The 57,671-nt window shown below is 39.3% G+C and carries 55 protein-coding genes and 1 pseudogene (1 of these 56 running past the window's edge); 21 read left to right on the top strand and 35 right to left on the bottom strand.

All coding sequences use genetic code 11. The annotated features are described in order from the left end of the window. Positions 1-113, top strand: partial view of a DNA alkylation repair protein gene (locus QYG89_RS13980; RefSeq protein ID WP_404318338.1) — the end only. Its footprint begins 130 nt before the window's first position; the window shows 113 of its 243 coding nt (coding positions 131-243); its start codon lies beyond the left edge, outside the window; its stop codon occupies positions 111-113. A 167-nt stretch (positions 114-280) separates the two neighbouring features. Next, positions 281-622: a phage holin family protein gene (locus tag QYG89_RS13975; RefSeq protein ID WP_404318336.1), complete on the top strand. Its 342-nt coding sequence runs from the start codon at positions 281-283 to the stop codon at positions 620-622. A gap of 148 nt (positions 623-770) precedes the next feature. Here the strand turns inward: QYG89_RS13975 and tatC are convergent, their stop codons facing one another. The 3 genes from tatC to QYG89_RS13960 all read right to left on the bottom strand — a co-directional run bounded on the left by tatC (position 771) and on the right by QYG89_RS13960 (position 2,363). After that, positions 771-1,538, bottom strand: coding sequence for a twin-arginine translocase subunit TatC (gene tatC / locus QYG89_RS13970; RefSeq protein WP_404318335.1), 768 nt, complete (start codon positions 1,536-1,538; stop codon positions 771-773). Between the two features lie 16 nt (positions 1,539-1,554). Next, complete coding sequence (gene tatA, locus QYG89_RS13965) at positions 1,555-1,758, bottom strand: twin-arginine translocase TatA/TatE family subunit (RefSeq protein WP_404318334.1); 204 nt, start codon at positions 1,756-1,758, stop codon at positions 1,555-1,557. A gap of 182 nt (positions 1,759-1,940) precedes the next feature. Then, positions 1,941-2,363, bottom strand: a complete 423-nt coding sequence (locus QYG89_RS13960; RefSeq protein ID WP_404318333.1) for a DUF2935 domain-containing protein — start codon at positions 2,361-2,363, stop codon at positions 1,941-1,943. 195 nt (positions 2,364-2,558) lie between these two features. On the opposite strand from QYG89_RS13960, the gene QYG89_RS13955 reads away from it, so the two are divergent. From QYG89_RS13955 to QYG89_RS13945, 3 genes are all read left to right on the top strand, one after another. Continuing rightward, positions 2,559-3,380 carry an MBL fold metallo-hydrolase gene (locus QYG89_RS13955; protein ID WP_404318332.1) on the top strand — a complete coding sequence of 274 codons (822 nt, stop codon included), beginning with the start codon at positions 2,559-2,561 and terminating at the stop codon, positions 3,378-3,380. 75 nt (positions 3,381-3,455) lie between these two features. Further along, on the top strand, positions 3,456-3,623 hold the full coding sequence (locus QYG89_RS13950) for a YozQ family protein (RefSeq protein WP_404318330.1): 168 nt from the start codon (positions 3,456-3,458) through the stop codon (positions 3,621-3,623). 28 nt (positions 3,624-3,651) lie between these two features. Further along, positions 3,652-4,074 carry a pyridoxamine 5'-phosphate oxidase family protein gene (locus tag QYG89_RS13945; protein WP_404318328.1) on the top strand — a complete coding sequence of 141 codons (423 nt, stop codon included), beginning with the start codon at positions 3,652-3,654 and terminating at the stop codon, positions 4,072-4,074. A gap of 118 nt (positions 4,075-4,192) precedes the next feature. On the opposite strand, the gene uvsE is transcribed toward QYG89_RS13945, so the two are convergent. Further along, complete coding sequence (gene uvsE / locus QYG89_RS13940) at positions 4,193-5,146, bottom strand: UV DNA damage repair endonuclease UvsE (protein WP_404318326.1); 954 nt, start codon at positions 5,144-5,146, stop codon at positions 4,193-4,195. A gap of 357 nt (positions 5,147-5,503) precedes the next feature. Here uvsE and QYG89_RS13935 point away from each other — a divergent pair, with 357 nt between their 5' ends. Together QYG89_RS13935 and QYG89_RS13930 are read left to right on the top strand one after the other, a co-directional pair. Further along, positions 5,504-5,587 (top strand): putative holin-like toxin, encoded by an 84-nt coding sequence (locus tag QYG89_RS13935; protein WP_404318358.1) that lies wholly within the window; start codon positions 5,504-5,506, stop codon positions 5,585-5,587. A 310-nt stretch (positions 5,588-5,897) separates the two neighbouring features. Beyond that, positions 5,898-6,356 (top strand): hypothetical protein, encoded by a 459-nt coding sequence (locus QYG89_RS13930; protein ID WP_404318324.1) that lies wholly within the window; start codon positions 5,898-5,900, stop codon positions 6,354-6,356. Positions 6,357-6,607: 251 nt separating this feature from the next. On the opposite strand, the gene QYG89_RS13925 is transcribed toward QYG89_RS13930, so the two are convergent. The 5 genes from QYG89_RS13925 to QYG89_RS13905 form a co-directional block, all read right to left on the bottom strand. Further along, positions 6,608-6,817, bottom strand: a complete 210-nt coding sequence (locus QYG89_RS13925; protein ID WP_120032050.1) for a hypothetical protein — start codon at positions 6,815-6,817, stop codon at positions 6,608-6,610. A 309-nt stretch (positions 6,818-7,126) separates the two neighbouring features. Then, a complete protein-coding gene (locus QYG89_RS13920; RefSeq protein ID WP_404318356.1) occupies positions 7,127-7,438 on the bottom strand; it encodes an ArsR/SmtB family transcription factor in 312 nt (103 codons plus the stop codon). 139 nt (positions 7,439-7,577) lie between these two features. Next, entirely contained in the window at positions 7,578-9,935 is a 2,358-nt protein-coding gene (locus QYG89_RS13915; protein WP_404318322.1) for a heavy metal translocating P-type ATPase, read from the bottom strand. Positions 9,936-10,239: 304 nt separating this feature from the next. Continuing rightward, entirely contained in the window at positions 10,240-11,895 is a 1,656-nt protein-coding gene (locus tag QYG89_RS13910) for a GAF domain-containing protein (protein WP_404318320.1), read from the bottom strand. A gap of 278 nt (positions 11,896-12,173) precedes the next feature. Further along, entirely contained in the window at positions 12,174-12,743 is a 570-nt protein-coding gene (locus tag QYG89_RS13905) for a methyl-accepting chemotaxis protein (RefSeq protein ID WP_404318355.1), read from the bottom strand. A 1,466-nt stretch (positions 12,744-14,209) separates the two neighbouring features. On the opposite strand from QYG89_RS13905, the gene trhA reads away from it, so the two are divergent. The 3 genes from trhA to QYG89_RS13890 all read left to right on the top strand — a co-directional run bounded on the left by trhA (position 14,210) and on the right by QYG89_RS13890 (position 16,260). Next, positions 14,210-14,854, top strand: a complete 645-nt coding sequence (trhA, locus tag QYG89_RS13900) for a PAQR family membrane homeostasis protein TrhA (protein ID WP_404318318.1) — start codon at positions 14,210-14,212, stop codon at positions 14,852-14,854. A gap of 375 nt (positions 14,855-15,229) precedes the next feature. After that, positions 15,230-15,937, top strand: a complete 708-nt coding sequence (locus QYG89_RS13895; protein ID WP_404318316.1) for an AzlC family ABC transporter permease — start codon at positions 15,230-15,232, stop codon at positions 15,935-15,937. Next, the gene (locus tag QYG89_RS13890; RefSeq protein ID WP_404318314.1) at positions 15,934-16,260 is read left to right on the top strand and encodes an AzlD domain-containing protein; all 327 of its coding nucleotides are present in this window, start codon (positions 15,934-15,936) and stop codon (positions 16,258-16,260) included. The genes QYG89_RS13895 and QYG89_RS13890 overlap by 4 nt, the downstream gene beginning before the upstream one ends. Positions 16,261-16,360: 100 nt before the next feature. Here QYG89_RS13890 and QYG89_RS13885 read toward each other — a convergent pair whose 3' ends face one another. Continuing rightward, positions 16,361-17,407: a threonine aldolase family protein gene (locus tag QYG89_RS13885; RefSeq protein ID WP_404318353.1), complete on the bottom strand. Its 1,047-nt coding sequence runs from the start codon at positions 17,405-17,407 to the stop codon at positions 16,361-16,363. 620 nt (positions 17,408-18,027) lie between these two features. Between QYG89_RS13885 and QYG89_RS13880 the strand changes: the two genes are divergently transcribed. Continuing rightward, entirely contained in the window at positions 18,028-19,287 is a 1,260-nt protein-coding gene (locus QYG89_RS13880) for an RNA-guided endonuclease InsQ/TnpB family protein (protein ID WP_404318312.1), read from the top strand. 209 nt (positions 19,288-19,496) lie between these two features. On the opposite strand, the gene QYG89_RS13875 is transcribed toward QYG89_RS13880, so the two are convergent. The 4 genes from QYG89_RS13875 to QYG89_RS13860 all read right to left on the bottom strand — a co-directional run bounded on the left by QYG89_RS13875 (position 19,497) and on the right by QYG89_RS13860 (position 24,674). After that, entirely contained in the window at positions 19,497-20,549 is a 1,053-nt protein-coding gene (locus QYG89_RS13875) for a flavin-containing monooxygenase (RefSeq protein WP_404318310.1), read from the bottom strand. A gap of 115 nt (positions 20,550-20,664) precedes the next feature. After that, a complete protein-coding gene (locus QYG89_RS13870; protein WP_404318308.1) occupies positions 20,665-21,420 on the bottom strand; it encodes a GTP cyclohydrolase II in 756 nt (251 codons plus the stop codon). Between the two features lie 216 nt (positions 21,421-21,636). Continuing rightward, complete coding sequence (locus QYG89_RS13865; protein ID WP_404318306.1) at positions 21,637-22,854, bottom strand: MFS transporter; 1,218 nt, start codon at positions 22,852-22,854, stop codon at positions 21,637-21,639. Between the two features lie 77 nt (positions 22,855-22,931). After that, a complete protein-coding gene (locus QYG89_RS13860) occupies positions 22,932-24,674 on the bottom strand; it encodes a phospho-sugar mutase (RefSeq protein WP_404318304.1) in 1,743 nt (580 codons plus the stop codon). 163 nt (positions 24,675-24,837) lie between these two features. On the opposite strand from QYG89_RS13860, the gene QYG89_RS13855 reads away from it, so the two are divergent. Next, a complete protein-coding gene (locus QYG89_RS13855; protein WP_404318302.1) occupies positions 24,838-25,170 on the top strand; it encodes a helix-turn-helix domain-containing protein in 333 nt (110 codons plus the stop codon). Positions 25,171-25,284: 114 nt separating this feature from the next. Here the strand turns inward: QYG89_RS13855 and QYG89_RS13850 are convergent, their stop codons facing one another. The 10 genes from QYG89_RS13850 to QYG89_RS13805 all read right to left on the bottom strand — a co-directional run bounded on the left by QYG89_RS13850 (position 25,285) and on the right by QYG89_RS13805 (position 36,380). Beyond that, positions 25,285-26,250 carry a hypothetical protein gene (locus QYG89_RS13850; protein WP_404318301.1) on the bottom strand — a complete coding sequence of 322 codons (966 nt, stop codon included), beginning with the start codon at positions 26,248-26,250 and terminating at the stop codon, positions 25,285-25,287. A 35-nt stretch (positions 26,251-26,285) separates the two neighbouring features. After that, complete coding sequence (locus tag QYG89_RS13845; protein ID WP_404318300.1) at positions 26,286-27,662, bottom strand: sugar phosphate nucleotidyltransferase; 1,377 nt, start codon at positions 27,660-27,662, stop codon at positions 26,286-26,288. Between the two features lie 2 nt (positions 27,663-27,664). Further along, entirely contained in the window at positions 27,665-28,885 is a 1,221-nt protein-coding gene (locus tag QYG89_RS13840) for a glycosyltransferase family 4 protein (protein ID WP_404318298.1), read from the bottom strand. A 15-nt stretch (positions 28,886-28,900) separates the two neighbouring features. Beyond that, positions 28,901-30,289, bottom strand: a complete 1,389-nt coding sequence (locus QYG89_RS13835) for a sugar transferase (protein ID WP_404318297.1) — start codon at positions 30,287-30,289, stop codon at positions 28,901-28,903. A gap of 60 nt (positions 30,290-30,349) precedes the next feature. Further along, positions 30,350-31,399, bottom strand: a complete 1,050-nt coding sequence (locus QYG89_RS13830) for a glycosyltransferase family 4 protein (RefSeq protein WP_404318295.1) — start codon at positions 31,397-31,399, stop codon at positions 30,350-30,352. Beyond that, positions 31,374-32,390: an O-antigen ligase family protein gene (locus QYG89_RS13825; RefSeq protein WP_404318293.1), complete on the bottom strand. Its 1,017-nt coding sequence runs from the start codon at positions 32,388-32,390 to the stop codon at positions 31,374-31,376. The genes QYG89_RS13830 and QYG89_RS13825 overlap by 26 nt, the downstream gene beginning before the upstream one ends. A gap of 223 nt (positions 32,391-32,613) precedes the next feature. After that, a complete protein-coding gene (locus QYG89_RS13820; protein ID WP_404318292.1) occupies positions 32,614-34,071 on the bottom strand; it encodes an oligosaccharide flippase family protein in 1,458 nt (485 codons plus the stop codon). A gap of 20 nt (positions 34,072-34,091) precedes the next feature. Beyond that, the gene (locus QYG89_RS13815) at positions 34,092-34,712 is read right to left on the bottom strand and encodes a CpsD/CapB family tyrosine-protein kinase (protein ID WP_404318290.1); all 621 of its coding nucleotides are present in this window, start codon (positions 34,710-34,712) and stop codon (positions 34,092-34,094) included. Then, positions 34,663-35,427 carry a YveK family protein gene (locus QYG89_RS13810; RefSeq protein ID WP_404318288.1) on the bottom strand — a complete coding sequence of 255 codons (765 nt, stop codon included), beginning with the start codon at positions 35,425-35,427 and terminating at the stop codon, positions 34,663-34,665. Before QYG89_RS13810 ends, QYG89_RS13815 begins: the two co-directional genes overlap by 50 nt. Positions 35,428-35,447: 20 nt before the next feature. Beyond that, positions 35,448-36,380 carry an NAD-dependent epimerase/dehydratase family protein gene (locus tag QYG89_RS13805; RefSeq protein ID WP_404318287.1) on the bottom strand — a complete coding sequence of 311 codons (933 nt, stop codon included), beginning with the start codon at positions 36,378-36,380 and terminating at the stop codon, positions 35,448-35,450. A 513-nt stretch (positions 36,381-36,893) separates the two neighbouring features. Between QYG89_RS13805 and QYG89_RS13800 the strand changes: the two genes are divergently transcribed. Next, on the top strand, positions 36,894-37,604 hold the full coding sequence (locus QYG89_RS13800; protein WP_404318285.1) for a response regulator transcription factor: 711 nt from the start codon (positions 36,894-36,896) through the stop codon (positions 37,602-37,604). Here QYG89_RS13800 and sinI read toward each other — a convergent pair. Then, positions 37,601-37,741 carry a DNA-binding anti-repressor SinI gene (gene sinI / locus QYG89_RS13795; RefSeq protein WP_404318283.1) on the bottom strand — a complete coding sequence of 47 codons (141 nt, stop codon included), beginning with the start codon at positions 37,739-37,741 and terminating at the stop codon, positions 37,601-37,603. The genes QYG89_RS13800 and sinI overlap by 4 nt on opposite strands. A 108-nt stretch (positions 37,742-37,849) precedes the next feature. Between sinI and QYG89_RS13790 the strand changes: the two genes are divergently transcribed. Next, on the top strand, positions 37,850-43,060 hold the full coding sequence (locus QYG89_RS13790; protein ID WP_404318281.1) for an AAA family ATPase: 5,211 nt from the start codon (positions 37,850-37,852) through the stop codon (positions 43,058-43,060). A gap of 128 nt (positions 43,061-43,188) precedes the next feature. On the opposite strand, the gene QYG89_RS13785 is transcribed toward QYG89_RS13790, so the two are convergent. After that, positions 43,189-44,322, bottom strand: a complete 1,134-nt coding sequence (locus QYG89_RS13785) for a zinc-dependent alcohol dehydrogenase (protein ID WP_404318279.1) — start codon at positions 44,320-44,322, stop codon at positions 43,189-43,191. Positions 44,323-44,615: 293 nt separating this feature from the next. Between QYG89_RS13785 and QYG89_RS13780 the strand changes: the two genes are divergently transcribed. Continuing rightward, positions 44,616-45,368 (top strand): protein kinase domain-containing protein, encoded by a 753-nt coding sequence (locus QYG89_RS13780; protein ID WP_404318278.1) that lies wholly within the window; start codon positions 44,616-44,618, stop codon positions 45,366-45,368. 16 nt (positions 45,369-45,384) lie between these two features. Here QYG89_RS13780 and QYG89_RS13775 read toward each other — a convergent pair whose 3' ends face one another. The 7 genes from QYG89_RS13775 to QYG89_RS13745 all read right to left on the bottom strand — a co-directional run bounded on the left by QYG89_RS13775 (position 45,385) and on the right by QYG89_RS13745 (position 49,510). Further along, positions 45,385-45,546, bottom strand: a complete 162-nt coding sequence (locus tag QYG89_RS13775) for a hypothetical protein (protein WP_404318276.1) — start codon at positions 45,544-45,546, stop codon at positions 45,385-45,387. A 675-nt stretch (positions 45,547-46,221) separates the two neighbouring features. Next, on the bottom strand, positions 46,222-46,596 hold the full coding sequence (locus QYG89_RS13770) for a PH domain-containing protein (protein WP_404318274.1): 375 nt from the start codon (positions 46,594-46,596) through the stop codon (positions 46,222-46,224). 22 nt (positions 46,597-46,618) lie between these two features. Next, on the bottom strand, positions 46,619-46,978 hold the full coding sequence (locus tag QYG89_RS13765) for a helix-turn-helix transcriptional regulator (protein ID WP_404318272.1): 360 nt from the start codon (positions 46,976-46,978) through the stop codon (positions 46,619-46,621). 158 nt (positions 46,979-47,136) lie between these two features. After that, the gene (locus QYG89_RS13760; RefSeq protein ID WP_404318270.1) at positions 47,137-47,997 is read right to left on the bottom strand and encodes a DUF421 domain-containing protein; all 861 of its coding nucleotides are present in this window, start codon (positions 47,995-47,997) and stop codon (positions 47,137-47,139) included. 15 nt (positions 47,998-48,012) lie between these two features. Then, positions 48,013-48,219: a DUF1657 domain-containing protein gene (locus QYG89_RS13755; RefSeq protein ID WP_404318268.1), complete on the bottom strand. Its 207-nt coding sequence runs from the start codon at positions 48,217-48,219 to the stop codon at positions 48,013-48,015. Between the two features lie 12 nt (positions 48,220-48,231). Continuing rightward, positions 48,232-49,236 carry a stage V sporulation protein AD gene (gene spoVAD / locus QYG89_RS13750; protein WP_404318267.1) on the bottom strand — a complete coding sequence of 335 codons (1,005 nt, stop codon included), beginning with the start codon at positions 49,234-49,236 and terminating at the stop codon, positions 48,232-48,234. Positions 49,237-49,303: 67 nt separating this feature from the next. Continuing rightward, positions 49,304-49,510, bottom strand: coding sequence for a DUF1657 domain-containing protein (locus tag QYG89_RS13745; RefSeq protein WP_404318265.1), 207 nt, complete (start codon positions 49,508-49,510; stop codon positions 49,304-49,306). A gap of 155 nt (positions 49,511-49,665) precedes the next feature. On the opposite strand from QYG89_RS13745, the gene QYG89_RS13740 reads away from it, so the two are divergent. Continuing rightward, positions 49,666-50,835 carry an LL-diaminopimelate aminotransferase gene (locus QYG89_RS13740; protein ID WP_404318264.1) on the top strand — a complete coding sequence of 390 codons (1,170 nt, stop codon included), beginning with the start codon at positions 49,666-49,668 and terminating at the stop codon, positions 50,833-50,835. Between the two features lie 39 nt (positions 50,836-50,874). On the opposite strand, the gene QYG89_RS13735 is transcribed toward QYG89_RS13740, so the two are convergent. Then, positions 50,875-51,150 (bottom strand): YkvA family protein, encoded by a 276-nt coding sequence (locus QYG89_RS13735; RefSeq protein WP_404318262.1) that lies wholly within the window; start codon positions 51,148-51,150, stop codon positions 50,875-50,877. A 286-nt stretch (positions 51,151-51,436) separates the two neighbouring features. Between QYG89_RS13735 and QYG89_RS13730 the strand changes: the two are divergent. Continuing rightward, positions 51,437-51,706 (top strand): annotated as a pseudogene (locus QYG89_RS13730) (zinc ribbon domain-containing protein); the annotation flags it as partial. Between the two features lie 181 nt (positions 51,707-51,887). After that, positions 51,888-53,243 carry a TrkH family potassium uptake protein gene (locus QYG89_RS13725; RefSeq protein ID WP_404318260.1) on the top strand — a complete coding sequence of 452 codons (1,356 nt, stop codon included), beginning with the start codon at positions 51,888-51,890 and terminating at the stop codon, positions 53,241-53,243. A 64-nt stretch (positions 53,244-53,307) separates the two neighbouring features. Here the strand turns inward: QYG89_RS13725 and bioB are convergent, their stop codons facing one another. Then, complete coding sequence (bioB, locus tag QYG89_RS13720) at positions 53,308-54,303, bottom strand: biotin synthase BioB (protein WP_404318258.1); 996 nt, start codon at positions 54,301-54,303, stop codon at positions 53,308-53,310. 267 nt (positions 54,304-54,570) lie between these two features. Between bioB and yidC the strand changes: the two genes are divergently transcribed. From yidC to QYG89_RS13705, 3 genes are all read left to right on the top strand, one after another. Next, positions 54,571-55,329 carry a membrane protein insertase YidC gene (yidC, locus tag QYG89_RS13715; RefSeq protein WP_404318257.1) on the top strand — a complete coding sequence of 253 codons (759 nt, stop codon included), beginning with the start codon at positions 54,571-54,573 and terminating at the stop codon, positions 55,327-55,329. Between the two features lie 335 nt (positions 55,330-55,664). Next, a complete protein-coding gene (locus tag QYG89_RS13710) occupies positions 55,665-56,333 on the top strand; it encodes a 5-bromo-4-chloroindolyl phosphate hydrolysis family protein (protein WP_404318255.1) in 669 nt (222 codons plus the stop codon). Beyond that, the gene (locus tag QYG89_RS13705; protein WP_404318253.1) at positions 56,320-57,501 is read left to right on the top strand and encodes a toxic anion resistance protein; all 1,182 of its coding nucleotides are present in this window, start codon (positions 56,320-56,322) and stop codon (positions 57,499-57,501) included. The genes QYG89_RS13710 and QYG89_RS13705 overlap by 14 nt, the downstream gene beginning before the upstream one ends. The last annotated feature ends 170 nt before the right edge of the window (positions 57,502-57,671 follow it).

The raw sequence follows: 57,671 nt of genomic DNA, 5'->3' as shown, positions 1-57,671 counted from the left end.
ACAATCCAGGCCCTCTTCATACCGTTTATAATGGTCCGGCACGAAGAATCCAATGCGCTGTCTGCGGATTGGTCGAAGATGAAATGACATTTATGAAATTTGGCGAGAAATGACGATCCCCATTGAAACGGGATCGTTTTTACATATTCGGAAAAGTCTTCTTTTTCATTCTTAATTAATCACATTTTATGTGGTAAATAAACACACAAAGAGTCGAGGCTTGGAATATATTATTTCAGGTTTATTTGTACTGCCTAAGAACTTCAGGGAGAGAAGACAGATGGATTTTCATATGTATATTAGGTCCGATGCGTTCATTTTAGTTCCTGTGTTGTATTTTATCGGTTTGCTCTTAAGACAAACACCTCATATACCTTTTTGGAGCCATGCTTGGATAAAATTATCTTTTGCTGTTATCGCCTGTCTGCTGCATTATGGCTTTGCAATAGAATCTGTCGTTCAAGGGATACTCGTAACGGGCGCAACCGTGGTATCTAGGGATTTAATTCATCATACGATTTATGGATTAAACGAGCAAAAGAGCGGCAGAAAGTGGGACCCTCATAAGGGTGCATTTATATCGACGGAAGAGGAAAAGGAAAAAAAGGATAGCTCCGACTAAATAAAGAGGCTGACTCAAAAAAATCTAACCTTATTTTCAATATATTATATATGGGAGATATTGGTTCCTCCTCTATACAGTATATTAGCGCGGCAGGGTTAGATGATTTATTTTTGAGTCAACCTTTTCTTCTATCAAACAATTTTCATTATGTGACATTTGCTTGAGCATTTTGCCTGCGTTTCATCCACTTTACTGTGAATGCAGACAACATGATCCCTGTTTCATACAGCAAAATAAGCGGAATGAGAACGATCAGCTGTGAAAGAAAATCAGGCGGTGTAATTAAAGCAGACACCACAGCAAGCACAAGTATCGCATACTTTCTTGCTTTTTTTAGTTTAGCAGGTGTCACAAGCTGGATCGCTGTTAAAAACATTAATAAAAGCGGCACTTCAAATAAAATCCCTATCGGTACAGTCGTCATCACTAAAAAGTGAAAATACTCCTTCGCTGTCACCATCATTTCAAAGTTTTTTTCCCCAAGCCCCATTAAAAAGTAATAGACCGTCGGAAAAACAACATAAAAACCAAACGAGATTCCTGCCAAGAAGCTTCCGAAAATAGCCGGTAAAAACAGAAGGGCCGCTTTGCTTTCCTGCCTTGTCAAAGCGGGCCGTGAAAACAGCCATAGCTGCCAGGAGATAAATGGAGCGGACAAGCCGAGTGCGAGCACTAAACCAATACCAGCATAGAGTTTCACCACTTCAAGAGGCCCAAGCATGACCAGCTTATGCTCATGAGACAGGAATGGGATAATTTTATGCATAAATAAAAGCATACAAACGAATAACAAAAGAACACAAGCAACGGAATAGATCAACGTTTTTCTTAATTCAGTTAAATGCTCAACGACTGTTTGTTCCTCTTCTGGCACAGTAAGAGGCATTTCCTCCGTGGTTTCTGGGTTCCCCACCCTGTTCACCCCCTATTTATGCTTTTGGAAGCTGCTCCTCTTTTTTCAGCTTCTCCTTGCTTTCTTCTTCCTCCATTAACTTATTAGCTCCACGCTTAAATTCAGACAACGTCTGTCCAAAAGCAGCACCGATCTCTGGCAGTTTTTTTGGTCCAAAAATAATCAATGTGATGACTAAAATGATAATTAAGCCAGGTATACCAATATTAGCAATGCCCATATTTTTCTCTCCTTTTTGTCTTTTATTCCTTCTTTCAACATTCTTACCACATTATTCAATGAATAAACGAATCTTCTATGTAAAATAGAGAAATCCATAATTATATGACTTCCTTATACAAAATAAAAAAGGACCAAAATTTTTTTGATCCTCTTTTTTCTATTCACTGTTCACAATTAGATTCAAGCAGATAATAAAGCACGAGCAATACCGATAAAATACTCTGATTCCCGAATAATATGATTCAATACTGCTACAGCGACTTTATTGTCCTTCACCGCTTTACTTTGATCTCTAATCTGCCGGCACAGTTCAATAAAGTCCATGCTTTGCTTTAAACAAAACTCGGTTAACTTTAATACTTCCTGATGGAGTGAAGCAGGAATATAGCTTCCTGAACGTGACAACGCTTCAATAAACTGAACAATTTTTTGATGCGTATCTGCCAGCGCACTTTCCCATTTCTTTAATGCATCGACATACTTTGTCTCTAAATCAGGCAAAAGCTCTCTAATCACGACAGTATGTTCTTCCTCTTGGTGCTTCCAAAACTCCGCTTCATCTAAAATACGGAGCGGCATTTGCGGACCGTAATAAAATTGCATCCCTTTCCCTCCCTATCAGTTATATGACAACATATGAAAAAAGGACAAGTATTATGAATTTTTTCATTTGGATGAAACGTGAACAGAAAAGCCATAACGATTTTGGTCCTTTCTGCTTTTTATTATAATTATTCCGTTTTTTATTCCAATTGGCGGATATAGTAAAAGAGAAAAAGCAATAAGGAGGAATGAACATTGGAAGATAAGTGGATCCCCGCTTCGTCCGTCAACAGCGGCAGATTGGCGGCTATTCAGCCTGATATTCATATGTATACGGTACAAATTGTCAACCTCTTCTTTGTCGGCACTAAAGATGACTGGGTGCTCGTAGATGCAGGGATGCCCCGCTCTGCTGAAAAAATTATTCGGGAGGCAGAAAAATTATTTGGTCAGCATGCGAAGCCCAAAGCAATCATTTTAACCCACGGTCATTTTGATCATGTGGGTGCGTTAGAGGAGCTGGTTCAGCATTGGGATGTACCTATTTATGCTCATGAACTAGAACTTCCTTATTTAACAGGAAAAAGAGATTACCCCGAGCCGGATGCGTCCGTTGAAGGCGGCCTAGTAGCAAAAATGTCGCCGCTTTTTCCGACAGAAGCGATCAATGTGACAGAGTGGATCAACGCTTTACCGGCAGATGGGACAATTCCTCCTATGCCGGACTGGCGCTGGTATCATACACCGGGCCACTCACCCGGACATATTTCTTTATTCCGGCCATCTGATCGTGTGCTCATTGCCGGGGATGCTTTTGTAACAGTCAAGCAAGATGCCTTATACAAAGTTCTGACACAAGAGAAAGAGTTTCACGGTCCTCCCCGTTATTTAACGACTGACTGGAAAGCAGCGAAATCTTCTGTCGCTCAGTTAGCTGCTCTTGAGCCTGATATTGCGGCAACAGGGCATGGAGTAGAAGTAACAGGCAGGGAATTAAACGAAGGACTTCATGATTTAGTCTCCCAATTTGAAGAAGTCGCTGTTCCTGATTACGGACGCTATGTCGATGATCAATGAAAAAAGCCGGCTATGAATCATTTGAGCCAACCATTCACAAACTAAACAGACAACATTTTAGAAAGGATCGCATAGATGAAGAAAAAAGAAGAAAACACACCAGCAGGAAAAACGTTTCACTTTAATGATTATGAAAGCTCGAAGGAAACGGATCAAGGATTAGCCATCGTTCACGAACAAGCAACCGACACTTACACCGAAGGAAGCATAGACGAAAAGATAGAGCGACAACATAAAAAGTAAAAAAATGTATAGAAAAGGAGTAGAATCAATGAGCAGCCAAGAACTAAAAGAGCAAGCAATGAAAATCATCTCTGATCACAAAACGGGCGTCCTTTCATCAGTTGAAAATAATAAGCCGCATTCCCGATATATGACGTTTTACAATGAAGGATTAACATTGTATACACCAACAAAAAAGGATACTGAAAAAATAGAGGAAATAGAAAAAAATTCGTTCGTTTCTGTCTTGTTAGGCTACGAAAATGAAGGCCAAGGCGATGCCTATGTTCAAATTTCCGGAACGTCTTCCATTAACGATTCACAAAATCTGAAAAAACAATTCTGGGATGAATCCTTTAATCAATGGTTCAACGGCCCAGAAGATCCGAACTACGTATTTCTCGAAATTCAGCCGGACACTATTCGTATTTTAAACACTGAAGGTGAACCGCCGCAAGAGCTTACATTATAAAAGAGCAGGTAACCTAAATTAGTCTATTCTGTATACTCCTTTGAGGCTGTCCTAAAATACCCCTTATCGGACAGCCTCATCATGATAGAATGTTATAAACATTTACCCCCGTCTACACTCACCATTCCACCGCTGAACCTGATATACGTTTAACTCCCCGGATTGAAGCGATCTCTTCTATAAGATTATGCATGGCAAGGTTTTTCTGTTTGGCTTCGATCATAATGTCAAAATCTTGATTAAGCCCCTTTGCCATTTTTAAGAAAGGAAGGACAAACTCTAAAGAGACAAAATCAGCGTGGGAACGATAGGCTTGTTCTGTCTTTGGCGAGGATATGTGAACTTTTGGCACCGCGTTAGAAGCATTCCACGTATTAAATATGCGCTGTAAATAAAGAGAAAGTTCCACTTCCCCTTTATTTGCCATATGATGATGATAATCAAGGATCATCGGAATACGTTCTTTTTCACAAGTAGTGACGGTCTCCTCCACATTAAAGGTCTTATCGTCATTTTCAAGTGTCATATGATGTTTAATTTCTTGAGGTAATCTTTTTATATTTTGGTGAAAGCGCCTTAATGCCATGTTTTTATCCCCGTACGCTCCCCCAATATGAATATTAATGATTCCCCTGTCCAATACATCCATCGCTTCGAGCATCTTAAAATGGTATTCCATATCCTTCACCGCATTGATAGTGACTTCTTCTCGGGGACTTGTGAAAAGAGTAAATTGGTTTGGATGAAAGCTCGGCCGAAGATTAAATTTCTTTACTAATTGTCCAAGCTCTGCCCATTCGTTTTTGAAAGGGGTGATAAAATCCCACATCACTTCCGGATGAGTGGCTAATGGAACAAGTGAGCTTGAAAACCGATATAATTCTATTTCATGCGCAATATTATAATACAAAATTCTTTTAGTATGATGCAGGTTTTGTGCAGCAACAGATTTAAGCTTTTCCATTCGTTCATTTCTAGGAAGAGCGGAATACCGTGCAAAAGTTAAAGTTTTTGAAGGACTTGCATCCCATAATCCTAATGCATTAGCTACATATCCAAAACGAATCTTCATCTGTTTTCTCCTTGGCTTTAATACAATCGCTAATAAAAGCTTGCTTATTTCCATTATAATAAATTAACGCAGTGGATAAATAAAGTAAAGAGAAGCCCCCAGACTGTTAGTTTTTTCGACAGTCTGGGGGCTGGGGCCTTTTGATATTCAAGTGCTATCTGTTATAAATCAAATAGATGGACAGCCGATTGGAGCTGCTGTTGGCAGGTGAAATCCGACAAAAATGATCCCCGTCATCTAAGAAAGCGACGACCACATGATATGAGAATTAATGGTATAATAAGAATACAATAGTATAGGTTTTCTCAAGGGTGGTTGGCACGCTCCTCCATGTTTATAGGAGGGAGGTGATGCCGTATGACAGTATATGAGTCATTAATGATTACACTTGCTTTTGCAAGTCTTGTCATTTCAATTCTGTCATTTAAAAACAAAAACTAAAACCGCCCTTGAGATTCCCGGCTCTAGACGGTTTTAGCAACTAACTATGATGTCGATCCCCTTTTGGGAACCTGCTATTGTATGGCCATTTCGATGTTAGAGCATCGAAATGGTCTTTTTTAATATATGTTATTCTAATTGTCATTATACCCTAAAGCGCCCTATTTGAAAACAGATAACAGCCATTGACTGCCAAATTGGATTGTTTTACAGGCACTCTTACCTGCTAGGTTATCGCTCTCATTTCGGAAATAAGAAAGTATATATATCCCCATCTATATTTATATAAGTTTATTAGGAGGCTTATCCATTGAAAGTAGATACTTTGAATGTGAATTATATAATTGACGGAAAAATCATAGTCATACTAACAAAAATGTTTTACGAGCAATTAGATGAAGACGAATTTCAAAATATTCACTTTGAAGTCAAAGTGAATATTCACCAAATCCAATCTAAGTTATCCAACTCTATTGAATATGCAGTAAAGCATTTACAGAAAGAACTTCCAGACAACATCGGTATCGCATGTTGTCAATCTTGCCAACACGGTAATTTCAATCCATTCGGTGATTTAGAAAATGAGATATTCTGCTTAAAAGATAAGGCTCTTCTCAATCGGGATGATGTGATTAAAACCTTCTCCAAACAGGATAAATCTTTTAGTACAAGAAGTAGAAAACTTCTTGATTTTTGTAAAGATTATAAACCTATATCTGAGGATGAAAAATACACTTACAACGATTGGGATTTAGAGGAATTCTCTTAATTCAAATGATAAAAATTAGGAAACCATTTGGATATCCCTAATTTTATAGCTGCTAGTAAGGGCACAGTATTTGATACCTTTCAGAAAACTATCGGTTCTTGTCAATATAACTTAAAAATCGTAAAGTGTAATACAATGCAACGATATCGCTGTGACAGACACAAAGATAAGCCCCTCATTCCCTCTCTAAAATAAACGAAGCGGCAACTTCTATTTAATAGAAGTTGCCGCTTCGTTTAATCGCTATACGTTTAGCGTGATGCTTTTGGCGGTTGGCACACGTCACATTTACGTTGGTGATTATTTTTAAATTTCGTAAATGTTTTTTCAAAATTGCTGCCACATGCACATTTAAATAATAACTTTTGAGAAAAGCCGTGATATTCGGTCGTTAGCAATTTACTTTCCGAATTGTTCTCAACAAATTCTTTAATTTTACCGATCGTCCATCGTTTATTCATTCTCTTACACCTCCATGTTTTATTGCTAGGCGGAGGCTTTTCTTGGCATCCGTTCAATTATGAGCAAAAGTCGTAATTATCCCTAATTTCTTTATTATAACATGAACTGGCGCACAATTAAACAGACCGTTATTTTGCTGTTCATTACAAAGCTTCTTAAAGATGCTGAATCTTTCTCTTAACACAACTCCAAAATGTATTCTAATTAATAGATTTTTCCGCTTCGTTTGTTCACTATACGAGTATATAATATTTCGCAAATTTATCAATAAACGCTTGAGAAGACGCTCGTTCTGCTTGAGCCTCTTCTTATTGATGCTGTGCATGTTTGATTGTTTGTTCAAGAATATCCATTACATGTTGATCATCACAACTGTAATATATTGTGGTGCCTTCACGGCGAAATTTCACTAATCTTAAGTTCTTAAGAAATCTCAATTGATGAGATACCGTAGATTGTAACATTTCTAGTCGTTCAGCTATTTCATTTACAGAGTGTTCTCTTTTGGCTAACAGATGAAGGATTTTGATCCTCGTTGAATCCGAAAGGGCCTTAAAAGTCTGAGACACCATGAATAGTGTTTCCTCATCTAGTGTATCGTTTAGTTTATTTTTTTCCATTAAATCATTATCATCTAATTTCGACATATACCTCACGCCTCTGCTTTCTATTTAATGATATCACAGCATGAATATTATTTTCCCTAAACATTCCATATAAATGAATGTATATTTTAAACCCTCACTGTGCCTATCGCATTTATGACAAACGGTCCACTTTTAATGCCCGCATCGCATTAAGTACTGCAAGCAATGTTACACCGACATCAGATATAATAGCTTCCCACATTGTTGCAAGTCCGAATGCCCCTAATAATAAGACAATTCCTTTAGTACCGAGAGAGAAAATAATATTTTGCCAAACAATTTTGCGTGTGTGTTTGGCGATTTTAATGGCAGTGACAATTTTTGACGGTTCATCCGTCATGATGACAACATCTGCAGCTTCAATTGCTGCATCTGATCCTAACCCGCCCATCGCAATACCAATATCCGCTCTTGCTAACACAGGTGTATCATTGATTCCATCACCAACAAAAATAAGCTTTTCACCTTTCTGTTTTTGGCTATCTAGTAATTCTACCTGTTCGACTTTTTCATGTGGCAGCAATTCAGCATGAACTGTATCTATCCCAAGCTTTTGTCCAACAGCTTCGCCGACCTTTTTTGTATCACCTGTCAACATGATTGTCTTTTTAACACCTAATGCTTTTAAACTTTCTATTGCTTTTTTAGAGTCTTCTTTCACTTCGTCAGAAATGACAATGTAACCGACATATTGCCCGTCTACTGCAAGATGTACGATTGTTCCCATTCCATCTTCTTCTGTATATGAAATCTCTTCTTTGCTCATTAACTTTTTATTTCCAGCTAAAATCGTTTTACCATTCACCTCAATTTTAATTCCATGTCCTGCAATTTCATCATAATTTCCAATGTCATCCTTATTTACTTCCTTACTATAGGCGGCTATAATGGATTGGGCAATCGGGTGGTTTGAATAACTTTCAGCTAGTGCGGCATATTCTAATAGACGTTCTTCCGTCATATCACCTTTTGGTACAATGCCTGTCACCTTAAATACGCCTTTTGTCAATGTTCCAGTTTTATCAAATACTACATACTTCACACTATTTAATGCTTCTAAATAATTGCTGCCTTTTATGAGAATACCGCTTTTGGACGCTCCGCCGATTCCGCCGAAGAAGCCAAGCGGGATGGAGACAACAAGGGCGCATGGACAAGAGATCACTAAGAAAACAAGCGCACGGTAAACCCAGTCAGAGAAAGCTGCTCCCTCGATAATAAGCGGAGGAACAACCGCAAGCAAGGCCGCAATGATCACAACAGCCGGTGTATAGTACCGTGCAAATCGTGTGATGAATTTTTCTGTGGCTGCTTTACGGCTGCTTGCATTTTGTACTAAATCGAGAATTTTGGCTACCGTGGACTCTCCATATGTTTTGGTTACCTGAATCGTTAGGACCCCGTTCGTGTTCATAAATCCACTTAACACTTCATTTCCCGATTCTACTTCTCTTGGAACAGACTCGCCTGTTAAAGCAGATGTATCAACCATGGAACGGCCTTCAAGGATCAATCCATCAAGCGGAATCTTCTCCCCTGGCTTCACTATAATAATATCGCCGGCATTTATAGCTTCCGGTGCTACGCGCTTCGTTTCATTTCCAACTTTTAAGACAGCAAATTCGGGCCGGATATCCATTAAGTCACTAATCGATTTTCGGGAACGATTAACAGCAATACTTTGAAACAATTCTCCAACCTGGTAGAATAACATAACTGCTATTCCTTCTGGATATTGAGCGATCGCAAATGCACCAATGGTTGCAATCGACATAAGGAAATTTTCATCAAATACTTGCCCTCGTATGATATTTTTTCCGGCTTTTAAAAGAATATCGCCGCCTGCTAACAAGTAACTGATAATAAACAAAGGAAGCTCAACAGCTGTACCAAAGCCACCGATTAATCCAGCCGCCCCTAAAATGACTGCCGCGGCCAGCCGGAAAATCACTTTTTTAATACGTGAGTTTTCTCCACCTTCATATGTTTCTGAATTTTGTTCAATGACAACCTCTATATCCGGTTCAATCTTTGGGATGCTGACTGAAACATCACTTACAATTTTACTCATAGTATTTAAGTCCACTGCCTCGATAATAAGCTTCTTTGAAACAAAATCAACAGTTGCCGCTGTAACACCTTTTATACCTTTTACGTACTCTTCCACTTTTACGGCGCAGTTTGCACAATCCAGCCCTTTTAAAAACAAAACCTGACTTTCCGCGGATCCCTTTACCTTATCTTTAATACGAATGTCGGGCTCTAGCTTACTTATAAGCTGCTTTGCTTCTGAAACAACCGTGTCATTCTTTTCGTCCGCTGTTTTCATCGTTAAAGTTTTCGTCACAAAATTGACTGAGCATTCGTCTACACCATTAATTGTTTTGACGTTTTTTTCAATTTTAGCTGCGCATCCGGCACAATCAAGACCTTCAAGAACAAACTCCCTTTTAATAGATCTTTCTCCCATATGATCACCTTCTTTTTTTAAAAAATTTTTTAATAATAAAAAAAGTTACGTTTAGTTGACGCACTTTTCCGCTTAATTTAGAATTTCATTATCGTATATGACCATATACTCATATATTCATGTTACCATTATATGTCGGTCCAGCTTTACATGTCAATAAAATGCCGAATGGGATAATGAAAAAAGAACCCTCTGAAGCTGTTGAACAGCATCAGAGGGTTCTTTTTCTGTTATCCAACGCTTATTTAGATGAATGCTTATTAATACTTACTATCACAAAAGACTACTAATATTTTCTTATCTTCTAGCAATGCTTTCCTAGCATAAGCCTGTCATTCATTATTCGCAGCTCTTCTTGCTGCGATTGAAGCTCTTCAGCTTGGCTCTGCAGTTCTTCTGTTAAAGCCTGTGATTCTTGAAGCAGCTTTTCTACCTGCATATTTCCTAAAATACTTTTTATGTTGATACCTAGATTCTCCATTACCTCTTTTAACAGCTTTTCTTCTAGGTCACTAAACGACTGCAATGATGCTAATTCAATAACAGCCAATACCTCGCCCTCACACTCTACCGGAATGATCAGCACATTCGCTGGCGGCGCCGAGCCAAGGCCAGAAGTAATTTCTATATAATCTCTAGGAACTTGATCGAGCGAAAGGATTCGATTCTCTACTGCACACTGTCCAACGAGCCCTTCCCCTAAACGAAAGCTCTCCTCACCAACTGCCTGATGGTTATAAGCATAAGCAGCAAGCTTCTGAAACCTTTCTGTATTTCCTTTGCCTTTCTTTATATAGAAGACGCCATAACTTGCACCTGCCATAAGGGTGACCTTTGTCATAAAAAGCTGTGCTAACGTATCCAAATTACTTATTCCAGAATACATAGTAGCCACTTCAGCAATTTTTGTTTTTAACCAGCTTTGTTCCTCTGCGGCATTTTTTAACTCCATCAATTCAAGCTGTGTCACCTCTAGTTCTTCTGTTCTGTCTTTGAGCTTACGAACTAAGGTTTTATTTTCAAAAATGGTAATGACCTGCCGAATGACAATTAAAAACAGAAGAGCGGCTCCACCGATAAAATAACTTAAGATGGCTTCTTTTTTGATCAATGCAAGAAAAAATAGGATGCTTAAACTTAAAAGGGGCAACGTCGTTTGACCAATATAAAAGAATTTTGGTAAGTTAGTTTCTTTTCTAGGAATACTGTTGACCTTTGTACTAAAAAAACTAGAAAGGCCTATTAACAAAAGGCAGCTGTTCCACACTATGGTTAAGCTTGTAAAGTGGCCATTATACGTGTGATAGATAGACTGATATACATAATAAGTTTCTGCAATGATATAAAAAGTGATGCCTATAGTGTTTAAGATTAGTAAAACAGGCGAAAAGAATGCCATAGAAGTGAGAAAAAGCAAAATAACACCGAATAATATACCGAAAACAGCCACTGGATAACTTAATGAAATGACCACATCGAACGTTGAGTTTGTCGTATTAGAAAATAACGGTCCTAAGAAATAAACCCAACTAATGGTTGTTAATACGGTCATCATAATCAGCGAGTCAAAAAACACTTGAATCGTACTGTATTCTTTCCGTTGTATGTATACTTTGTAAAAAACAGCCACGCTATATATCAATACAAATAAATTATAAAATAAATCCCCCCATCCAAAAAGCGGCTCGTCGATGCCCAAATAAAACACGCGATATCTCCATATTAACTCACCGATAAAATAACTAAAACACCCAATAAATACAATAATCCAAAAGGTTTTCTCTTCTTTTTCTTTCATTCTTTGTAAAGAGATAGCTATAAATATAAGTGTAAGAAAAGGACCTATAATCCCTATAATCGCCCCAGCTAACTTCATCTCCGGCCATAGGAAAACCCAGATAGCATAAATAAAAATATAAAGGACCATGCTCGTAATTGAATATTTTTGCAATGGAACCATTGATCATCACCTCTATCAAGCTTTCTTCTTATAAACACTAATCCACCGTCCGATAGATTAAAGGGGTGAGAAAAAAGCTGTCCCATAAGGATGAAACCCTTATGGGACAGCCTTTTCAGCACCTTCGTCATAACTTGCTATAGTCTTCAATTGATACGTACATGATATAACTTGGATATTAAAACAATGATCTTACTAGTTTCTTACAACATTCGTTTTCTTTCTTATTAATCATGACAATCCCCTGAAAAATCTCCCTCTAGTTCAGGAATTCTCTATTATAAAGCAAATCGATGCACAGCGGCATGGAGCTGTTTAGACAATTCTGTTAATTCCTGAGCGGACTGATTCATGTTTTCCATTAATTTTCGCTGCTCTTCTGATGCAAACACAGCCTGCTGCGTTTGGCTGACGTTGTTTTTTGATACTTGAGCGACATGTTCGATGGAAGCAAACACTTCCTCCGTACCTGCTGATATTTCTTGTGTGATCGCTGATACTTCATGAATATCTTGATTGACTTCATTCATAGCTTGTTTAATTTTCCCCAGCAAAATTTCCACTGTTGAAACCGCTTTTGTACTTGATTCTGCTTTCTTTGTACTTATTTCTGTATTTTTTATGACTTCAATCGTCACCCATTCAAAACGCTTCAGCATATCGGAAATTTGGCCGGCCGATTCTTTTGACTCCTCTGCCAGCTTTTTTACTTCATCAGCCACGACCGCAAATCCTTTTCCTGCTTCTCCAGCTCTTGCTGCTTCAATGGCTGCATTCAAGGCAAGCAGGTTCGTTTGATCGGTGATTGACGTAATCACACCTACAATTTTCTCTACTTCCTTAAACATCCGGCCCAGTTCTATCACTTCTTTATTGGTAGCGAGAACAGATCGGGCAGCTTCTTCAATCTCAGAGACGACGGCATGAGTTTGAACATAGCTTTCTTCCACGAGCTGTGTGACGTGGCTGCTCGCTTCTGCAATGGAAAAAGACGATTCCGCTATTTTTTGAACGCCGACCGTCGTTCCTTCCATCGCCTTGACAGCCTCTTCATTGTTTTGCATTTGCCGCTCGCTGCCGCGGGCAATCTCATGAATGCTTTTAATAATTTTTTCACTGGACTGCTGGGCAGACTGATTGTCATTTGTCAGCTGTTCCGCCGCATTCGTGAGTAAATCCGATGAGGAACGGATCGAGGTAATCATAGTCGTCAGCTGGAAAACAGCTGATTGAAAGTTTAACGTAAATCGTTTCATTTCATCTTCCCGATTCGTATGTATCTTTTCCACTTTTTGAAGCGACTGCCCGATGCGCCCCGCCGCAAGCTCATTCAATCCATGATTCATGCTAGCCAATGGTGTCAATGTTCGATTAATAAAGACGTACACGATCATGCAGGCAAGTAAAATGACAATAAAGAATAAACCGATGATCAATGGCAGGCTTCTCTTTAAAATATCTGTCCGAATCTGATCAATTTGTTTAGCTGAAATATCCATCCCTAACAGGCTGATCACGTCGCCCTCTTTGTTTTTAATAGGGATCATAATGGACATATATTTTCCATACTGCTCATCATTGATGATGTCCGTGTAGCTATTTTCGCCTTGAAGAGCCGGTGTGATATCTTCCATCGGCATCGCTAACTCTTCCCCGATTTCAGAGGCTAACTCTCCTCCTTTGTGCATCCCATCAATAAGCATATGTGTCTTCCCGTCTTTAACAGTAAACGTGTAAAGATACATCGCCCCCACATGTTCTCTCACTTGATTTAATTGATTACGAATTGTCCAGTACGTTTTACTTTCTGAAGAGTCGTTTAAAAAGTCCTCATACTTTTCCAAGTTAATAAATTGTGCTGCATTTTCCGCTGACTGAATGCCCTGCATACGAATCGTCCGTTCGATGGAAGCATTCGTATTCATATAGGTAAGTATCATAGTCGCAGTAAAGATCACGAACAAAATAATGAGCATCGTTAACGTCAGCCTTTTAGCGATTGTCATATGTTTAAACCTCCCTCTCTTTTTTGTCTGTTCATTTTGATGATCGATTCTCGCTGTATAGATGGAGAATGACAACTCAATAGTATTCCGTTATGACTAACCTATTCAAAAATGAATACATATACTTTAGCGTATCTTCATTTCCCAGCTTCCATTGAGATCTTCATCCTCCCGTTTTTAGGTTATTCAATACCGTTGATGCAGTTTTCATGCCAGGGTTTCTAGATTTTCCTGTTTAGATTCAAAAATGATAGAAATCCGCCGATGTGTGGTACACTAAACGTAGATTGGCTTAAAGGAGAGTTTTTATGGCAAATACACATACCTTCTCAAAAGGGGAAGAAATTGCAAATTCCATCACACATGGCGTGGGCGCTTTACTGAGCATCGCTGCTCTTGTTTTATTGATTGTCTACTCCTCGTTATACGGAACGGCTTGGCATGTGGTAAGTTTTACGATTTTCGGATCAACGATGCTCATTCTTTATTTATCCTCTACACTCGTACACAGCTTTCCTGAAGGAAAAGTCAAAAATATCTTTGAAGTGTTCGATCACTCGTCGATTTATTTTTTCATCGCAGGAACTTACACTCCGTTTCTGTTTCTAGCAGTAAAAGGGACACTTGGCTGGACTTTGTTCGGCATCGTCTGGGGGCTCGCAGTGTTTGGAACCGTGTTTAAATGCTTTTTTGTGAAACGGTTTCTAAACACTTCTACCCTTCTGTACGTGCTAATGGGGTGGCTCATCGTTTTTGCGTGGGACACTCTCGTTCAAAACCTTTCGTCCCGCAGTTTGGCTCTTTTAGTCACCGGCGGCATTTTATATACACTCGGTGCCATTTTTTATGTATGGCGTGGATTTAAATACCACCATATGATCTGGCATTTGTTTGTTCTTGGCGGCAGCATCACTCACTTTTTCGCCGTGTTTTATTTACTTCCATCTGTTTAAAAAGGGACACAAGAAAGAACTGAAAAAACCTATTATAAAATACACAAAAACGCTCAGGGTATTATCGCTCTGAGCGTTGATTGTCTTATTGAATGCGTTCGTTCATTAAAAAAGATCGAAGTTAACTCCAAAAATTGATTTTATTCTCCTAACCATCTTTTAATATGTTTATCAAAATTTTCAACTCCTCCTGCAAAGAGTCCTATTCTTGTTTTAACACATAATTACGATTCTCCTTTATTTAATACATGCCTGTCGATTTCTGTCGCGATAACCTATTTAAAAAACACTGTCCGTCTGTTGAATTATATTTTAATATACTATTATTAAAATAAATTCCCAGCTATTATATAATATTCAACAGGAGGGATACGAATGGAAATAGCAATAGAGGAGAAATTAACGTTTTCAAGAGGAATAAAAGATTGTATTCCGACGCTTTTAGGATACATAAGCATTGGATTTGCGGCCGGGATGATCGGTGCGGCTTCTGGCTTGTCTGTTATAGAGGTTGCGTTCATGTCGATTTTTGTTTATGCCGGTGCCGCTCAATTTATTATTTGTGGGATGCTTGCAGTCAACAGCCCAGCATCGGCTATTATTTTTACGACTTTCATCGTCAATTTACGGCATCTTCTTTTAAGTGCAACACTCGCTCCACATTTTACCAAATATTCACTATGGAAAAATGCAGCGATCGGCACGCTCGTCACAGATGAATCTTTCGGCGTGGCTGCAGGAAGAATTTTTAACAACAAACCCGTAAACGACCGCTGGATGAATGGGTTAAATATTACTGCTTACACGACATGGATCGCTTCTTGTGTTGCAGGAGCGATCCTTGGAAAGTGGATTTCAAATCCAGAAAAACTCGGTTTGGATTTTGCTTTAACCGCTATGTTCATCGCCTTGCTCGTTTCACAGCTGGAAAGTGTAGAAGCTGCAAAATTAAAGCACTATATTACGCTCATTTTGCTAATGATTGCCTCTATGTATATGTTTTCAACTTTCGTTTCAGTTGATCTGGCTGTGATTTTCTCGACGGTACTCGTTGCTACGATTGGTGTGGTGATGGATAAATGAGCGCAAATATGACTGTTCTTCTTATCCTTGCCGGGTGTGCCATTGTAACATGGATTCCGCGTGTCGTTCCCTTTCTCATTGTCCGTAATTTACAGCTGCCAGATGCCGTCATGAAATGGCTCTCATTTATTCCTATCTGTATTTTTACTGCCTTAATTATAGGAGGGATGATTGAAAGTAGAGACGGCGGGCTGCCGGTGATTAACTGGCAAGTGTCAGCCGCATTCATCCCGACATTATTGATTGCCTTGTGGACAAAAAGCCTGTTATTGACCGTGATCTTTGGTGTTGTTGTGATGGCATTATTGAGAAACTTTGTTTAAAAGAGCCGCGGCGCGAAAAACAGAATATGAATAGAAAAAGCGTGTTTTGAAAAAAGATTGATCAAAACACGCTTTTCATATATTCAATTAAACTGTTCTTTTATAGATAAGCTTGATCATTTTTTGATCCTTTCTTAAACTCCTCAATAAAAGCTAGTACCTCATCCTCTTTCGTTGCCCATGATGTTACGAGGCGAATGGCCGAATGATCTGCATCAACCTTTTCCCAAATATGAAACGAATACTTACTTTGAAGTTTGGTAATAAGTGCATTGGGCAGAATTGGAAATAGTTGGTTTGACGGTGATTGGGTCAGGAATGAAATATTGGCATTGTTCATTTCTTCTCTTAGCATTTCTGCCATCTTATTTGCATGCGTGGCCAAATCAAAAAAGAGATTGTCTCTGAATAATTCAAGAAACTGAATACCGAGAAGCCTTCCTTTTGCTAGAAGCCCGCCTTTTTGCTTAATATGGTAGCGAAACTCCACCTTTAAAGAATCACAACAAATCACTAAAGCCTCTCCAATAAGTGCTCCATTCTTGGTTCCGCCAATATAGAAAGCATCGACAAGTGCTGGAAGATCGCTTAACGTAAGGTCGTTTTCTTCTGAACAGAGGGCTGACCCGAGCCTTGCCCCATCCATATACAATATGAGATTATTTTCACGGCAGAATTGATGCAGCTGCTGTAGCTCGCTCTTGCTATATATTGTACCTATTTCAGTCGAATTAGATATGTATACCAGCTTGGGCTTTACCATATGCTCGTCCGGGTGTCCGTCAAGTGCAGCTTTCACATGAGAAGGAGTTAGCTTCCCATCTTCGGTTTCAATCGACAGTATTTTATGACCTGTCGCTTCAATTGCTCCCGTTTCATGTCCGAGTATGTGACCAGTACTTGCTGCTATAGCTGCCTCATGAGGTCTTAGAAAAGCTGAAATCGCCGTTAGATTTGTTTGTGTTCCTCCAGCTAATAAATGAACATCTACATTAGCACGCCCTATTCTTTCTTTTAAAAAGTTAATGGCTTTTTGGGTAAATTGATCTCTGCCATAGCCATCCTCTTGTTCAAAGTTAGACTCCACTAAAGCCTGCAATATTCTTGGATGTGCGCCTTCGCTGTAATCGTCCTTAAAGCTGTACATTTGCTTGCTCCCATCTTCATTTTTTATTTTCATAGTAACGAGGTTGTTAAAAAATTGGTTTCTCAAAGACATTGGCTCAATATTTAACCCTCAAGGATTAAAGGAATGAAGTTGTTTATGCCAACGACAAATTAAATGAATCTGAAAATTCCCACTTTCTCTAAGCTCAAAAAAAATCCTTTATACTGAAAAGACAGGTGATTTCTTTCCAAATCCAATACAAAGGATCGCACCCATGGACAAGAATACACTAATCTCTTCATTGGGTAAATGGGCTTCTCTTATTAATTCCGAAAAATTTAAAGAGGAAATGATGAAAGCCAGGCAGGATAAGTACGTCAACTTCACTGTTCCTCTTTTTTGATGAATTAATGGGGGTTTAAGGAACCACGAATATTGAAATATTTAGTATTGGAATGGGTGTCATTCTGCTTTCAATTATAGCTTTCCCGAACGAGAAAACCCACCAAGGGCATAGCCCGCCTTTAGGCGTGGGATGATAGTGAGGTCGGTCAAGGGATGGCTTCTGCCATCTTAATTGACCGAAAGGTACACTAAACCAATTGCATATCTCTATTCTTTGCTATATGGTGAATATATAATAAGAAGGGGGTGAAAACATGTACCTTACGCAAAGCAATCAAATACGAGGTCTTTCAAAAGAACAATTTCAACAACTTAGAGAAATGTGCCACTACGCAAAGAATCTATACAACGTTGGACTATACAATATTCGTCAACATTACTTTGTAGAAAAAACATTTTTAAAGTATGAATCAAACTACCATGTTTCTAAAACGAATGAAAACTACAAATTACTTCAAGCAGGGGTTTCTCAACAAATTTTGAAAGTGGTAGACCGTTCTTTTAAAAGCTTCTTTAATTTGATTAAAAAAGCTAAAAAAGGTGAATATCGTTTTCAAGATATTAAAATGCCTAGCTATTTAAAGAAAGATGGATTGTTTAATCTCATTTTCTCTACAAATGCCATTAATATTAGAGATGGCTTCTTTCGTGTAGCTGTTTCAAATACCTATAAGAAAGAGAATCCAAATCATAAAGACATCTTGATTCCTTTCCCCTCACGTTTAGAGGGTAAAAAAATTAAAGAGGTTCGGATTGTTCCTCGTAACAACGGACAGTTTTTCCATATTCAATATGTGTATGAACAACCTGCTGAAACAAAAGAATTAGATTTTAACAAGGCGTTAGCGATTGACATTGGGCTTGGTAATTTAGCTTCTTGTGTTGATATAGACGGGGCACCCTTTTTAGTGGATGGAAAAAAACTCAAATCAATGAACCGTTTGTACAACAAAGAAAAAGCTAGACTGCAATCTATCGCTATGAAGCAAGGGCTGAAATACACTAAACGAATGGATTCATTAACGTTGAAACGTAATAATCAAGTAAATGATTACATCAAAAAGAGTGCAAGAATCATCATTGACTACTGTTTAGAAAACAAAATAGGCAATCTAGTCATTGGCTATAATGAAGATTTCAAACGTAATATCAACATCGGTAAAAAGAACAATCAGCAATTTACACAAATTCCTTTTGGAAATCTTCGGGAACAACTATCGAATCTTTGTGAGCGTTATGGCATCTTTTACAAAGAACAAGAAGAATCCTATACAAGCAAAGCTTCATTTTTCGACAACGATAAACTGCCAAATTGGAATCCAACCGATGAAAGTAAGCATGGTTTTAGTGGAAAACGTATTAAACGTGGGCTATACTGCACATCAACTGGATATAAATTCAATGCTGACATAAATGGAGCTTTAAACATTCTGCGTAAAAGTAACTTGCTGGATACAAGTATCCTACAAGCTAGAGGGCGCTTGGCTCGTCCATTAAGAATAAGGGTTAATTAACCACACTTCTTATAAAGAATCCCACTCGTTTCACCGTAAGGTGTAGAGCTTGCCCCTTTAGGGGTGGGAGAAGTCAAATTAACGGTAGTAATAGATATAATACATTTGTTGAAGTAACGGGTTCGACAGCGGAAGTAAATAACTAAAGCCGATGATTCTACTTATCATAAGAAAGATCGGCTTTTTAGCTATTATTTATTTTTTTTAGTTTAACTTCTTGTTTGAATATGCCGCATGATAGACTGAGCATCCTCTCCTACCCCTTGAAGAAGCGCGGAACCGCGGCGATGCTGCCAAGGCAGGCCCAAAAAGTAAAGACCAGGTATTTCTGTCTGACCTCTATGATGGATGGGTTTTCCTATATTATTAAGCACCCCTTCAATATTAAGCCAGCTGTAATCAGATATAAAGCCAGTGGCCCAAATAATATTTTGGACTTTAAGAGTAGACTTATCTTCAAAATGAATGACTGTTTCACGGCTATGTACAGTTCTATTCTTAAGAATGATATGACCATTTTGAATGGCTTTTTTTAATTCAGATCCGAAAATAGGATCTCCTTTTTCCTGTATTTTTCGGCCAATCCAAGAATCATGGGAAGCTTTTAATATTCCCGCTTGATCAAACCACCAAAAAATGCTTTTGTTTCCTATTTTCAATGGAAGAAACTTTATTTTTTGACTGACTGATAAATAAGTTTCCCTTTCTTGAGACAGTTCAACAGCAATTTGCGCTCCGCTATTTCCCCCGCCGACAACTAACACATTTCCTGATTGGAGATGGGCTGGATTTTTATATTGAGAAGAATGCAGTTGAAGAATATCGGGTGATAAAACATTCGCAAAATCAGGAACCCTAGGCTTCTGAAAAGGACCTGTTGCAATAATTACATTTGCGGCTTGGAATTCTCCCCAATTCGTTTCAATGTAAAAGGCGCTGTCTTTCTTTTGAACACGTGTCACCTCGGTTTTCAGCTGAATAGGCAGCTGAAAACTTTCTGCATATACCTTCAGGTAATTCGCTATTTCATCTTTTGTCGGAAATCCTTGTGGATCGCCTTTTAATATCAAGCCGGGTAAAGTACTGTACATTCTTGGTGTAAATAAAACTAAAGAGTCGTATCTCTTGCTCCATTCAGTGCCCACTTCCACATTTTTATCTAAAATGATAAAGGACTTTCCTAGTTTCTTTAAATAATACCCCATTGCCAATCCAGCTTGTCCGGCCCCGATCACAACCGTATGATAAGTGGACCTATTCATCTTACTCTCCCCTTCCTGCATCTAATCTTTTATCAATAACAAAAAAAGCTTATCTTTGATCGGTTTTTTCTCAAAAATAAGCTTTAAACATATTTAGTGGAATTCCTTTAAAAAACTAGTCGTTTGAATACGTTCTCTCCGCTTCTAAATGACCGGAACGCTTGACTTTCGTTTGTAAATAGTTCTCATTAAATTCAGAGGTATCCCCCCATAAAGGTACTCTGCCGGATACTGGCAGACCAGCATTCTTCAACGCTTCTAGTTTTCTAGGATTGTTCGTTATAAGTGTCACCGGTTTTGAGCGTAATGCTTTTAATACCTCAATCGCTTCGTCATAATTTCGGGAGTCATCTACAAAACCAAGGTCTATATTGGCATCCACTGTATCATAGCCGTTTTCTTGAAGGATATAAGCCATCGCCTTGCTGAATAAGCCAATCCCTCTGCCTTCATGGTTCGCTAAATAAAATAAGGCACCTGTTCCATGTTGTGTAATCATCTTCATAGATTGTTTCAGCTGATAGCCGCAATCACATCGCTTACTTCCAAATATATCTCCTGTATGGCAGATCGAATGCATTCTGATCATTGCATCCTCTTCCCCTTGAAAATCCCCGTATACTAAAACGCTTGATTGTTGAAATGAAGCGAGATTCATAGAAGATAGACTATCAATCAGCCGATCGTAATCTTCTGTTACTTCATCACATTGCAGCCAGCAATACCATTGAAATACAATTGTTTCTCCGTATAGATTCACCGGAAGACGAATCGGTCCAACTAAATAAATGGCGCCTTCATCCCTTTTAATTAATTGGATTTTATCTTCTAGAATGGACAAAACTTTGGATTTAAGCTCTAGTTGCGCCATGCTGTCATCTCCTCTTTACTAAAAAACTGTATATGCATTCTCATAAGTTGTTTTCTAATACGAATATTATTTATCCACAAGATAACAAAATTCGATATAGCTTGTCAATTTTATTTCACGCTATATCTATCAATCTCTCCATTTAAAAAAAGCAGTGAAAAAAACCGCTCCATACGTCATTAAATAATGAACACATATGGAGCGGCCTCTTTTCTGTTACTTCGCCTGCATTTCCCGGATTTTTCGATCTCCCGGAAGCCAAAGAGCGCTAATACCGAGGAGCGGCAAGAAACTAGCCACAATCATAATAAACTTTATACTAAAACTGTCAGCTAATACACCAAAAACGACTGATCCGATTGCTCCCATTCCGAAGGCAAGACCAACGATCAAACCAGAAGCCATTCCAATTTTTCCGGGAAGCAATTCTTGTGCGTATACAACCGATACACTAAAGCTTGATAGCAAAATAAAGCCGATTAACAGAAAGAGCGGCAGAACAGCGGCCAGCGGTACATACGGAAGAACCGCTGCGAGCGGTGCGGCTCCCAGCATAGAAAAAACGAGCAGATTCTTTCGGCCAAATCGATCAGCCAGCGGTCCGCCGAAAAACGTTCCGGCCACGCCAGCAGCTAAATAGACAAATAAATATAACTGTGCATGTTTAATCGATAGTCCGTAATCCTCAATTAAATAAAATTGATAAAAGTTTGTGATCGCAGCTGCATACCAAGAACGCGCAAATACAAAAAAGATTAATAGAACCATTGCCCATTTGATACGCGTATGTAATTTGGCTGTTTTCGCAGCATGCTGACGCTTTTTTCTTTCAGACTGGCTAGCCAGTCTTTGCTTATACCAGGCAGAGACTTTCGTCAATAAAAGAGCTCCGCCGGCTGTAACCGCTGCAAACAATAATGCTCCTTTTTGACCGAGCGGCACGAAAATAAAGGCTGTAAAAATCGGAGCAAGCGATTGTCCGCCATTCCCGCCCATTTGATAGATTGACTGAGCAAGCCCGCGTTTGCTTCCCGCTGCCATAAAGGCCACCCGAGAACCTTCTGGGTGAAAGACAGCAGATCCTAAGCCGATAAACAAAACAGCAAACAGCAGCAAGTAAAAATTCGGCGACAGACCAAAAGTGATTACACCTAACATGGATAGCAGCATTCCAACCGGAAGCAAGTACGGCTGCGGCTTTCGGTCAGCGGCTGCTCCAAAGACAGGCTGCATAATCGAAGACGTCATGTTTAAGACGAAAGCAATCCAGCCAAGCTGGGCATAAGATAAGTCTAAGGATCGCTCAATAATCGGAAACATGGCAGGAACAACTGATTGAATCGAGTCATTAATGAAATGACCAGAACTGATGGCAAATAAAATACTGTAAGCAGTAGCCTGGGGCATATCTACTTTTTTTGCTGCACTCAACATTATTTATCCTTCCTATTCAAAAAGTAGTTAAGCAGCCTTCTATATTGATAGACATACTTAATTATACTATGCCCCCGTTACATCGTCACCAACCGATTTACCATCCCCATTACCTCTTTCTCTACATTGGAAAGCTTTCTTTTACTTTCATCCATTGATTCTCCCTTTACCGCAAAGTACATTTTCACTTTTGGCTCTGTTCCAGATGGACGCAGACAAAACCAGGAGCCATCGGCTAATGTAAACTTCAGCACATTCGCTTTCGGCAAATCAATCGGTGTTTTAACTCCTGTACAGGTATCCGTACACTCACTTGCCATATAGTCCTCGATCTCAACGACCGGTACACGATTTATTTTCTTAGGAGGTGCATTTCGGAACTTCTCTAAAATGAACGCAATTTTCTCTGCTCCCTCTTTCCTTTCCAACGTCAGAGAGTGCAGAGACTCTTGATAAAATCCATACTTCTCGAAGATTTCCATTACTCCATCATATAATGACTTTCCTTGCACCTTATAATAAGCCGCTACTTCTGCCATAAATACTGCTGACTGCACAGCATCTTTATCACGAACAAAATCGCCAATTAAGTAGCCACAGCTTTCTTCATACCCAAATAAAAACGTATGCTCACCCGTTTGTTCAAATTGCTTCATTTTCTCACCAATAAACTTAAACCCTGTCAGCGTATCGATCGTTAGGATACCAAAATCATCCGCGATCGCCCGGCCGATCTCTGACGTCACAATCGTCTTGAGCACCACTCCATTAGTAGGCAGCGTACCGTTTACCTTCTTTTGTTCAAGCAAATAATAAAGCATTAATGCTCCGGCTTGGTTGCCGGTCAAAACGACATATTCATTCTGATGGTTTTTGACCGCTATACCGAGACGATCCGCATCAGGGTCTGTTCCTATTAATAGATCTGCATCGATTTTCCTGCCATAACGGATCGCCAACTCAAACGCTGCATGTTCTTCAGGATTGGGCGAAGCCACTGTTGGAAAGTTGGGATCCGGCAGCTCTTGTTCCTTTACAACTGTGACATGCTCAAAGCCTCGTACTTCAAGTCCCGCCCGCACCAGCTTGTTTGCCGTACCATGCAGCGGAGTGAAAACGATAACGAGATCTTCCCCTGCTTTATGGATCACTTGCTGATTTAATCCAATTAATTTCATTGAGTTTATGTAAGCCTGATTTACTTGTTCACCGATATAAGTAAGAATCCCTTGCTCTAATAAATCCTGGTCCTCTGCTGCTTCAATTAATAGCTCGCTGCCCGCTTTTTGAACATAGTCAATGATCACATCAGTCATTGCAGGAGGAATCTGTCCGCCATCTTCTCCGTATATTTTCAAACCATTATACTCAGGAGGATTATGGCTTGCCGTAATTACTACACCCGCATAAGCCTGCAAATACCGTACCGCAAATGACAATACAGGTGTCGGACATAATTCATCGAATACATACGTTTGAATCCCATATGTCCCCACTGTTCTGGCCACTTCTAACGCAAACTGCGGGGACATATGACGTGAATCATAAGCGATGACCACACCCCGCGCCATCGCTTCCTTTCCCTGTTCCGCCACATACAGCGCAAGCCCTGCAGCTGCTTTCCTAACCGTATACCTATTCATCCGATTCGTTCCCGGTCCCAGTTCACCGCGCATACCGCCTGTACCAAACTCTAAATCTTTATAAAAACTGTCTTCCAGCAACCTTTCATCCCCTTGAATAGCGAGTAATTGATCCTTTAATGTTTCATCTAACGGTTCATAACTTAACCATTGTTTTACTTTTGTTTTCCAAGACATATACGCACTCCTTTTATACATTTATTAATATTGAAGAAGGCAGGGAAAATGTAAAACCCTATTTATTTGTTTTCCATTGATTTTATTTCAGATCTTTGTCTTTTTTTAACGTCCATGTTAAAATAAAACAGTTAAACTTCAGCATATTCTAAGGGTGATGAACATGTCTATAGGAGAACGAATCCGTGAACTTAGGATGAAAAAAGGATTATCATTGACCGAGTTGGCTAATCGGGCAGGTGTAGCTAAATCATACATCTCTTCAGTTGAACGCCAAATACAATTAAATCCCTCCATCCAATTTCTAAATAAAATATCTGCAGTATTAGGTGTCAATGTTCAGCAATTAATTCTTGAAGATGATCCTCAGGGCGAAGAGATGGACATAGAATGGCTTAAACTTGCTAGGGAAGCAATGGAATCTGGTGTTAGCAAAGAACAATTCAAACAATTTCTTGAATTTCAAAAGTGGCAAAAATCTAACAGTTCTGATTGAACAGGATTTCCCTTATGTACACTTTTGTATACCTCGTGCAGAGAAGTCCTAAGAAAATAACCTCATATAACATTCATTGGTCATCGTCTTTTTCTTGGATAGACAATGTTTTGCTTAATACTCATTGTTTTGTCCGTTGTCATTAACGTATTGAGCGCCCAAATTCGTATTTAATTTGTTTTTCTCTGTTTTGGATGTGAATATAATAAGTGGTGCCTGCTGCTCGACCCGCTGTACGTCCCACACCATGCCTTCAAATTTATTATGTGAACCATCGATCTTTAGTAATTGTTTCGTGTTTTCGGTCAATTGTACTTGCATTCCCGTAAAAAAATTACCTGAGCATTCATTTGGTATACTCATCGAACCTATTATTTCAATGCAATGAACACAATCATCCAGCGTTATATTTTCAAAACGATTAGCGTTAATCCAGCTATACGCTCCTTTTTGCGGATTTTCTGCTTTTAGTTGAATTCCTGTTTTAAAACCAATGATTGATATATTTTTAAAGTTCACAAAACTAATATTGTGCCACGGGCCTTTTGCATAGAGAGCAAGGGCTGTTCCTTTGTAATTCCTGATTTTATTGATGAGCGTCATGTTTTCAATACGGGTTTTATTAGCAGCGTCAAATTGCTCGGTTCCTTTCAAAGAAATCACTTCCGACTGAAAGGAGGGGCTCATGATTTGAATCGTTCCGTTTGTAATAACGGCATCCTTCTCCACACTCATTACTCGAAAATCCCCCTGAACCTCCAGTACCGTGTTTTGTCCAAACTCCACTTTTACCCCTTCCTTTACAGTAAATCCTGATTGAAGAACATACTTTTTATTAGCCTTGAACTTCACTTTTTCTTTTTTATGTGCAGCGCAAAAATCAATAGCTTTCTGAATCGCATCTGAATAATCTTTTGGCGGGTCATTTGTATTGATTATAAAGGACTCTACTGCCACACCGTTCTCTTCAGATGAAGGGTTAAGTGATGTAGATTCCTCATCATTGACATTCTTTTGAAACAGCAAGCAGAAGACAATACCTGCAAATATAATCGTAACAGTCCATCCTCTTCTTTTCATCTTTTGATTGATCTCCCCGTTTTGCTTTTCCTCATTTAGCTGACGACTTTATTACAGTACTGCACTACCTCATTCCATCCCATGTAAATGCGGCAAATATCCTCTTCTACAAGATGTGTACCAGACTGAACTTCGATAAACTCTAAATCTGTGATTGCCTTAATTCCATGTTCCGATCCAACTGGGATATGCAGCACATCTCCTGCTTTTACGGGATAAATGATGCCGTTAAGAGCAAACTCTCCCAGGCCTTTAATGATGGTCCAAACTTCACTTCTGGCCATATGCTTCTGATAACTTAAGTTCTCATTTGCTGTTACACAGATTCGCTTAGTTAATACTTCTAATTCTTCATCCACTTTCGTGTAATCGAGCACACGGTACCAGCCCCAACGCCGTTCTTCGTACATTGGCCGCCGCTGAATTCCTTCTAACAACCCTTTCACTCTCGGACTCTCATTTTTATCGGAGATTAAAATACCGTCTGGACTAGCTGCAATGATGACATTTCTCACTCCCACTACTGTCACCGGAATACCTAACTCGTTGACAAGGTGGGTATTCTTACAATCATCGCTGACTACCCCATCTCCAATTTGATTGGTTCTCATTTCTTCTGTGAGTGTGTTCCATGTTCCAAGATCTTTCCAAAATCCGTTATATGGAAGGGCAACTACTTTGTCTGCCTTTTCCACTACTTCATAATCAAAAGATTTTTTTGGAAGCGATGAATACTGTTTATGTAACTCTTCATACTGAATCGGCAGACCTCTTTCTTCTAGTAAGGAAATAAGATATTCCAGTTTAAAAGCAAACACTCCTGTGTTCCATAAAGCATGCTTAGCAATTAATTCAGCAGCCTTCAGTTCAGATGGCTTTTCTTTAAAATAGCTGACTTCTATATATTCTTCTTGATTGCTTACTTTGCCAGGTACAATATAACCATATTTGGAAGAGGGGTACGTTGGCTCCACTCCTATTAAAGCAAGATCTGCCTGGGAGGACCGTAACGCTTCTTTTAAGTGCCCGAGTCTATGAAAAAAGCAGTCTTCAACGAATGGATCTACCGGAAGTACACCGACTACTTCCTGCAACCCTACTCCTTTAACACAATAAAGATACACAGCCGCAAGAGCAATGGCGGAGAATGTATCTCTTCTCTCCGGTTCGATAAGCAGAGGAACGTGCGGTCCTAGCTGATTGTGAATCATATCTACTTGTGTCTTGCTTGTAGCAATCAATGTAGATGACTGCAGACCGGCACGATCAAGCTGTTTCCATACTCTTTGAACCATTGATTCCATTTCACCATTTTTATTCTCAAGCACTTTTAAAAATTGCTTGGATCTAGAATCATTTGATAATGGCCAAAGACGTTTTCCCGATCCGCCCGACAATAGTATTAGTTCCATTTTTATTCCTCCGCTTCTGATTTTTTTGGATATTGCCGTTCATTTGACGTATAGGCAGCCACTAATTGATCCGCTACGATTTCTTCTGAAAAACGACTAGCCACAAAAACCCTTGCCCGCTTCGCTAATATTTCAGCATGCTGCTGATTTAGTAACAGCCGCTCCGTCTGCTCAATAAATTCTTCATTGTATTCACAAATGATTGCCTCTTCATTGTTTGTAAAGCCAATACCCGCATTCGTTACGCTGCTCATCACAATCGGGCATCCTAAAGCAGACGCTTCGAGTATTTTATTTTGTTGCCCTGCTCCAAAGCGGAGCGGGCAAACATACACAGCCGCTCTCCACTGCCAATGTCTAATATCTTCTACAAACCCGGTGACGGTTACGCCGTCCATTTTGTTCAGCTTTTGTACTTCCGCTGAAGGATTCGTCCCAACGATCCAGCATTCTAAATCAGGGGATGTTTTCTTTAATGGAAGGTAAATATCATTAACGAGCCTTACCGCCGCATCTACGTTTGGTGCGTAACTCATTGTTCCTGTAAACACAAGCGCTTTCTTTCTGCTTTCAACAAATTGATTCATATGGAAGTAAGATAAATCGATATAATTTGGTACTACATCCGTCTGCTTTGCCCTTCTAGAGTGCAGAAACTTTTTATCCATAGGGGAAATAATAATGGCTTTTGAGCATTGTTTTTTTATGAAAGCTTCGTATTTCTTCATCCTTCTGAGCTCTCCCCTGACAGCCCACTTTTCAAACAAATTTCTCGTCCACTTATACCTCCTTTCCAAATTGAGACTAATGGCATCAATGTAATCCACTATAACTGTTGAACCAGAAATGCTTATATTAGCAAAATTATGAAGTACTTTTGATTGAACATGGATCACGTCATAATGAAAGTGATGGGTCAATGTTTTGAGAAAAACCTCTAAAACCGGAAAAGAATGCAGAGACACACTTAATGGATAGCCTTTCAGAAAAAAGCTTTTAACAGCTGACCAATGATTGTTTTTCGTTTTTATTTTATATTTTTCCGTGTTGTCTCCGTTGACCATAGAGGCAGCACAGCACAAATAAGCTTCGTCCTTTTCTTGAAACAAACAATGAACAATGTGTCCTTTTTTTAGTAAGCTTTTCATTTGCTGAAACGCTCTCACTTGATCCCCTTTTCCCGGCACTTTCGGCTTTCTATGTGTGATGAATAAAACCTTCATTTCATGAATTCCCCCTTATTGGCCGGCAGCGCGATATTGGTTCAGCAACTGTAACAGCTGCTTTTCTCTTTGAGCGTTTTTTTCTTTTACACCGCTGGCTTGCTCTCGCTGAAAAATGACCCGGATCGTTTGTAATAAAATCTTTACATCTGCGATAAATGAATAATGACGGATATACATTAAATCAAACCGCAGTTTATCTTCCACGGCGGTTGTGTATTTTGCCATTACTTGTGCCAGACCAGTCAGTCCGGGTTTCACAGCCATTCTGTAAGCATAATCAGGCAGTTGCTGCTGAAATTGATCAATGAAAAACTTCCTTTCAGGTCTTGGTCCGATGAGACTCATCTCCCCTTTGAGAACATTGTATAATTGCGGCAGTTCATCGAGACGCGAAGCGCGAATGATCCTGCCGATTGGCGTAATCCGCGGATCCTGCTCTGCTGCCAGCACCGGCCCTGTATTTTTTTCGGCATCCTGCACCATGCTCCTAAACTTGTACATTTGATAGGGCTTTCCGTTCCTGCCAAGCCGTTCCTGCTTGAAAAAAATTGGCCCTTTAGAAGTGAGCGGAATCATGATACATAAAAAAATAACAAAAGGACTAGTAACGATTAAGACGGTTACAGCTGCAATAAGATCGAATGTACGCTTCAACGCACGCTGGGCAGCAGTAAGCCCTGCGGGAGAAACAGAAAATACTAGCATGTCATCCACTTGCTCGTAAACGGAGCCGCTTACAAATACTTCATACATTTCAGGCACAATTAGAACTTCTTTTCCCTGCTTTACACATAGGCCGATCACTTCATTTTTTTGCTTTTTATCGATTGAATGAGCAATAAGCACAATGTCGACTTCTTTTAAGCTGCTTTTTAATTTGTTTTTTTCTCTCAAAGGTAAAAAGCCGCTAATCGTAAACCATCCTTTGCTATGGGAAAGTACTTTATCTGCCAGTGATAAACCACTTTCTTCATTTTCGCTGATAATCAATACCTTTTTCTCTCCATGAATGGCTTTTATGACATGCCAAATAACAAAACGGCTCATGATAAATGGAAGAATTTGAATGAAAAAAGCGAGCATAACAACTTTAAATGAAATAATATCCAGTGGGTAAGCAATAACAGCAGCCACCATCAAAACAGCCAATGTTCCGAGCGATAATACGATCGTATAGATCACTTGCTGAAAACTTTTTCTTTTCCATTCTGTATAAAAATCAAATAAATAGAAAATAGTGAGTATGGCTGCCGATATCCAAGGCGCCGCATGTATGTAATGGCTGGGAACAAAAGAACCATCAAGCAGCCGGCAGGCAATGAAATAACTAAAATGCACGAAAGCAAGATCGAATAAAATAAGGAGCATGTTATAAATGCGTCTTTCTCTCCCCTTGTTCATTAGAAATCTCCTTTACCATTCTTTATAAAGAACAGCATAACCATAAATATCCCTCTATTTTTAAACATGTAAGTACTCCTTCATTGTAGAAGTGATCATTTTTTCTAAAGAGAAGTGTTTCTGAACTCTATCACGGGCACGCTCGGCTATCTCGTTCCTCAACTGTTGATCCTCCTTTATCGCTGCTATATGCCGGCAAAAGTGATCGACTGAATAGTCTGATACAAGGCGGCCGAATTCATGGCTCTTGATCGCTTCTTTAATTCCGCCTGTATCAATGGCGACAACAGGGGTGCCAACAGCCATTGCCTCAAGAATAACTAATGGAAATACTTCCCGGTGGGAGGTCAAAACGAGTATATCCATTTCCTTAATAAAGCTTTGAGGATTCTTCACTTCCCCTATCATTTGCACGTGATGAGTCAGATTCAACTCGTCAATCATTTTACGAATGGTTGAATATTGCGGACCGTCTCCCCCTATATAAAATTTAATTTTCGGATCATGCTTCAAGCGGCTAGAAATCTGTAAAAATAATTCGTGATTCTTTTCTGGAGATAATCTCGCTAAAATTCCGACTTTGCAAACGTCATTTTTTTCTTTTTGATGATAGGTGAACTGCTCCAAATCTACCCCGTTGTAAATCGTTGTAATCTTATTCGGCTGCACACCTAGTTGAAAAAGATTCTTTTGTTCATCCTTACTTACCGTAATAATTTTTGTCACGTGCTTATTTAATAGATGAGTAAAAGCGTATCTAAAACGCTTTTCTATCATTGTTGCATTGTGCTTTGTATAAATAATTTTAAACTTTTTTTTCGCCATTTTTTGAACCATCACGGCGTATAGAACCATGCGTAAGCTATTCGCATGAATGATGTCAATCTTGTATTTCATTACTTTTCTTTTGATCATGAGGAGATTAGCCAGATGGTTACGACGAGACATTGGAATAAAATGATGTTTATTGTTGATTTGTTCGTAAAGCTCACCGCTGCCCGCTGCTGTATAAAAGACAAGATTAGGGTGCCTCAGTTGATTTTCTAATTTGCAAAAGTAAGACTCTGCTCCTCCCATCATTAATTTATCCGTCATTAACAAGACATTCATGTTTATGAATCTCCTTTCCCTCTTGTTTTGTTGTGAGCTGTTTCCTTTCCTCCTTCTGTAAAATAGCGGACAGAATAGCTAAATACAGAAAGAACACTTCGTTAATGATTAAAGATAAGGACATGATTTGCAGGAAAAAGGCAATAAATGATAAAAATAAATACGGTTTTTCCTTCATTAAACGACGATTCATCAGCTGGATGACAACAAGGAGAAGAAAAGTGAAGTATAAGGAGAAGCCTAATAAACCGGACTCTGATAAAATCTGTAAAAAGGTGTTATGTGTGTACAAACCTTCTCCATAATACACTTTGTTATATTCAATAAAATTATCTGCTCCTATTCCCATAAGAGGGTTTGACAAAAAGTACTCCCAAGCCCTGCTCCATAATTCAAAGCGTCCACTTCCCCCGTCGCTGGAAAAGTCCTCTATTCTCGCTTCAAGCATTTGACCAATATCAAACTTCATGATGGATGCCGTCATATAGCCAGCCGCTGAGCAAACACCCCCTATGGTTACCAAAGTTTTCCACCTTGTGGCAGGACTGCTTATGACCAGATAGAGCAAAACCATCAGGATCATGGCTAACAGGCCTCCTCTTGAAAATGTCAAGATACTTGTCACTAGACATAAGAGGAACCCCGCTTTATTTCTCCAGCTTTTCATATTCGTTAAAAAGTACGCAATGAAAAGGGTATTGTAAAAAATATAAAGATTAGGGTCTTCCAGCAAGCCGATTAACCTTGGATACTCTCTATCTAACAGCACACCGTAGCTAGAAATCATTTCTCCCTGCTCTTGAGATGCAAGGCTTTTCAAACCGATCACATATAGGACAAGACTGACAGCGTTAAATAACAAACCCGCTTCGGCTATTGCCTTTTGTATAGCGTGTTCTGAATACTGGCTTAAAATAGACTTTAAGATAAAGTAACAGAAAAGGAGCAAAACGATTCCTAGCGTAATACGAATACTAGCGAGAGGATACATCGAAAAAGCCCCCGTGAAACTATAAAATAAATAAAACAACAACAACATAACCTCAAAAAAATACAATGTTTGAAAAGAAAAAACAGCAAGATGAAAACACAAAAAGAATAGTAAAAAAAGCATGTAAGGTTTAAGAGAAAATCCGATATATACGTTGTATTTACTCAACGTAAAGAGGAAAAACAGTAAGAACAGACCGGTGCTGCGCTGCGTCTGGCCAGTGTCATGAAGAAGTTTCATTTTTCACCTCTCGTTCCGCTGCGCTGTGCTTTTTACGAGTCATCCCCGTTAACTTTTGTGTTAACTCTGAATCCGCCGCTAGGATGACGAAAAGACAAAACAAATGTAGGGCAGCGGCAAGGACTGGCCGAGCGGGAGCAAAGTATGTAAAGACGGAAAACAAAACAGCAAATGAACCAAGATAAGGAAACAACACTTTTATTGCCAAAGTTTTTCTCGCTGGGTTTAACAGCCAGAAACCAGCCAAGGAAAGAATCTCGACAGACACACCGGCGAAAGCCGCTCCTTCTATCCCGTACTGCCCGCTCAAAAAAATATAAAACCCCACCCCTCCAGCGACAGCGGCTGCCTGGACAATCGTGCGGCGTGATTGCAAATCTTTTGTTGTCAGCCCGTCAGCCAAAGCCACGTTTATACTTTGCAGCACGAGCAGAAAAGACAATACTCGTAAAGCGCTGGCCGCAAACATCCACTTCTCCCCGAACAGTGACCCAATGATCATCTCTGGCATGTAATACAAGGGAATCGTCATCGCCATGCCGGTTAACCCCATCAGTTTAATCTGGACCATATGTAGCTGCAAATGCTCTGTCATTCCTTTATTGTTATAACTTTTAAACAAAGCTGGATAGAAAGCTCCTGCCAATATGCCGGGAATTTGGTACAAAGCAGAAGGAATCCGATAAGCGACAGCAAAAAAACCAACCTGTTGTAACGTTAACGTCTTTTCTAGGATAATCGGCCCCAGCTGCGGCAGAATAACGATCAATAATCCGCTGATAATAAAGGACAGAATATTTTTCAGCAGTTCCTTATGAAACACACTTTTAAAACAGATCACTACTCGTTTGCTCATTAAATATATTCCGCCCATTCCTGCGAGCAAATAGGAACAGCCGTATAAAAAACATACAACGTTCGGCTGCAGTGAAAAAAGCATGCCCAATGAGATAGAAACAACAAGAAGTACAGCCGAGCAAATGCGGATCATCCCTAAATGCTGCATTTCCTCCACCAGTTGAAAATAGGTGATACTAATACTTTGCATAGCTAACCCTGTTACCATTGGAAAAATTAAACAATACATAATTTTTACTAAATCCGGCTGATTCTGATAAAGCAGCTGGATAAGGAAAAAACCCGCTGCAAATGTAATGCCTAATAATACGACGCGGATTTTAATATAGGAAGAAATAACAGCTGATAAATGAATTCCTTTTTTCGATCCTTCCCGAAGTACGCCGACGCTTATTCCTGCATCCGTGAAATAGCCCATAATCAGTGCAAATGCCAGCGCAACACTAAGCATCCCATAACTGTGGGATTCAAGATAATGTGCGAGAAGTATGAGTGTCAGAGCATTTAAGCCGCTAGAAAAAGCGGTGCTATAAAACAAATGAAACACATTTTTACCAATCGAGTTCTTTCCTCCATTACCCATCCATCATCACCTGCATTACTTCAACTTGTTTGATAAATCGCTCCTAAAATACAACTGCCCGCTCTTTCTAACATCTTTTTAGCTTTCAGGGCATCTTCTTTTTTCGTTTGGTTCGCTTGAATGACAAGAATTACACCGTTACAAGCCGTTGAAAGAATTTGAGCATCTGCCACTTCTAAACATGCTGGAGCTTCTAAAATAACAACATCATAATCGTTCTGCCATACATGAATGAATGACTTGAACCTTTCTAAATATTTGGGATAGATAGGAAAGGGACCGGCGGGCAGAACGTAGAGATGTTGAATAAATACTTCACTAGCCGCTCCTTCTTCGCCCATTAATACATTGCCCAGTCCTGTCATGTTGTGAATCTCAAATAATTTATGCAAAGCCGGTTTTCGGAAATTGCCATCGACAAGCAGCACTTTTTTCCCGGTTTCAGCGAATGAACTAGCCAGCTTGGAGGAAACAAGCGGCTGAAGTTCATTTTCTTCAGGAGAAGTGATCATTAATACAGGCTTTTCATAATGGAAGGCCTGCTGGATATGCGATCGAACGATTCTCATCTGCTCTGTATTTTTCCACTTTTCAGGAAATTGTAGTTGCTCGATCCGCTTGGTTTGTCTTTTCCTTAGCATGGACCTCTCTCCTTTCTTTGTCGTCATAAAAAGGGATCTCCCGTCTGCTTTTTCGGATTTTTGCCTTGTCAGAAAACTCCCCCAAAAGCGGCACATCGAGCAGATCTTCCACTGTTTTCTCACTTTTTATCGAGTCATCTAATTGTTCCCGAACGACTGCCAGACCGACTCCTGAGAACATCCCCACAATAAGAGCAATTACCAATGCAGCAGCGATATTGTTTTTTTCTATTAAATCGTCACTTTTTTCCAAAATTTTCGCCCCATCAAACTTCAAAAGAGTGTTCATTTTTTCGATAGATATAAAAACGGTAGTCTTTGCAATCTTTCTAGCCAGCTCCGCGTTCTGATCTTTAGCAGTAATCGTAACAATTTGGGAATCCTTATTATTTTCAATGAATAGTTTTTTTTCTAAAGGCGTGTCATGTAAGCCGAGTTCTTTTTTCACTGCATCTAGAACGATCGGGCTCTTAATAAAGTCGATAGAGGAAGCCATCATTCTTGGAATTTTTTGTGTTTCTTCATAAGAATTTTCTCTATCCGTGTTATGCAAATCACCTATTAAAATATATTCCTTCGCCTCATACACCGGCTTAAAAAGAAAGAGAATAATAACACCAGTCATAAGCGTGACAATAGTCATCGTCATACTGATCATGATGATTCTTTTTTTAATCAAATAAAAAAAATCTTTGATTGTCAGCCCTTCCTGCACAATAATCCTCCTTTCTTTCTTCAGCTTGATGCGATCATTTCTTTTTGATAAAAGCCGATCGTTTCTTTTAAGCCGTTTGTCAATGAATAAACGGGCTTCCATTTCAGCACATGTGCTGCTTTTTTATTTGATAAGCAACTGCTTTTAATGTCACCTTGCCGCTCATGATCAAAAACAGGTGAAATATCGCTGTAAGTAATTGCTTTTAATTCATTAACAATATCCAAGATGGACGTTTGTTTTTCCGTACTAATATTCATGATTTCATTTTCTCCCTTCGTTAAAGCCGCTACATTTGCTTTTGCTACGTCTTTCACGAAAATAAAATCCCTCGTTTGGGTTCCGTCTCCGAAAATGTGGAGCGGTTGATTCGTTAAAAGCCGCTCAATAAAAGTAGATACGACACCCGCTTCTCCATTTGCATCTTGTTTCATGCCGTAAACATTGGCATAACGCAAAATGGTATACGTCAAACCATGAATGTCAGAAAACATTTTAATATAGGATTCTGCAATCTTCTTTGATAATCCATAAAAAGAAATAGGCTTGACGCCATGCTGTTCATCAATCGGTAAATACTTTGGACTGCCATATAAAGCCGCAGTGGAAGAAAAAATTAGTTTTTTCACATGATGTTTCACACAGCACTGCAGCACATTAATCGTAGCTAAAATATTCTCTTCACCGTCTTTGAACGGCGCTTGAAGTGACTTAGATACAGATACTTGAGCGGCCAAGTGGATGACACAATCGGGTTGAAAATCCGAAAAAATGTTATCGAGCCCTCGCTTTCTAATGTCTTCTTCATAAAAGTCTGCTTCTAGAGGAACCTGACTTCTTTTCCCAGAGGACAAATTATCCACTACCGCTACTTGATGATGCTGCAAAAGCAATTCCTCTGTAATATGTGAACCAATAAATCCGGCCCCTCCTGTGATCAATACCTTCATCATCTTCTTCCTTTCCTAATTAAATCACTCGAAAGCAATGAGATCGCAATCAGCATCTTGCTTTCCTTTCTATTTTTTACAGAGAACAAAAAACCAATGGTTGTTCTTTATAAAGAACATATAATTTATAGAGATTATAGCATATTATTTCTTTTGCAATAATGGAGCTTTAGCACCATTTTGTTCTGTATAAAGAACGAAATTTCATTGTTATATATAATAAAACCCCTAATATACGCTATAATGAATCAAAATGATCAAGGGAGTGTACTTATATAATAGAATGCCAGATTAAAGAGTCACATAAGAAAAAGAAGGATTTTCTTACATCATAGACACATAACTGATTGGCTGGAGATCATAGACAGATTGGACCTCCAGTCATACAGGAAGATCAAATTAGTCTTATGTACCTAGGAAAAGATAGGTTTATCTATTCCAATTTATTGTATAATTGTTATAAATTAAAACTATATATCCAAATAAAGGAATATCTAAAGAAAAGGAGGAAACTTCGTGCCTAGGGAAACCATTTTACTCGTTGACGATGACCCGGATATACAAGAAATCCAAAAGCTCTATTTAGAGAAAGAAGGATTCCATCTCATATTTGCCGGCGATGGAAAAACAGCCATTCAACTAACTAAGCAGCAAAAACCAGAACTTATTATATTGGATGTTAACCTGCCTGATATGGATGGATTTGAAGTGTGCCAGCACATACGGAACCTGACAAATGTCCCGATCCTTTTCTTAAGCGGCAGAGAGGGAGATTTCGAACAGATTCTAGGTCATCGGATTGGCGGGGATGATTATATTATAAAACCCTTTAGTCCCAGCATTCTAGCAGCTAAAGTGAAAGCGCACTTACGCCGTTATCGTGATTTAACTGATTATACTAAGACAGTAGACATTACTGCTAAACAAAAAATAATTACATTCGGGGACTTGATCATCGAAAAAGAAAATTGTGTTGTGAAGAAAAATGGGGCACCTCTCTCCCTATCAACAAAAGAATTTTTATTATTATGTCTTTTTGCCGAACATCCAAATCGAGTATTTAGTTTAGAGCAGCTTTTTGATCGTATATGGGGAGAAGAAAGCTTAGGTGACTATCGAACAGTTATGATTCACATTAGCAATTTGCGTAAGAAAATTGAAGTGAATCCATCGAAGCCGGCCCTCATATTAACTGTCAGAGGATTAGGTTACAAGTTTAGTAGTTAAGAGTGTTTTTGGGCATTCTGTAAAAAACAGCGAACCTCCTCGACTGTCAGGCCAAGTTCCTTTGCTTGCATTAGCAATCGCAGCCATTCTTCAAATTGCCGCTCAGTATCAAGAGTATGCTTACACACTTTTTTCATGTTCTTCCCCCCTGATATGGTTAATGGTATATCTAGATCATAGAACGGAAAGTTAAAGTTTAGTTAAAGTCGTGCTAAAGTTTTCTTTAAACATAGAGGTGAATTTAATTGAATCATCCAATCAAACTACCTGGATTTCAAGTGATTGGCATTGAAACTGAAAATACGAACAGCTTATTTTATAAGGCCTACTCTATTGAAACAGGTAAACGAGTATTAATTAAAGTGGGGAAAAGTACAGACCCGTCCCCCCAACAAACAGCTTCCGCCATCCATGAATTCCATATTAGCCGACAATTGAAATCAGAGTATGTTCTCCGGCCTATCCAAATGATTCAGCATTTGAATACACGTTACTTTATCTATGAATATTTTTCAGGTATTACGTTAGAAGAGCTGCTTAATAATCAGCAGCGAGTTATGATCCGGAACGGCTTGGAAATTGCAAAAAGCTTGGCCACTGCTCTCTTTAGTCTGCATCAGCAGCAACTCATTCATAAAAACGTAAACCCAGAACATTTTCTTCTATCAAAAAATACATATGCCGTTAAAGTAACTGGCTTAAATGATTCTACATCATTGAAACAAGAAAGCTATCCGACGGTGATACGTACGGATGGGATTGGTGGACATTTATCCTATATTTCTCCAGAGCAGACGGGACGAATGAATCGTTCGATTGATTATCGAACCGACTTATACTCTCTTGGAGTCATCTTGTACCGATTATTTACCGGCGTCCTCCCTTTTTCACAAGAAGATCCTGCTCAATTGGTTCATGCTCATCTTGCGAAAATACCGGCCGAACCGTGGACTTTCAGAAAGGACCTTCCTAAACAAATTTCAAATTTAATAATGAAACTAATGGATAAATCTCCAGAAGCGAGATACAAGAGCGCTTGGGGGGTACGTGAAGATTTAAGTAACTGCTTAAGCCAATATTATGCATTCGGAGAGATTAAAACATTTCCACTAGGACAGCACGATGATCTGAATATATTCGTAACAGCCCGGCAGTTGTATGGCCGCCAAGAAGAAATTAAACAAATTCAAGCCATGTTTTCTAAAGTTAGCAGCGGAGAGCTTGGCATCGTCTTTATTCCAGGACCAGCAGGGATCGGAAAGACTGCACTTGTCAATGAAATACAGAAGCCTCTCATTAAGAAAAAAGGCTATTTTATATCGGGGAAATTCGATCAAATGCAAAGACATATTCCCCTTGCGCCAATCATCTCTGCCTTGCAATCATTAATCCGGCAAATTATGACGGAAAGTCCAGCTCAAATTGAGCGATGGAAACAAAAATTGAAAGATGAGCTCCCTATCCATACCGCAGTCATCGCCTCTTTTATTCCTGAACTCAAGTGGCTGATGGGTGAAGAAAACATCATGCAGGAAGATTCATCCATCGATACGCAAGAAAGGTTTTTTTTCATATTTACCAGATTTATCAATATCTTCGCTGCAAAAGACCATCCGCTCGTCATATTTCTTGATGATTTGCAATGGGCTGATATCTGTTCTCTCGAATTGTTAGAATATTTGCTCACTCATGCAAACAGCGGCTATTTAATGATGATCGGTGCCTTTCGCCATAATGAAGTAACTGATCATCATCCGCTACAGAAGACCATTCAGACCCTTAAGAACGAAGCCGTGCCATTTGTTGACATTCCTCTAGAACATCTCTCTAGAGATACGATCTATGATTGGCTGAGCGATTCACTAATGGACAGCGGACGGCATGTGGAAGAACTAGCGCTATTCATGCATCGAATTACACAAGGAAACCCTTTTTACACGAGACAGCTGCTTCAATCCTATTACGAGGATGGTCATATCATTTTACAGCCAAAGAAAGGAAAGTGGGCTGTTCAATATGAAAAGATCACTGAAACCCCGATGAAAGATCATATCATTGACTTTATAGTAGACAGAATCCGCCTGCTTCCCGAGGCAACTCAGCATATATTGAAGCTTGCCTCGTGCATTGGGAGCCCTTTTGATTTGAAGACCTTGTCTATTATTTCACAGAAGCCGTATAAAGAAACAGCTAATGACTTATGGGCAGCATTAGAATCTGGATTAATTCTTCCGAATGATGAGTGGTATAAATGGATTTATCCAGAGGAGGAACAGGGTCTGCTTGAAGAACAGCCTCCTGCTTATACTTTTCTACATGACCGTGTCCAACAGGCTGTTTACTCTACAATGACTGAAGGTGAGCGGGAGCAGACTCATGTAACGATCGGACGGCTGCTTGTGAAATTCTCGCAACGAATTGAAGATCAATTGTTCACTATTGTTAACCATTTGAATAGAAGCCGCAGCCTTTTGACAAGCGAAGAAATTCTTGAACTATCGGAATGGAATGTACAAGCAGGTGAGAAAGCAAGGGCCTCAGCTGCCTTTGTTGATGCCTTGGAATACTTCCAGTCTGCCTACGACCTCACAGGTCCTCTCTGGATAGAACAATATGAGCTTACATTGCGACTCATGAAGGGGCTTGGCGAATGTCAATATGTAACCAGCCGGTTTACAGAGGCTGAAATGACGTTTGACAGCCTTCTTCAGAATTCTCGCTCTCAAGCCGATAAACTTGCTATTTATAACATGAAAATGACCTTCTACACTCATATGCACCGTGTCGAAGAAGCTGTTCAATCCGGGATCGATGGATTGAAATTATTCGGAATCGATTTTTCTAGAAAAACGGCAAAACGGGATATCGTTCGCGAGCTGTTACTCGTAAAACTCGCTCTCTTTCGAACAGGAAAAGAAGAAATTTTAAACCTCCCGAACTTAGTGAATAAAGATAAAATAGACATCTTAAACACAATGATTACGATGAGTGCTCCCGCTTATCTTGTCGATCAAAATCTAGCTATAGTACTCATGCTTAGAGCTTTAAGATTTACATTAAAGCATGGGCTTACCGGTATCAGCACCTTGGTTATCATTAATTATTCGCTTATTCTAAGCGCCGGATTCAGAGATTTTAAAGGCAGCCATCAATTCGGCAGACTTGCTTTATATCTTTCGGAAAAGTCCGGGGATTCAGAGGTCAAGGGCCACGTCCAATTTGTATATGGGAGCTTTGTTAACCATTGGACAGGACCGATCAGTGATAGCCTAAATTACCTTGAACGATCCCAGCGTTATTGTCTTGATGCCGGCAATGTTCATCTCGCCGGGGCTAACAGTTCATTTATCGCGATTATTCTATTGATAAAAGGAACGCCACTTAACGAAGTATTGAAAGGGTTACAGAATCAAATCCAATTTATTAATCAAATTCAATATCCACTATCCAGAGAATTTCTACATGAAGTCAAGGAGTGGGTTGAATTCCTAAATGGCAATAGACCTGATCATTTGTGGAAATTGCAGCCGGTGATGAATGATGAGTCAGCAAAGATTATCTATTACACGATTCGGCTGCAGATGGCTTATTTGTTTAATAAGGGTGAGTATGCGAGGCAGTTATTGGATCTACTTATCCCGATGATTAATAAACGCCTGACACTTATCATCATCCCTGAATATTATTTTTACCATGCCCTTTGGCTGGCTCGTTTTTATGAAGAGGCCGAATCTGTATGGGAAAAGAAAAGAATCTTTCAAACACTAAAGAAACACGTAAACAAGCTGAAACAATGGGCAGACCTCTCCCCACAAAACTATCAGCATAAATATCTGCTGCTGAAAGCTGAAATGCGGCGTTTAACTATGAAGAAAACAAATCATGAGGTTCTTACTTTTTATTCTGACAGCATTCGTTATGCAGAGCAAAATGGCTTCATTCAGGATGCTGCCATTGCTAATGAATGTGCGGGAAGATATTTTGCTGATTTAGGATTTATTGAACTCTTCCATTCATTTATGAGGAACGCTTATCAAGCCTTTCAAAAATGGGGAGCAAAAGCAAAAGCTAGACAGCTGATAAAGGAATCCGATGACTTGACAATCAAGCACATTGAAGATCCTAGACACTCTTCTTTTTTTGATACACACGCTGCGTTGAAAGCCACCCAAAGTATCTCAAAAGAAATCATTCTTGATAAATTATCTGGAAAGTTAATGCAGATTACCATGGAATATGGGGGGGCAGACCGTGGAATTCTTTTATATAGAAAGAACAATCAATTTGTATTAAGCGAGTATAAAAGTCTAGACGAATTGAAACCTGATCTGCTTAAGCATCAGCCAGTCACCGGAACTGGGCTGATTTCTGATAAAATCGTCCAATTTGTAGATATTAGTAAAGAACCAGTTGTTCTTGATCATGCTGCGATGGCAGGAATGTTCACGGATGACCCTTATGTAATGAATAGAAAAACGAAATCACTTCTATGTTTGCCTATTTTAAATAAGGGAAAAGTGACAGGCATTTTATACTTAGAAAATAATAAAGCGTCACATGCCTTCAGTAAAGAAAAAATTCAATTTCTTACCTTTCTCTCAACTCAAGCAGCGATTTCAATTGAAAATGCGTATCTTTATGAACAAATGGAACATACCATTGAGAAGCGTACTGCCGAGTTGCATGAGGTCAACCTCAATCTTGAGAAGCTGAATCAAAGGCTTGAACAGGCAGAGCAATCACGGAAGCATTTCCTCGAAAATATATCCCATGACCTTCGTGCTCCAATCAGCTCGATCAAAGGCTACATAGAGGCTGTATTGGATGGTGTTGCTGCCACTGAGGAGGAAAAGGCTCGTTATTTAACAAAGGGGCTTGAACGAGTACACGATCTTCATTTATTGATCCATGACCTATTTGAGCTTTCTCAATTAGAATCAGGTCAAATGCAGTTCAACATGGATTTTATTTCACTTGATCGATTCATGGATCACTTATATCGTAAATTCGAGTATGAAATCAAGCAGCAGGGCCTCTCCTTCAAGTTAGTGAATCATCTTCAAGATCGTGAGGAAAAAGCGCCTATGATCGAAATGGACATTGAAAAAATTGAACAGGTTTTCACTAATCTCATTATGAATGCCCTCAACTATACTGCATCTGGAGAAATCAGTCTTTCTTTTAAAAAAGAAAGTCATTCCGATCAGGTTCTCATACAGATTCGTGATACAGGAAGCGGTATTCCGCACTCTCAGCTCCCTTACATCTTTGATCGAAATTATACAAGTCAAGGACCATACTCGCAGAAAAAAGGGCACGGACTGGGGCTCTCTATTTGCCGGGAAATCATCACCTATCATAGAGGAGAAATTTGGGCAGAAAGTGTAGAAGGTGTGGGAACAAGTTTTTTCATTACCTTGCCGTTTTTCCAATATGCCGAAGAATTTGTTTATTAGGGAAAACTCTACAGTCTGTCGCTCATCCCTTATAGGAAAATGAGGAATAGTAGAAAATGATTGACAATCGAAGGAAGCGCAAATCTGCTTCCCTCGATTGTTGTGCAAAGATCCAAGACAGTATCAGACTATGGTTTTAACACAACCTTAATACAATTATCTTCCTTGTTATTAAATAGCTGATATCCTTTAGCCGCTTCTTCTAACGGCATAATATGAGTAATGATTTTTGTAGGATCGATATTGCCCTTTTTTATTTTGTCATACAAGTGCGGCATGTAGTGGCGTGCAGGTGCCTGCCCCATCTTTATTGTGATGTTGCGGGCAAAAAAGGGCCCTAATGGGAACATATTATACAGGCCGCCATAAACACCTGTAATTTGCAGCGTTCCGCCTTTTCGTACCGCCTTTGTAGCTATTTGGATGGGACCTAACGTGCCTCCTTGAAGCTTCAGCTTCTGTTCTACCCATTCCAGCGGAGATTTTTTTCCATCCATTCCTACACAATCAATTACAACGTCTGCCCCTCCTTTTGTTAACTCTTTTAAAACTTCACCCATGTCATCGTATTCAGTAAAATCAAATGTTTCTGTCCTATTCATCTTTTGCGAATGCCGAAGCCGGTTTGAAATGTAATCTACTGCAATCACACGTTCTGCTCCTTTGTCCCAGGCAAACTGTTGGGCCATTAATCCGATAGGTCCGCAGCCTAAGACAATGACGGTGTCCCCTTTCTTTACACCGGCATTTTCGACACTCCAGTAGGCAGTAGGAAGCACATCTGATAAAAATAATAAGGACTCATCTTCCAACTCACAATCGTTTGGAATAACAAAAGGCGTATAGTTGCCAAAAGGAACCCGTAAATACTCAGCTTGTCCGCCGGGATAATTGCCGAACTTTTCAGAATATCCGAAGTATCCCCCCGAATCGTAATGGGGATTAGAGTTATCACACTGACTTTCTAAATCATGTTGACAGTATTGACACGTACCGCATGCCACAGTAAATGGAATGACTACACGATCTCCCTTTTTTACACTTGTAACATCTGGGCCTGTTTCTTCCACAATTCCCATTGGTTCATGTCCGATTACATAACCGGCAGGTAAAGGGAAATTTCCTTGATACAAATGCAGATCTGAACCACATATAGCCGTTGAAGTCACTTTTATAATTACATCTTCACGGTCTTGAATCTTTGGTGCTTCCACTTGTTTAACAGCCACTTCATATTTCCCTTGATATGTGACAGCTTTCATGATGTCCTCCTAAATTATGCTTCAAGTACAATGCCGCCTCTTTAATGCATAGTATTATGCTTCACGTCATTTTTTATTTCATTCGTATATTTTGTTTTACACCCATTCTCATCATTACATATTGTATTAAAGTTGGAAGACCTAAAGTTAATCAGCTAAAATTAAATTAGACTATTGTTATGTAATCTTGAAGAATGACCGTTAGGAAAGAGGTGAGAAAAGTTTCTATTTTGCGTTCAATTCGAAAAGTTTATCAGTTTTTTGTAGATACACCTATTAAAGAAGGAACAGTTTTGAACGATCGCTACGAGGTGTTGAATGTTATAGGGAGTGGAAGCTATGGCATTGTTTATCTCTGCAAAGATTTGAAATCACAAGAGAATAAGGTGGTTAAACAGCTTCGTCCAAGTAAACGCCGTAAGAAAAAAGAGGTGGAGTTATTTGAAAGTGAAACCTCCATTCTACTCACATTGAACCATAAAAATATGCCCATGTTATATGAAGTTTTTTCAAATAATGAATATTTTTTTTATGTAATGAGCTTCATCGAAGGAGACAATTTAGAAGATCAAATTTTTTTTAGTGAGAAAACTTTTAACGAGAAAGAGTCTTTACTAATTCTTGATCAACTACTCGAATTAGTCGATTATCTTCATAAAAAAAACATTTATCATCAAGATTTACGTATTCCAAACATTTTATTAAACAATAATGAGCTCTTTTTGATCGATTTTGGTTTATCTAAGCAGAGAATCTTAGTTGACTCATTTCAATCACCATCTAGTTCTTTGCATAACAAACAAGAAGGTATCCTAGAAATGAAACAACAGGACTACTATGATTTAGGAGAAATACTTTTATATTTACTTTATACGACGTACTCTTCCAAAAATAAAAAAGCTCTTCCTTGGACAGAAGAACTTTCTTTAGAAATGGAAACCGTTTATCTGCTGAAAAGACTATTACGACTGAAAGAACCTTATTCAAATATTAGTGAAATCTCAGCTGATCTTCATAATGCACTTAAAGTACAAGAAAATACATGAATGGCTAAGAGGAAGATTAGCTGCTGCTCCAGCCCTTTCGTTTGTAGCGTTTACTTCCACTCATTGGAGATCGTTTGTACCGTCGGCTGCTGCTGCTTCCTCGACGATAATGGCCATATCTTCGCTCGCTGCTGCCTTGGGATAGCTGCTTGATTTGCTTTATTATTTTCTTAAACATTTTATACCCCTTTTCATCTTTTTTTAGAGCTTGTTGTTTTGGTTTATTTTATTAATTAACCCTGATAAAGATACTTTTACTTATTTCATTGCGGCATTACCTCCTTCTTTTTGTATTTAAAATCTTAAAAAATTTGTCTGACTTCTAACTTTGCATGCTTGTTTGAAGGGCTGTTTTATTACTCTCCTTTCATATAACATCGAGTAAATGTTGTCCATTTTCTATCAGCTCCCCCATTAAAATATTAAAAAAACCTTTACCATTTTTGGTAAAGGTTTTTACAATAAATAAAGACCTTTACCTATACTACAGGTAAAGGTCTTGCTAACAACGATAAGTTGCCGACAAAGCCGAGAGTGTAAAACTCCGTAATGACGACTTTGTTGTAAAAGCTACTCCCCTTTAGGAGAACTATTCAACTGTATGTATTAATCATAAATATATCTCTATGGTTTTGTCAAATACATAGTCTTTATAAACAGAGAAAAATGGAAGTAACGGTCTCGTAAGACTTGTATAATAATGAATCGGGGACAATTTAAATAATTAAGATTCAGGGAGATTGATTAAATCAACAAATAGAAGAGCCTGTCTACCATTTAATCACATGTAAACAGGTCCTTCTATCTCGCGTATCATATAGATTATTTAAAAAGCTTTTTACAACCGCTCTCTTTATAAAATATAAGCAGCAAGCGCCCGCTGCACATCAAATATGCTGTCATCTTTTCTAAATTGCTTGGCGATTGGATTTTCCGTTCCTGATATCCAAATTAACAATTCAGCTTCCAGGTCAAACGTGCCTGCTGTTTGTACACTAAAATGGGTAATACTGCGGTATGGAATAGAATGATATTCGATCCTTTTTCCTGTTACTCCTTGCTTATCAATCAGAATGAGCCGTCTATTACTAAACACGATTAAGTCTCTTAAAATTTGAAACGCTTTTTCAATATGTTCTCCGTCGCAAAGAATTTGCTCAAGCGTTTTTTCTACTTTCTCAATATCAGCTTCTGTCGCATTGCCGATTAAGCCATCAAACAATCCCATCGTATCATATCACCCTTTTTTCTTAATATACATCCTCCAAAGCTTTTCTCAGCAGTCCCATACTGCGGTCAAGATCTGTTTTCACTTGCTTTTTATACAGTTTTGCTTTTTCATAGTCAGCAAATTGATAGATCACGACTTCTTTATATTTAGCACCTTCCTGCAGCTTTTTGTGCCTTTTTAAAATGCCGTCATCAATCAGCTCATGAAGAGATCTGTAAATTTCTGAGTGATTCGGTTCGTAACCAAACTGTTTGAACGTTGCTTTTAACTCATCCATTGCCTGCATTCCGTATAGTTTATTTTCTTCCACAAATCGAATCATGAAAAGCTTTAAAAAGGCTCTTTGTTTGATTAAAAACTTTCCCTCTCCCCTTGGCAAAATGCTCACCCCTTTGCCTTCTTAATTGCTTGATTTATTATTCTGATTCTATTTTAACAAATTTCCGTCTGAGAAACCAATAAATAATTGGTTTTGAATTCTGCACATTATGTATTATTTAACAAAAATAAGTTAAAGGCCACCACAAGAGATGTCCTTTAACTTAATAAATAAGGCTGCGTGCGTTGAATGACCTGTTGAATCTCTTCTGCATTTTTCGCGTACATTTCCTTTGTTTTTTTACAATCGGTTGATAAAGCAAAAGACTCCATATCTGCCGCCAGCTTCTTTAAGGTTGCTAGCAGCAAAGGTCTTTCCTGTGGTGTTGGTGTCTGCAGCTGGTCATCATATACGTCAATATATAATTCGCCATATGAATTGACCTGTCCTAAAAACACATTTTCCATCGTTACCCCTGCTGCTTCCAGCTCTTCATTCAGCCATTCTCTCGTTTTGCCGCTCTTAGCAAGCGCTTCGATTAATAATCGGCCATCCATAATGATTGTATGGGGCTCTTTTTCATTGATCGGTACTAGCTGAAGATCGCTTCGTGTTAATGGCCTTTTGTCTTTTTTCAGCAATACGTTTAGACTTCCGTCTTGTTCCAAGATTGCATATTCTACATCTTCAAGAAAGAATACATCCTTTTTTCGCAGCAATGATAACATCTCATCAATGGTGTATTTTTCTTTTTTCAAATTATCTTCGAAAACTTTGCCGTCTTTAATAAACACAGTTCCGCTGCCTTCAACAACTCCTCGGAATGCTTTGCTTTTCATTGCAATATACCCGGCTAAAAGTGGAACCAGCCCCCATACTACAATCGCTACAAACCCATCAAAAACAGAACGTTCTCTAACCATGGAAACTTCAGCAGCTATACTGCCAATAGTGATACCGGCAACATATTCAAAAAAGGATAATTGGGAAATCTGTCTTTTCCCAATTATCTTCGTAATGACAAATAACATAATAAGAAAAGAGAAGGACCGAAGAATAATTTCGAGCCATTGAGCCATTTGTTCGCCCCCTGTTTAAAACCCTTGATATTGCGGTTCTTCGTTTTCCAGTTCAAAAATTCGTTTATCCATTCGTCCAATGACCTCATGTATCGTCAGCATACTTTCGTGAAAAAGCTGCTGGGCTTCTGGATCATTGGACAATAGGGCAAGCTTTGAGAAAACAGCTTCTGCATGCTTTAAGCCAGCTGTACATGTTTTTACATCCGATGCTACTGTCATAGTTTTCTCCTTTTAAGGGTTGTATTCAATCGCTACTGCATGGGCAATGCAGGGAATAGACTCTTGCTGCTGGAAGGAAAGTGGAGACAGCAAAGCTCCGGTTGCCACTAACAAAATTCTTTTTAACTCTCCTCTTTTCATTCGATTTAATAAATGTCCATATCCAACGACGGCTGAACATCCTGCTCCGCTTGCGCCCGCAAATACAGGCTGGCTGTCCCTATAAATCATGAGACCGCAGTCTTGAAATTGACTATCGCTTATTTCAATGCCTCTTTTTTGCAGCAACTCGAACGCAATGTTGCGGCCGACGGAACCTAAGTCGCCTGTGACAATTAAATCATAATAAGACGGGTCCAGTCTTAAAGAAATTAAATGGGCAATAATTGTATCCACTGCAGCTGGTGCCATAGCTCCGCCCATATTAAACGGATCTGTCAGTCCCATATCAATGACTTTTCCAATAGTTGCAGATAAGATGTAAGGACCTTCTCCTTCTTGAGCAACAATCACTGCTCCAGCACCTGTCACCGTCCACTGAGCTGTCGGCGGTTTTTGACCGCCATACTCTGTCGGATATCTAAACTGCTTTTCCACTGCCGCATTATGACTGGATGCGCCCGTTAAAACATAATTTGCCATTTTGCTGTTAATAATTAACGAACTCAGCGCCAATCCTTCCATAGATGTAGAACAGGCACCAAATAACCCGAGATAAGGCACAGCAAGGGAACGGGCAGTGAAACTCGTCGGCGTGATTTGATTGATTAAATCGCCTGCTAAGAAATATTCAATATCCTGTTTTCTCAGCTTTGCTTTTTCAATTGCCCGCATCGTCGCCTGCTCCATTAACTTTCTATGGGCCTTTTCGTAAGTTTCTTCTTCCAGCCATAGATCGCCATGTAATATATCAAAGTCATCTGCCAGCTGTCCGTTGTTTTCAAATGGCCCCCCTACTACCCCAGATGAAATAATAACCGGCTTATTTTCAAATACCCATGTTCGCTGTTTCTCCATACTTTCACCTCCAGCTGCTATATTGGCATCAATTTATAATTTGAATTTTGCACATAGTGTTTTTAATTTACATGTTTTTATATTGAGGTTCTTCGTTTTCCACTTCAGTGATGCGCGGCTGAAGTGTATCAATGATCGTCTGTGTTTGCTGGGCAGCCGTTTGGAACAACTGTTTCGCCTGCTGGTTTTCTGTTGCAAGAGCAAATCCTTCTAAGCTTGCCTGTGCACTTTTTAATCCTGACATCGTTTGCTTTAAATCGCTGATGACTGTCATAAGTAAAGTCCCCCTTCTAACGGATTCTTTTATAGCATGGTTTTTTTAAGAAAAATTATTTTGACAATTTTTTGAGAAAAATTTTAAATGTGGAATTCACTCTATATGCTACAATAATTGTTAAACATCGTTTCATACTACAGGGGGAATTCATCTTGGCGTTTCATTATGCAAAAAGAATGGAGAAGTTCGGCTCATCCATCTTCAGTGAATTAAAATCATTTAAATTACAACAAGAGGCAGAAGGAAAAGAACTTATTGATCTGAGCTTAGGCAGCCCCGATTTGCCGCCGGCTGACATTGTTCGTAATGAACTGGCAGTGCAGGCAGCAGAACCTTTCCAATACGGCTATACGCTGTCGGGGACAAAAGATTTTTATGAAGCAGCTGCTCGTTATTACAAGCGCGTGTACAATGTTTCGTTAGATCCGCAAACAGAATTCGTTCATGCGATGGGGTCTCAAGAAGGTCTTGTTCACTTGCCGCTCGTGTTTGCTGATCCTGGGGATATTGTTCTTGTTACGGATCCCGGTTATCCTGCCTACGAAACCGGATTAGCTGTAGCAGGAGCAGAACCATTTTACATGCCTTTACATAAAGAAAATCGTTTTCTGCCTGATTTAACGGCCATTCCAGTGGAAACAGCTCAAAAAGCGAAACTGATGATTTTAAATTATCCAGGCAATCCAGCAGCCGGCGAAGCTGACGAAGCATTTTTCAAAGAAGTCATCGCATTTGCTAAACAATATGAGATCGCTGTGCTTCACGACGCCGCCTATTCAGAGTTTTACTTTGATGATACGAAACCTCTTAGCTTTTTAGCGGTTCCAGGTGCTAAAGAGATTGGCATCGAAATCAATTCTCTTTCAAAGAGCTTTAGTCTTGCAGGGGCTAGAATCGCTTATATGGCTGGCAATAAAGAAATCATCGCAGCGATTACCCGTTTAAAGTCTAACCTTGATTACGGTGTGTTCGCACCGATTCAGGCAGCTGCTATTGCCGCATTTGATCATGCGGAGGAGATCAGCCGGCATGTCCGATCCACCTTTCAGAAACGACGGGATGCATTGGTTGATGAACTCCATCGCATCGGCTGGAACGTTGCACGGCCATCCGGAGGGATGTTTATATGGGCTGAAATCCCATCGGGCTGGACATCAAAAGAATTTTCTTTCCATTGTATCGAAGAAGCCGGTGTCGTGATGGTCCCTGGTTCAGCTTTTGGTCCTTCTGGGGAAGGCTATGTACGAATTGCCCTCGTTCAGCCAGAAGACACATTGATCAAAGCTGCTCAACAGCTACAATCGATTTTCTCCGATGCTTAAATCAATCAGGAGCTGCCTCTTGTGAGACAGCTCCTAGTTTTATGTCATATGATATTTCTCTTTTATAGAAGACGGCGCCATCTTAATTATTTGTTGAAGCACAAATGTAAAAACAGCGATATCATCCAGCAAGCCGAATACAGTAAAAAAATCAGGAATCATATCAAACGGCAATACAAAATAGCCGATGATTAACCCGATTGAGAGGATTTTATTAAACACAGCTACTTCCTTACTTATAAAAAAGTCTTTTAGAAAGGGGATGAACTTTCTGAAAGTAAAAACAAACTTGATTCTCTTCCACAGCTTCCTCATTTCTTCGCCTCCTTTATTGACTGGATATGAATATATACGGATATTCCTTTCGTTTTGTTTCATTTTATGTCGAAAAAAACAAGGTCGGCTATGCATTTCAAATGAACTTTGGAAAATCGTAAGGCAACCAGTTGCTTTTCCATAATTTCACCCCTAAAGTGATATACAAATAGGATTAAAATTGATATGATAAGTTTCCATAAAATGCAGGGAGGTGGAACCTGTGATCATAAATAAGGCGGATCCATTTAGGATTTATCCGACTGAAAAGCAAGCAGCCTTGTTACAATTCCGCAGTATGCTGGAATATAAAACCGAATGGTATGGAAAGCAAGTAGTTGTCGTGTCCAAGACCTTTGCGAGGAGTCAGCTTTGTTCTTCTTGTGATCATCAGCACAAAGAAGCCAAGAGTCTTGCGTTGCGTGAGTGGGACTGCCCTTCTTACTATACATACCATGACCAGAATATAAACGCATCCGTTAACCTTAAAATTGAAGCAATAAGGTTGTTAAAGTTAAACTTACTGTCGGAGGCGTCAGCCGTTTGCACGACTTAACGGCGGGGGCAAGCCTGCCCGTAACTGGTGGATACACTGCTGTTCACAGGAAATAGAATCGCCCGTTTCAAATAGCTCGTAAAGGCGTTAAGCGGCGGGAAGGTTCAATTAATAAGAGGTATATTTTTTGCCATGATCATACTAAGCAGCTGTTTTGCTGGAAAGGTTGAGAGAGTGTGTAATGAGAGAGTCTGGAAAAATAAAGTCGTTAAAACTGTCGACTTTTCAATTAATTGTCATGCTGTACCTAATCGGTGCCTTGTTTTCTACCGGCTTACTGCTGTTGCCGATTGCTCATAAACCAGGAGTAGAGATTTCCATTATAGATGCTCTATTCGTTGCAGTAAGCGCTCTGAGTGTTACTGGGCTGTCACCAGTTGGAATCGCTGATACATTTAGTACAGCCGGGTATTTTTTCATTCTGTTTATTTTGCAAGTCGGCGGTGTCGGTATTATGACACTCAGTTCGATCATTTGGATTTTGTTCGGAAAGCGAATCGGCATACGTGAGCGCCGGCTGATTATGGCGGACCAGAATAGAACCGATTTATCCGGGCTCGTGAAACTGATGATCGAAATATTTTTATTAATTCTTGGAATTGAAGCAGTCGGTGCGATTATTTTAAGCACATATTTTCTGCAATATTATCCAACCGCCTCTGAGGCCTTTTTACATGGGGTATTTGCATCCATTAGTGCGACAACAAACGGCGGATTTGACATTACGGGCCGCTCATTAATTATTTTCGCCGATGATTATTTTGTGCAATTTATTAATATGATACTGATCGTGCTCGGAGCAATAGGTTTCCCTGTATTAGTAGAGATTAAAGATTACTTAACATACAGAGGACCGATTAAATTTCATTTTTCTTTATTTACCAAATTAACAACGACGGTATATGCCATTCTAGCCGTTCTTGGCACTGTGCTGATTTATTTGCTTGACCGCAATCACTTTTTTGCTGATAAGACATGGCACGAGTCTTTCTTCTATTCCGCTTTTCAATCCATTGCGGCCCGCAGCGCGGGACTCACTTCGATGGATCTGAATGAGTTTTCTAGCGCTACACTGCTCCTTATTTCCACATTGATGTTTATCGGTGCTTCACCGAGCAGTGTAGGAGGCGGACTAAGAACGACTACTTTCGCGATCGCCATCTTAAGTGTCTATTTTTATGCGAGAGGAAAGAATACGATCAAGATTTTCAATAGAGAAGTTCATCCCATTGATGTGCAGCGTGCATTCGTCGTCATTACAACGGGGTTTCTTATCTGGGGCGGCTCCATTATTTTTCTATCCTTTTTAGAACCAGGACTGCCCATTATAAAAATTATATTTGAAGTATCCTCTGCTATTGGAACAACCGGCTCATCACTCGGTATTACGCCAGATATAGGCACGCCAGCTAAACTTTTACTTATTACGTTAATGTTCATCGGAAGAATCGGTGTATTCTCTCTGCTCTTTATCATTCGCGGCAAGGAAATCAAAGACGGGTATCACTTCCCGAAAGAACGGATTTTAATTGGATAGCCTATAAAAGAAGCTGACTGGAAAATTGTTTTTAACAATCGTCCAGTCAGCTTTTCTAGCTTATTTAAACAGACTGCAGCGAAGCCTGAGCAAATTCTACTTCAAATCCCATTTCTTCAATCATTTTGTGATCAGCCGTCGTTTCTTGTCCAGCAGTTGTTAAGTAATCACCGACAAAGATTGAATTAGCTGGATAAAGACCCAAAGGCTGAAGCGAGCCTAAATTCACTTCCCGCCCTCCTGATATACGGATTTCCTTCGTTGGATTCACAAAACGGAAAAGACAGAGCACTTTTAAACAATAACGCGGATTCAATTCATCTGTCCCTTCAAGTGGTGTTCCATCAATTGCATGCAGGAAGTTTACTGGAATGGAGTCAGCATCAAGTGCTTTTAAGCTGCGTGCCATAGAAACGACATCTTCCTTCCTTTCTTTCATTCCAATGATGACACCCGAGCAAGGAGAGATGCCCATTTCTTTCACTGTATTTACGGTCCTCACCCTATCATCGTATGTATGAGTAGTTGTAATCTGTTCGTGATGACTCGCCGACGTATTCAGATTATGATTGTAACGGTCGACTCCCGCTTCTTTCAATTTAACCGCTTGTTCCGGCTTTAGGAGGCCTAGACACGCGCATACTTTCAATTGATACTTCTCTTTAATTTCTTGAACTGCTTCGGCAACGTGTTCAATCTCTTTATTGCTTGGGCCGCGTCCGCTTGCGACGATACAATACGTTCCAGCCTGCAGGTCGTATGCCCGCTTGGCCCCTTGTAAAATAGATTCCTTATCAACCATCTTATATTTTTCAATCGGAGCTGTGGAGCGGATAGACTGTGAACAGTACCCACAGTTTTCCGGACATAGTCCTGATTTAGTATTAATAATCATATTCAGCTTTACTTTATTGCCGTAATAATGCTTTCTCACTTTATAAGCCGCTTGCAAAAGATTTAAAAGCTCTGCATCGGAACTGTTTAATACCGCCAGCGCCTGTTCATTACTTATTTCTTTCCCTTCTAATACTTGATCTGCTACCTTGTCCCAATTTATCATTTGTCTCTCCCCTTCTTCTCTCTTTCTACTGCTCCTCTTTAAGGATAAAAGATAATACATTTTTAAGTCAACTAATTTGAATATAAAGTTAACAAAAAAGATAGAACCGTTTTTTAACCTGTTCCTCCGTTTCGTAAAGAAGAATCTTATTAAATGAAGAAGGATGTATTCATTTGAACTAACAAATCTTTTAAGGTATACTCATTTTAGTTTTTATGCAGCAACAGTTTGGATGGCCGGCTATCGGTCTATAGGGGGAACAATCCATTGAAAAAAACATCTATACTATTATCTTTCCTGCTCGGCTCTATGCTATTTTTGACCGGATGCCAAGCAGCGGAACAGGAAGGGCGCTTTTTCCACGATTATCTCGTCCGGCCTTTTGTAGAGCTGATCCACACGCTTGGAGTATTTCTCGGCAGCTACGGTTTTGCAATCATTGTTCTTACACTTGCTGTCCGCTTAATTTTAATGCCATTAATGCTAAATACGATGAAGAAGCAGCAAATTATGAAAGAAAAGATGGAAGTCGTTAAACCAGAAATGGAGAAAATCCAAAAACGGTTAAAAGAAGCTAAAAACCAAGAAGAGCAGCGGAAAATTCAGCAAGAAATGATGGCTCTTTATCAGCAGCACAACATTAATCCATTAGCAATGGGCTGCCTGCCGATCTTCTTACAAATGCCGATTTGGATGGGGCTGTATTATGCGATTCGTATTTCAGAAGATATTCAGCATGCGAACTTCCTTTGGTTCAAACTAGGTCAGCCTGACATTGCTATGGCACTCATCGCCGGTGTTATGTACTTTATTCAATTCCGAGTATCACTCATGAACATGCCTGAACAGCAAAGACAGCAAATGAAAATCATCGGTCTGCTCTCACCGATCATGATTCTCGTCTTCTCCATATCCACCCCAGCAGCGCTTCCTTTGTATTGGGGAGTGAGCGGACTGTTCCTGATTGGACAAACATGGCTGAGTAAAAAGATTTATCCTTCCAAACAAGTAAGTGAAAGTAAATAAAAAAGCGATCGAGACTTTCTCGACAGCTTGAGGATTGCCGGTGAGGCAATCCTTTTTCTTTTGCAGAGCTAAGTATCATGGTTCGCCAAAGACTCGTTTGTTTAAGATAATCAAACCTTGTTCGTTTACACCCCACCCTTCTTCTCTGTCACAAAAGGATAGCGAGAACAGCTTTTGTACATTGTTTGCTTTTCATTTGACTTTTCTACCTCCTTCCATTAATAGTTAGGATTGAAGATAGACTGCTTGCGCTTCTCATAATCATTTTTATAAATGATGAAACTTTTTGACGGATTATGCGTATTACAAGGAAAATAATAATTGGAGTGGGTATGATGAGAAATCCGTTGCTTTTTACCCTTCGTACGTTAATCAGCATTCCCGTTGCGGTCATTTGCTGGCCGCTCTTTGTCAATCCGATTGGTCTCTCCCCTTTACCGGCAGCGGCAGCAGCGGCTGTCATTGGAGGAATCATTTATTTCGGTATTGGAAAGTATGCGGATGTGCGTTTATATAAAAAATATGGATTAACAAGGAAGGAATATAACTTTATTCTTAAAAATATGAAAGAAGCAAAACAGAAGTTAAACCGGCTGAAAAACGTATTCGTTCGCGTACGCAGTATTAGTTCCCTAAAACAAATGATTGAATTAAACCGTCTCGTACGCCGTATTTTTTCTGTCGTAAAAAAAGAGCCGAAGCGTTTCTATGAAGCGGAATCATTTTTTTATTCACACTTGGATTCTGTCGTTGAGCTGGCCGAAAAATATGCGTTATTAAATTCACAGAAACTAAAAAACTCATCCGTAAAACAATCTCTACTTGAAACAAAAGAAACACTAGATGATTTAACAAAAACATTAGAAAAAGATTTACACAAAGTACTAGCGAAGGATATTGAACATTTAACGTTTGAACTAGATGTGGCCAAGCAGTCATTGAACAAACGCAAGCTGCTGGACATCACGAAGAAGGGAGATAAACACGATTATGACAACAAATAATAATAAACACTCCGGCTCACTGAAGGATTATTCAAGTGATTTTGACGACTTGCTTGCCACTCCGTTTGGAGAGGACTTACTCGCACCATCTCCTGAGGCTTCCCTGCATGAAAAATCAGCTGCAAAAAGACTGATTGATGTGCTTCCCGAAGAACATCAGCTTAAAGCACAAGAGCTGGCTAAACAGATTGATCCGAAAAATCATCAGGCAATTATCAGTTATGGTACAGCTGCCCAGTCAAAGCTTTCAGGCTTTTCCCATTCCATGCTTGATCATGTGCAACAGAAAGACATTGGAACGATTGGAGATATTTTAAACGACTTGATGAAAAAGCTGCAAGAAGTCAATCCAGACGAACTCAACACAGAAAAGAAAAATGTGTTCAGCCGGCTCTTCAATAAAGTGTCCGGCTCCATCCAAGAAATCATGTCTAAATATCAGAAAGTCGGTACGCAAATTGACCGGATTAGTATTAAACTAGATCATTCTAAAAAAATTCTCGTCGAAGATATTCAAATGCTTGAACAATTGTATGAGAAAAATAAAGAGTATTTCCAAGCATTAAATATTTTTATCGCAGCGGGTGAATTGAAATTGGAAGAACTGGAACATGAAACGATCCCTGCTCTCCGTCGAAAAGCAGAGCAGTCAGGCGACCAGATGGACTTTCAAGATGTCAATGATATGGTACAGTTTGCGGATCGTTTAGAAAAAAGACTGCACGATTTAAAGCTAAGCCGCCAAATTACGATCCAAAGCGCCCCTCAAATTCGAATGATCCAAAACATGAATCAGGCGCTCGCTGAAAAAATTCAATCTTCTATTTTAACCGCGATTCCTTTATGGAAAAACCAAGTAGCTATCGCTTTGACTCTCGTTAGACAAAGAAAAGCGATGGAATCACAAAAGCAAGTATCTCAAACGACAAATGAACTGCTGTTAAAAAATGCCGAAATGTTAAAAACAAATACGATTGAAACGGCGAAAGAAAATGAACGGGGACTTGTCGACATCGAAACATTAAAGAAAACACAATCTAATTTAATTTCTACTCTTGAGGAAACTTTGCGCATCCAACAAGAAGGCCGGACGAAACGCAGACAAGCTGAACAAGAATTATCGTCCATGGAGAATGAACTGAAACAAAAGCTGTTAAATCTAAAATGATAGCTTTGTTAAACTCTCCTGTTGATTTCCGCTGCGGGCAGTCCGGGCACCTCCTTACCGCTGTCTCGTTTGCGGAGTTTCTCACCTTTCACGCCAATTAACAGTAGTCATTAATATAACTAAAATGATAAGTACTTCTTCTTTTTTCAAAAAATCTGCATGTTTACATG

It is taken from the genome of Bacillus lumedeiriae (assembly GCF_044891285.1).
In the GTDB taxonomy this organism is placed as follows: Bacteria; Bacillota; Bacilli; order Bacillales; family Domibacillaceae; genus Pseudobacillus; species Pseudobacillus lumedeiriae.
Note: the sequence above shows the minus strand (reverse complement) of the source record. Positions and strands in the feature narration are given on the sequence as shown.

Coding starts and splice junctions, on each gene's coding strand:
- tatA (WP_404318334.1), bottom strand. CDS start 1,758: ATGGGCATTGCTAATATTGGTATACCTGGCTTAATTATCATTTTAGTC.
- QYG89_RS13735 (WP_404318262.1), bottom strand. CDS start 51,150: ATGAGGAAGCTGTGGAAGAGAATCAAGTTTGTTTTTACTTTCAGAAAG.
- sinI (WP_404318283.1), bottom strand. CDS start 37,741: ATGAAAAAAGTGTGTAAGCATACTCTTGATACTGAGCGGCAATTTGAA.
- QYG89_RS13725 (WP_404318260.1), top strand. CDS start 51,888: ATGAGAGAGTCTGGAAAAATAAAGTCGTTAAAACTGTCGACTTTTCAA.
- QYG89_RS13935 (WP_404318358.1), top strand. CDS start 5,504: ATGACAGTATATGAGTCATTAATGATTACACTTGCTTTTGCAAGTCTT.
- QYG89_RS13945 (WP_404318328.1), top strand. CDS start 3,652: ATGAGCAGCCAAGAACTAAAAGAGCAAGCAATGAAAATCATCTCTGAT.
- QYG89_RS13875 (WP_404318310.1), bottom strand. CDS start 20,549: ATGAATAGGTCCACTTATCATACGGTTGTGATCGGGGCCGGACAAGCT.
- QYG89_RS13890 (WP_404318314.1), top strand. CDS start 15,934: ATGAGCGCAAATATGACTGTTCTTCTTATCCTTGCCGGGTGTGCCATT.
- QYG89_RS13870 (WP_404318308.1), bottom strand. CDS start 21,420: ATGGCGCAACTAGAGCTTAAATCCAAAGTTTTGTCCATTCTAGAAGAT.
- QYG89_RS13775 (WP_404318276.1), bottom strand. CDS start 45,546: ATGTTTAAGAAAATAATAAAGCAAATCAAGCAGCTATCCCAAGGCAGC.
- QYG89_RS13905 (WP_404318355.1), bottom strand. CDS start 12,743: ATGTTTAAGGAAGTAGAGAAAATTGTAGGTGTGATTACGTCAATCACC.
- QYG89_RS13920 (WP_404318356.1), bottom strand. CDS start 7,438: ATGGAAAAAAATAAACTAAACGATACACTAGATGAGGAAACACTATTC.
- spoVAD (WP_404318267.1), bottom strand. CDS start 49,236: ATGGAGAAACAGCGAACATGGGTATTTGAAAATAAGCCGGTTATTATT.
- QYG89_RS13925 (WP_120032050.1), bottom strand. CDS start 6,817: ATGAATAAACGATGGACGATCGGTAAAATTAAAGAATTTGTTGAGAAC.
- QYG89_RS13885 (WP_404318353.1), bottom strand. CDS start 17,407: ATGTACAGCTTTAAGGACGATTACAGCGAAGGCGCACATCCAAGAATA.
- QYG89_RS13770 (WP_404318274.1), bottom strand. CDS start 46,596: ATGGGATTGTTTGATGGCTTAATCGGCAATGCGACAGAAGCTGATATT.
- QYG89_RS13760 (WP_404318270.1), bottom strand. CDS start 47,997: ATGGCTCAATGGCTCGAAATTATTCTTCGGTCCTTCTCTTTTCTTATT.
- QYG89_RS13755 (WP_404318268.1), bottom strand. CDS start 48,219: ATGACAGTAGCATCGGATGTAAAAACATGTACAGCTGGCTTAAAGCAT.
- QYG89_RS13830 (WP_404318295.1), bottom strand. CDS start 31,399: ATGAATGTCTTGTTAATGACGGATAAATTAATGATGGGAGGAGCAGAG.
- QYG89_RS13820 (WP_404318292.1), bottom strand. CDS start 34,071: ATGGGTAATGGAGGAAAGAACTCGATTGGTAAAAATGTGTTTCATTTG.
- QYG89_RS13785 (WP_404318279.1), bottom strand. CDS start 44,322: ATGAAAGCTGTCACATATCAAGGGAAATATGAAGTGGCTGTTAAACAA.
- QYG89_RS13855 (WP_404318302.1), top strand. CDS start 24,838: ATGTCTATAGGAGAACGAATCCGTGAACTTAGGATGAAAAAAGGATTA.
- QYG89_RS13860 (WP_404318304.1), bottom strand. CDS start 24,674: ATGTCTTGGAAAACAAAAGTAAAACAATGGTTAAGTTATGAACCGTTA.
- QYG89_RS13710 (WP_404318255.1), top strand. CDS start 55,665: ATGAGAAATCCGTTGCTTTTTACCCTTCGTACGTTAATCAGCATTCCC.
- QYG89_RS13815 (WP_404318290.1), bottom strand. CDS start 34,712: ATGCTAAGGAAAAGACAAACCAAGCGGATCGAGCAACTACAATTTCCT.
- uvsE (WP_404318326.1), bottom strand. CDS start 5,146: ATGAAGATTCGTTTTGGATATGTAGCTAATGCATTAGGATTATGGGAT.
- trhA (WP_404318318.1), top strand. CDS start 14,210: ATGGCAAATACACATACCTTCTCAAAAGGGGAAGAAATTGCAAATTCC.
- QYG89_RS13865 (WP_404318306.1), bottom strand. CDS start 22,854: ATGTTGAGTGCAGCAAAAAAAGTAGATATGCCCCAGGCTACTGCTTAC.
- QYG89_RS13745 (WP_404318265.1), bottom strand. CDS start 49,510: ATGACAGTCATCAGCGATTTAAAGCAAACGATGTCAGGATTAAAAAGT.
- QYG89_RS13805 (WP_404318287.1), bottom strand. CDS start 36,380: ATGATGAAGGTATTGATCACAGGAGGGGCCGGATTTATTGGTTCACAT.
- QYG89_RS13950 (WP_404318330.1), top strand. CDS start 3,456: ATGAAGAAAAAAGAAGAAAACACACCAGCAGGAAAAACGTTTCACTTT.
- QYG89_RS13825 (WP_404318293.1), bottom strand. CDS start 32,390: ATGTATCCTCTCGCTAGTATTCGTATTACGCTAGGAATCGTTTTGCTC.
- QYG89_RS13835 (WP_404318297.1), bottom strand. CDS start 30,289: ATGAACAAGGGGAGAGAAAGACGCATTTATAACATGCTCCTTATTTTA.
- QYG89_RS13845 (WP_404318300.1), bottom strand. CDS start 27,662: ATGGAACTAATACTATTGTCGGGCGGATCGGGAAAACGTCTTTGGCCA.
- QYG89_RS13910 (WP_404318320.1), bottom strand. CDS start 11,895: ATGGTTCCATTGCAAAAATATTCAATTACGAGCATGGTCCTTTATATT.
- bioB (WP_404318258.1), bottom strand. CDS start 54,303: ATGATAAATTGGGACAAGGTAGCAGATCAAGTATTAGAAGGGAAAGAA.
- QYG89_RS13960 (WP_404318333.1), bottom strand. CDS start 2,363: ATGCAATTTTATTACGGTCCGCAAATGCCGCTCCGTATTTTAGATGAA.
- QYG89_RS13850 (WP_404318301.1), bottom strand. CDS start 26,250: ATGAAAAGAAGAGGATGGACTGTTACGATTATATTTGCAGGTATTGTC.
- QYG89_RS13840 (WP_404318298.1), bottom strand. CDS start 28,885: ATGAAGGTTTTATTCATCACACATAGAAAGCCGAAAGTGCCGGGAAAA.
- QYG89_RS13895 (WP_404318316.1), top strand. CDS start 15,230: ATGGAAATAGCAATAGAGGAGAAATTAACGTTTTCAAGAGGAATAAAA.
- QYG89_RS13915 (WP_404318322.1), bottom strand. CDS start 9,935: ATGGGAGAAAGATCTATTAAAAGGGAGTTTGTTCTTGAAGGTCTTGAT.
- QYG89_RS13880 (WP_404318312.1), top strand. CDS start 18,028: ATGTACCTTACGCAAAGCAATCAAATACGAGGTCTTTCAAAAGAACAA.
- QYG89_RS13975 (WP_404318336.1), top strand. CDS start 281: ATGGATTTTCATATGTATATTAGGTCCGATGCGTTCATTTTAGTTCCT.
- QYG89_RS13705 (WP_404318253.1), top strand. CDS start 56,320: ATGACAACAAATAATAATAAACACTCCGGCTCACTGAAGGATTATTCA.